Genomic DNA, 57671 nt, shown 5'->3' on the forward strand with positions numbered 1-57671 from the left:
AAGGCAGCACTATACCGTGGCCCATCGCCAGAAATTCCCAAATGCGATCAAACTATGGAGATTGATTGGAGCTTTGATTGGATAAGGAGACAGCGGTGTGCCTTGCGTCCATACAATACACTGAGCAAGTCGATGGGCACTCTCAAGCGGCCCTCTGCTCCATTTCCCTAGTCACGCACAGGACCACACGTCACCATGCAACTCATCAGCCAGAGCTTTAAAGACGGCGAAAAAATTCCCGGTGAATTCGCGTTTGCGGTTGTCGATCCGGTTTCACACGTCGCGTTATCGTCGAATCGCAATCCGCATCTGGCCTGGAGCCAGGTACCTGAAGGCACGCAATCGTTTGTCGTGGTCTGCCATGACCCGGACGTGCCAAGTCGTGGCGACGACGTCAACCAGGCCGATCGTGAAGTCCCGGCCTCGCTACCTCGCGTCGACTTCGTCCACTGGTTGCTGCTGGACGTTCCGAACACCACGACCGAAATCGAGGCTGGCGCGCATGCAGAGGGCGTGACGCCGCGAGGCAAGGCGGGGCCCGCGGCACTCAATGACTGGCGTCACGGCATCAATGACTATACGGGCTGGTTTGCGAACGACGAGCAAATGAAGGGCGAATATTATGGCTACGATGGTCCCTGCCCGCCGTGGAACGACGCCATTGTTCACCGTTATATCTTTACGGTTTACGCGCTCGCCACTCCGTCGCTGGAAATCAAGGGTCCGCTAACCGGCGCGAGCGTGCGCGCCGCACTCGCCTCGGCACCTGTACTCGACCAGGCCAGCCTGACCGGCTTGTACAGCCTGAACCCCAAGGTTCAGAGTAACTAAACACCTCGTCCGCAATCTGACCATGTCCTCGCCACGCGCTGTGCTTGACGCCCCGCTACGGTTCCCCGGCATGACGCAGCCGATGGATACAACCAGCGGGCATCCAGCTTCGGGGATGCCCGTATCCAGGCGCAACCTGTGTGGCCTGGCCCGGCCTTGCTTGCGGCATCCTCAGAAAACGCAGCGCTTCCGCTTCTTCGAGGCGACACTGCTGGTGGTGGTTTCTGGTCGTATAACGCTCGACGACGGGGCGGCCCGGCTGACGACCGACGCGCCGTCGGGGTTGATTCTCATCGACCAGCACGCTTGCGCGGATGTGCTGAAGGAACCGGGCGGCGACGACCAACGCTTCCGTTCGATCTTCCTGACCTTCTCTGCCGAGCTGCTTGCCGAGTTTCATCGCCAGCACGCACCAACGCACACAATCGGGAACCGGTCGACACCATTCCAGCAGGTTCCGCGTGACGACGATCTGGCGTCGACGCTCCAGCATTGCGTACAGAGCATTGAAGCAGGCCAGATCAGCGATCAGCGGCTGCGGCACCGCCTGATGGATCTATTGGCGGCGCTTTCAGAGCGAAGTCATCTGTTCGCCTACGACACGTTGCAGTCCAGTACATCCGAACGCTTGCGTAGCCTGCTCAGCGAGGCGCCAGAACGTCACTGGACGGCGCAGGAAGCCAGCCGTGAACTGGCCATGAGCGAAGCGACGCTGCGGCGACGCCTGGCTGGAGAGCAGGTGCGCTTCGAAGAATTGCTCGTCGACATCCGCATGCATCACGCGATGATGCTGATGCAAACGACACCATGGAGCATCCCGCATATCGCGCAAGCCTGCGGGTACAAATCCCGCACCCGGTTTACCGAGCGTTTCAAGGAACGATTCGGCTGTTTGCCATCCTCCGTGCGCTGAATCGCCGCACCTCAGCGACCGACGGAATATCCATGCATGCCGCTAACCGCGGTATTTTTTTATTCACAGGAGAATAGTCACATGATGAAAGTCGCATTATTGTCAAGCCTGATCGCATTATCATCCATAGCCTATGCTGATGAATTTAAACTCAGCAGCACCGACATTGCCGCTGGCAAACCGTTATCACTCAAGCAAGCGTATAACAGCTTTGGTTGCACGGGCGACAATATCTCGCCGCAGTTAGCATGGCACGGTGCACCGCAAGGCACCAAGAGTTTCGCCATCACAGCTTATGATCCCGATGCACCCTCAGGTAGCGGTTGGTGGCACTGGACAGTCGTCAATATCCCTGCCGATGTCTCATCTCTCGCAACTGGCGCCAGTAGCTCACCAGCGGGCTTGCCCGTCGGCGCGATACAAGGGCGTAACGATTATGGCAACTCCGGATTTGGTGGCGCGTGTCCCCCCGCGGGGGACAAACCTCACCATTATCAATTCACCGTCTGGGCATTAAAGGTGGATCATCTGCCCGTGGATGCAAACGCCAGCGGGGCACTCATCGGCTATATGCTGCGCGCCAATGCACTGGCAAAAGTGCAAATCGTTGCACCCACCAGGCGTTGATCATTGCATGGTATGACCTTACGCAGTCCAGCGAGGCGATTATCGATCTGGACTACTAATCGGTCGAATAGCCTGAGGGTGCGATTCCCTCGGGCTATTCGACCACGTAACGATCAAACTGGGGCACCCGCAGTTAGGCAATGCGCTCGATGAGCATTGGGGCGGCTTTAGAAAACCGAATTTAAACCACGCTAAGCCATCGACGACATCTGGCGGGCTCGGCTATCGTGCGGCGAAGGCCTGCAACCCAGATAGCCGAGAAAACCGCACCGACCGATCCAATCGCGTGTGCCCACGCGGCCCATGCATTCTTATCGAGATCCCACACGTTTTGCACGATGATGATCGCCACAACTGCCAACACAGTTCCTACGTACCCCGAAAGCCATTTCGACATACCCCATCCCTTTATTTTGGAGCGATCCTAGCATGAACACATCACAAGACAATTCCGTCGAGCCGCAGCCTACTGATCCCGTCGCGGGTTGGCTATTCAACGCCGTCAAAGGCAACCTCGACCGGTTACACGCGCTTTGCCTCGAGTTCGGCTGCTAACAGGGTGACACAGTGTGTCGACTGGCTGAAAGCGCGACTGAATGCACAGCAGGCACCTGGCTATTGCATCCGCCACTTGGACGGAGTGCGTTGGTGGACACTGGACTCTATGGGGCGCCGGATTGGACTACCGACGAAGCCGAGGCGCTGTACTTCTCTCTTCGCCATCACGCCAATTCGTTCTCCTGTGACGATCTGGAAGATGTGCGAATTGTGCCCTAAGAAACGGTGGCAACTAGGTAAGTTCGATCCATTAATATCGCCAAAACATCGAGCTGAGCCCGTTAAAGGAATTCGATAAGTTGCCGATATCGCAACAGCCTCCGCTTCAGGCCGCTTCGGGAACGGCAAAAACATCTTTAACTCTAGACCTGACAAACCTCCATGCTGAAAATCAATGAACTCCTTGGTTACCTTTATACATGCAAACCTTATCGCCCATCCACCAACAAGAATTCCACACAGAGAATCGCCGATTTCGCCTCGAAGTGGTTTCTTCGTGTCAGCCTCGCCGCATTTTTCGTACTGTGCGTCGTGGCACTCGTCAATAAATTCTGGTTCCGGCCACCAGACATCGTTCTCGAGACGGCGCTTGTTTGCTACATCGTCAGCATGATTCTGATCGTGCTTTCGATGCTGTCAGTCATCATTTCAGAGATCGCCTCCTTCTGGGAGCGCAAGCAGCGAGGTCGCCTCGGGAAAACGAAACTGTCGGCCACGATCGAGTTGACGGACGCTGAGATCGAAACGGACGAAAGCCATGTCGAAAAACTGGCTGCGTATGATGGGCCGTTGCTTACGTATGCTCAGCGCTATTTGCAGCTCAAAGTCACGCGGATGGATCGCCGCATCTCCTTTTTCTTTGGCGAGAAGGTAGCGTTGGTATCGTTGTTCATCTTTGCATCAACACAACTCAAAGCAGCCGGCGGTATGACCGCAGTCACTGGCGCATTTGAGCACTGGAGCGCCCCTGCCCATTACCTGGATACGTTCCTACTGGCTACGCTCGCGCTGGGCGCAGGCATTGTACTCGGTAGCCTTTTGCTCAAGGTCCGTCAACGCAGTTACCTGTATCAACTCGATCTGATCGAGATGGCGCTACTCCGGCAAGCGCTTGTGAAGGAAATCCGTGGGAAGAGTGCCGAGGCTCGTCACGCGCGGAACGCCGGGCGTGAATAAAGGTCGGCCGCTGGGTTTGAATCTTGTTTGCAAGCGACGTGTCGCCGCGAAACTACCTTGAGTGAATGACTTCAACGGTGGTGGTAGTGCCTGGATAGCATTCCGCGAAACAACCGCCTGACATGCCGCGGGAGACTACGACCATTTCGACCAAACAGGTCACCGGCTAGACCGAGCCGCCATCTGTACGCAGTGGCGGCGCTGAATCCCTCACGCCATTCAAAGAACCGGCGATTCAGTTGGACCGGTTGCATTCTGGCCAATGCCAAATCACGATGCGACCGCATTATGGCCGCACGCCCGGCGCGGGACCGCCGGGCGAACCTCAGCACATTGCCTACGGAACCTCGGCATCCGCGGTGCGTTGGAAACGAGGCCGAGCGCTGTGACAAATTCCGGCATGGTGGTCTCTCTCGATTTCGATGTCGTTTTGCTCGCGCCCCTGCGAGTCGTCTGATCATAGCCTCACGAGGTCTTACGCGCCAGCGGCGGTACCCCCGTTTTAGGCCGTCCTGAGCGCGCCGCCGGCTCACCCCTCACAACAGCAAATGCGGTTTTTTCGCATGCAGAAAGGGCGCCTTTCCCCACTCAGCAGAAAAATCGCTACATCTGATAACGGTCGCGCCTGCCCGGGCCGCCAATGTGGCGGCCGCATCAGCTAACCTGTCAAGCGCATAACACTGGCGGTAATACCCGCAGCGGACCGGCCAGAGCCTCTGCATACTCTGCCGTATCTACAAACGGCCTCTGTACGTACACGACCCCAGACCGGAGATTTTCGAGTGCGGACAATGAGATCGCCACGGCCGTATGGCCCCGGTGTCGGCGTGACGGGTAAATGAAACCGTCCGGTCTCTTAGCCGGGTCCTGCGATTCCATCGCCTCGTGCAGCAGATAACCGAACCACTGGCACCACTCGTGATCGGGGCTGGAGATTTCATCGAAAATGCCAAGCCGGCTCGAGGCAGAGCCGTTCAGATCCCATAGACGTAGATCACGGGAGAAACGCAACTCTGCAACCACTCCGTACTCGACGGCGGAGGCATCCAGGTAGTACGTCCCCGGCCGCGTCGCATCGTTTTTGCAGAATTGCGCTTCCCATAAAGCCGTTTTCACGCTGTGGGCTGCATAAAGCCACGCGAAGGGAAGGCGACCGTCTGCGCCGACCAGTAATTCGGGAGGCCCAAAACGATGTGCCCGTCTGATGGTCGCCGGCAGGATGTTCTCCGGGCGGTAGGCCGCCCGATGGAGTGGAAGGCCGGCGTCGGTCTTTAGGTTTCCCCCGAGGAATTGCAGTAATCGGTCCACGGACGGAAGGGAGCCGCGCAGGTGCGACGGGGGTTCAGCACACCGCCTGTTTTCGTTTGTCATTCACATAAGCCGATCAGTCGGCCATGCTTTCATCCGCACCGGCGAGCGCAAGCACCTTCCGTTGTCGCTCCATTGCCGGCAGCGCAAGAAACCGCTGCTGGCTCGCGTGCAGTGATGGGCGCGTTTCAAACGGCGCACCGGCCAGCATCTCGGCCGGTGCCAGTTCGTTCAGCGCGTCCTGGGTTGTCACCATGAAAGCATGTACCCCGGTTTTCAACGCCCCCCGAAACGCGACGAGCACGGGCTGAAGTAGTTCGGGCACCGGCTCGCAAAACTGCCAAGCGGGAAACTCGCGACCATTGCGCTGTCCAGCGGGGACTACGCAATAGAACCGGTTCGATTCGACAGACCGGTACAGGCTCGCGAGCGAGGCGCGGAACTTGCCCTGTTCAATCACCTCCGAAGGCTTCAGGTTGGCCACAGGTAATGAACGGCGTTGCGGTGCCGGAGACTCATCCATTGTCAGCATCATGCGAAGTCGACGCTCAATGACGTGTAAGACGAGCGAGTGGATGTCGTGCGACGCCAGTTCAGGCGCGCGCTCGCGCAACGTTCCCTCGATATCCGACGCGAACAGCTCAGCCACGTCCCGAGCAGCCTGCTGGGTGGTCATCGAATGACCGTCCAGTACCGCCCTGAACTTCAACTTCGCTGCATCGCCGTGCTCTGTCGTGTGTGCCATGTTGATCCTCCGTTACGCTTCAAACGGCGGGGCGCCGAGCGGAAACATCCGCCTCGCGGTAGCTGCCGCGCTACCGGTTTCTCGGCTCACGCTATTGAGCGAGCCATCAAGGGATAACCGCTTGCGGCCACGGCTGTCTGCAACCAGCCGGCGAACGAGCTTCGCACGCAGCGTTGCCTGCAGTTGCCCTAGCCGTGCCCGAAAGGATTGTGAGGTGAGTGCCCAGATGGCAATCGAGCGCCAGTCGCCATTGTTGTCTGGCGAAAAGAGGGATTCATCCCTTATGTCGCACTCCACTACACGCTGCACGAACCTTTTCAGCGCGTTCGCTTCCACTCGGGTTGCCTTATCGAGCACCCGGTTCCAGATGGCATGAAGAGACGAGACTTCCAGTGAGTCACGTCCGATCGCAGATACGGGTAGAACCGGGCCCGGCATAATCGAAGGGTCGTCACGCAGACACGTCGGGAGAACCCAAGATGTCCCAGTGCCGTCATCAAGCAGTTGCATGTTTCACCTCGCGGTGTCTAACTGGCAACTAGTATATACTTTTTCGCAATTTTCGCAGTTTTTGCAACACCATTTGCTCCGGCGATAAGCGAGGCGAAGAACGGCGCGACCCGTCGCCATGCCTGCGGCTGCCTCGGCCGGCGCCAACGGTCACGCAACGCTTCACTCGTCGGCGTACAACCAGTGCAGATCGCCGCTGACTGTTGCGATATAGAGCTCACGCGCTAACTCGGCATATTGGTCGAAACCCAGGGTGGCATTAAGGAACGGATAGACGGCGGCCGCCCTGAGCATCGGGCGCGGCGTAATGTCGATCAGGGTATCGTCCGGTCGGCGCACAACCGAGTGAGAGACGAACCGGCAATAATCAAAAGTCGGACCTGAACAATCTTCAAAGCCTTGCGGTGTGGGGCTTTGAGCTGGAAATGCGATTGTGGGAATTGCAGGAACCTGGCTGTTGATTTGCACGGAATCCTGACCCACCCCGCGCAGTAATTTGCATCGAATATTGACCCACGTAGAACACTGACCTGCTCGGCAACGGGCAGGGGAACGGAGTGATCGACGTGGCTATATTGAGCATCATCCGACGCTGGCACTTTCGCGATCATGTCTCGTTACGCGAGATTGCCAAACGACTGGGCGTGTCCAGAAACACGGTCAGGCGTTACATACGGGCCGACACTGTGCTGCCGGCTTACCCCGAGCGCCACAGCCCCAGCAAGCTCGACGGGTTTGCTGCGAAGCTGGCAGGCTGGCTCAAGACCGAAGCGCACCGGCCCCGCAAACAGCGCAGAACCCTTAAGCAGATTCACGCGGACCTCTGTGCGCTGGGCTTCACCGGCTCCTACGACCGTGTCGCGGCGTTTGCCCGGCGCTGGCGACAGGAGCAGCACGAGCAGGCAAAGACGACCGGGCGCGGGACGTTTGTTCCGCTCCGGTTTGCGGCCGGCGAAGCGTTCCAGTTCGACTGGAGCGAGGACTGGGCCGTCATCAACGGCGAGCGCACGAAGCTGCAGGTGGCACAGCTCAAGCTCAGTCACAGCCGTGCGTTCTTCCTGCGTGCCTATCTGCTGCAGACCCATGAGATGCTGTTCGACGCGCATCACCATGCGTTCGTGGCGTGGGGTGGCATTCCACGCCGCGGCATCTACGACAACATGAAGACCGCCGTCGACAGGGTGCGTCCCGGCAAGGTCCGCGAGGTCAATGCGCGTTTCAGCGCGATGGTGAGCCACTACCTGTTTGACGCCGAGTTCTGCAACGTCGCCTCCGGCTGGGAGAAGGGGCAGATCGAGAAGAACGTCCAGGACAGCCGGCACCGGCTCTGGCAGAAGGTGCCGACGTTCGGCTCGCTGGCGGCGCTCAACGACTGGCTGGCCGACCAGTGCGTGCTGCTCTGGCAGCAAACGCGGCACCCCGAACAGGACATGACGATCTGGGACGCGTGGTCTGCCGAGCGGCCACACCTTATGCCAGTGGGCCAGCCGTTCGACGGCTTCGTCGAACATACCAAACGCGTCTCGCCAACCTGCCTCGTAACCTTCGAGCGCAACCGCTACAGCGTGCCGGCGTCGTTTGCCAACCGCCCCATCAGCCTGCGGGTCTACGCCGCGAAGCTCGTCTTCGTCGCCGAAGGTCAGGTGATTGCGGAGCACGGCCGACGGATCAACCGCAGCCATGACAACGGCGAGACCATCTACGACTGGCGTCACTATCTGGCAGTCCTGCAGCGCAAACCTGGAGCGCTTCGTAATGGTGCACCCTTCGCAGAATTTCCAGCTGGATTCCGCAAGCTGCAGGGCGTGCTGCTGAAGCGTCCCGGCGGTGACCGGGAGATGGTCGAGATTCTGGCGCTGGTGCTGCTGCACGACGAACAGACGGTGCTCGCAGCCGTCGAACTGGCGTTTGAAGCCGGTGCACCGAACAAGCAGACGGTGCTGAACATCCTGAGCCGGCTGCTCGACAGCGCGCCTGTGCCGCCGCTGCAGACGCCGCAGGCCTTCGCACTGACCGTTGAGCCGCAGGCCAACGTCAGCCGCTACGATCGACTAAGGGGCCGGGAGGATAACCATGCAGCCTGACGTCATGATGCAGATGCTCAAGTCACTCAAGCTGCACGGTATGGCGCAGGCGTTGGGCGAGCTTGCAGCACAGGACTCGCCGGCCTACAAGTCGGCTTCGCTGGTGCTTGCCGGGCTGCTCAAGGCCGAACTGGCAGAGCGCGAAGTGCGTTCACTCGCTTACCAGATGAAGGTGGCGCGCTTCCCGGCGTATCGCGATATCGGCGGTTTCGACTTCAGTTGCAGCGATGCCAACGAAGCGCTGGTGCGGCAGCTGTACCAGTGCGAGTTCATCGACTCGGCGCACAACATCGTTCTGGTGGGCGGACCCGGCACCGGAAAGACCCATCTGGCAACCGCGATCGGTGTGCAGGCTCTCGAACACCATCGCCGTCGCGTGCGCTTCTTCTCCACCATCGAACTGGTCAATGCGCTCGAACAGGAGAAGCTGGCCGGCAAGCCTGGGCAGCTCGCAACAAGGCTTGTCTATGCCGATCTTGTGGTGCTGGACGAGCTCGGCTATCTGCCCTTCAGCCAGACCGGCGGTGCGCTGCTGTTCCACCTGCTCAGCAAGCTCTACGAACGAACCAGCATCATCATCACCACCAATCTGAGCTTCGCCGAATGGGCCAGTGTGTTTGGCGATGCAAAGATGACGACGGCGCTGCTCGACCGGCTTACGCACCACTGCCACATTGTAGAAACAGGCAACGATAGCTATCGTTTCAGAAACAGCACGACGCAGCCAAAGAAGGAGAGAAAGAAGACCCAGACACCCACCGTATAACCCGCAAAGCTGGTCCAACGGGTGGGTCAGAATTCAGTGCAAATCGTGGGTCAGGATTCCATGCAAATCAACATGCCAGGCGGTCCCGTTCATGAAAGACGCCTCGCCGGCTCGTGTATGCGTTACGTTTTCGGGAGGGATCGCCGCGATCAGGTCACTCGCCATATACCGTAGCAGGCGCGCGTTCGCAGTGGCCAGTATGCGCCGTAAAGGGCACGCACTCACGCCGTACCCGTGTCCGATGCCGTGTACCGCTGCGAGGCAACCTGCACCTGGGTCGTTTGCGGGTATTTCGTTTCCTGCAATCCGGCAATCTCAAGGCGACCTTCGCGTTCGATAACGGTGCGCCGCATGGAAAAGATCCGGCCGCAGCCCGCGCATGACCACCACCCTAGCTCCGTACGTCGCGCCCAGCCTACACGCGCACAGAACGCGAACGGTGTGGTTGGTGTCGGCTCGGTACCGAGACGGATGCGCGAAGTCAGCGAGCCATCCGGTTCAAGCTGATCCGCAAGCGCGATAAACATGTCGAGCCACCGTTTGACATAGGTGCCTTCGAGAACACCGAGTTCGTCCGCTACCTGGCCAAACGGGAGCGGCAGGGCCAGGTAGCGGATCGTCTGCCGCATCGCATCAAGATTGCCACGTTTCGTTCTCCGGAACACGGTGCCCGTTCGGCGCGAATAGTTCCGGCCGCAGCTCACGCATTCGAAACGCGGGAATGCCACCTTACCAGGCGCAAACAGCCTGGCGTCCCTGTTTCCGCAGTAGTAGCACGGGGGAACCGGAGAAGCCGATTGCCCGTTTATCTGGTCAAACGCGACGGTCAGCCGTCCTGTAAGTTCCAGGTCTTCCTGCGCACCGGCTTCGTTGAATTGCAATGGCGAGACGTGCAACTCGGCAAGACGCCCCCCAGCCGTACACGGCGCTCCCACTCTCCGCTAGGATCAATCCTGAGCAACCATAGCCGAATGGCCAGCACGCGTTTCTTGATGTCTTCCGGCAGGCTTCCCATCAGTGCCGCAGCGTGCGCAAACGGGAACGGCTGCGACAGGAGCGGAAGAAATATGTCGAGCTTCGACATATAGTGGCGCTTGAAAAATGGTGTTCCGGACGGTCGTCTGAAAAGACCGCCGGCAGGTCTCACAGTAAAAGGCGGGGCGGCGCCCGGTAACGCGACGCTCTGCGCCCAGTGATGAGATTTCTTTCCCACCGCACCGTGGGCAGTCTGGAAGAGGCGTGCTGTACGGTGAAAGGATCGCCGCGATCCTGTCGTTCAGAAACGCCGTCAGCTCCTTGTCTTCACCTTCCGCATCGTCTGCCAAGGCAGGCCGTGTCGCATCTCGCGGAGTATCCATATTTCAGAATTGACTCGTCAACTGGAATCCGAGCGTCACGCGCGAAGTCGGGAAACCAGCGGGTTTGTAGATTGGCGTGCCGGCGAACAGATCGTACGAAAATCCACCGATGCGGATCGGGACGTTGCCGCGCACGCCGATCACGGCGCCTGCCAGTTGCGTACCTGCAAGCGATGCCGTCTCAGGACCAAACACGTGGCCGTAGTCGATGCCCGCATAGACCAATTGCCCCGTCTGGCCGACCGGCATCTGCAATTCGTTGCGCCAGTAGAAACCGCGCTCGGCTGCAAGCATCGTCTCGCCATCGAAACCACGCACGGTGTAGCGGCTGCCGATTGTCAGGTCGTCGATGTAGTTCAGCGTGTCGTTCGTGAACTGCCCGTGAATGGTCGTCACATAGCGCAGGTTCTGCTTCGCGATCGAAAACGGCACTGACAGGTTCGCGTCGAGCACCGCCATGTGAAAGCGGTACGTTGGCCCGCCATCGGACGTATCCGGCATCGCACCGAGCCCGCCGATGCCCTGACGGTACGCGAGCGTGCCGTCGAACTGCGCAGAACCGAAGTAGTGCCGGTCGGTCAGCCCCGCCTCAACGAAAGTGTTGTCACGATACTGATTCGGAATTTCCGTGCCTTCGATAAAACTCGCACCCCAGCGTTTGGTCAACTGGAATTCGGTACCCAGCACATCGTCCTGACTACGACGCAAAACCCGTTGCAACTTGATGCCGGCCGTCTGCGCGTTGCCGCTCGACACGAACGTCTGGTTCACACCGGCGATCTGCTGGTAGTAGGTGTTCGTATACCCAAACAGTGTGCCGGTCCAGTAGCCCCACGGAATCGAATACGAGCCGTTCCAGCCGTGCGAACCCAGGTCTTTGTCGTCAAACTCGAGGTCCTGGTTGGCATCGATATTGAAGATGTCGTTCAGGCCAAGCGGGTTGTCGATACCCAGACTCAGGTTCCCCTGTAGCTTGCCCGTCGCGCGTGTGCCCGAATTGTCGACGGATGCGACTAAAGACCAGGGCTTCGTCCGCTTGACAGTAACGACCACATCGCTTTCGCCGGGGATGTCGGTGGGGACCACCTGCATGTCGACGTCCTGGCTGCTGACACGCTTCATCTGCTCCAGCCCCTGTTCGAGGTCGCGCAGGTTCAGCACATCACCACTGCTGGCAGGAAAGGCGGACTTCAATGTGCCGCGTATTTTAGGGGCTGCGAATCGCAACTGGCGGATGACGCCGGGCACGAGCGCAAGCTTGAGCATGCCAGTCGACAGGTCCTGCTCGGGCAGCAGCACGCGTGTCGTGATGTAGCCGCGATTCAGGATCGCCTGTGACAGACCCTTGACGATCACGTCAAGTCCCTGCTTGCCGACGCACTGGTTCGCGTAGTGACCAAGCCATTCGCGCGCGAACGCAAACGGATCGAGCGGCAACGTAGACGCGCCTCGTGCCCGAACCACATCGGGGAGTGTGGACGGCACATCCAGCACAAACGTATGGATCTGAAAGCAGGGGGTTTCCACCGGCAACGCAGGAAAGCCGTTGACCGGTACGGCCGCCGAACGCACTGCCGGTGCATTCACGGTTTGTTGGCGCTCGCGCGCTTCCTGCTGTTGACGCACACGTTGATCCTGTTCGCCAGCGGTCTGAGCTGAATTGGGCGGAGTTTGCGCCGTGGCGAGTGAGCTTGACGTCAGGATTACACACGCAACTAGCGCTTTCTTTGCCTGTCTTCTATATTTTATATGCATACCTAAATAGGTGATTTTTATATCGATCGCTAGATTTCTTGTGCTAAGTGGACTCGCTTGCAAAGGCGACTCCGTCGCGCACGTGTCACCGCGTATGCGTGCCTAATAGTAATTTCCACGCAAGTCGTTCTGTCACCTTGGTTTGCGATCCCAAACAGAGAGCGTTTGACTAAGACCATCCTCCGCCAAATCGTCGTGATCAAAAAAATTGCGGAACATCTGGATGGTGACTCACATGTCACGGCACGCAGTTCGGTCATCCCCTTCATGGTCATGACGTTGGCGGTGCCTCGAAAAAGCGACCTACAACCCGCGCTCCTTGAAGTGATTCGACATCGTTTGCAAATACTCCTGAAGGCGGATTGGGTCGTTGGAATAATCAGGTATCGACCTTCCATGGCCCATCTTACTGACGCAGTAGGCGCAATCAGAAAGTGCGCGCTCCGGAGCAATGACGATCACCTTATTCCTGAAGAACATCCAACAGTAGTCAGCCTCCAAATAGCCATCTTGTAGTAGCGGAATAGACTTATCCTTAACATCCCTTGCCGTGTCATAGGTCGCCATATCGGTTGCGATTTTTCTCGCTTCCTCTAGTGTGATAGCTCTAGATTCAGTGTTCGTCATCATGGTCACCCCAATTGAACTGTGACATTAGGTTTCAGGGTAACAATTTGACCCATTGGTGTATCAACAAAATAGACGGTACCGCCTTGATTCACCACATTGATCACACGGCTTACCCCTCCAGGCTGCTGGATTAGCACTACACCTACAGCACCGTCTCCTGCTGCAGCCATTTGTTGTGTCACAAGCAGCGACACTGGTCGGAGGTTCTAAGCCAAAGGGAGCGGACGGAAGCAAGGCATTGGGGCCGGCATATCCAGACGACGGTGACGCGACTGCGCCAGCGTTTGCGCCGGTCAGAACCGCTTTCCCGTCAGCCCTGAAGATGCCCATCCCGTCCACAGAATTTGAATTCCCTACCGTAATTATCAATATCCCTCATGCCGGACTAGTTTGTAAAAAACTCCTAGTCGTAGCGGGGTAAATATTGACTATATCCAAGAAACTCATCCATCAACTGAAGATTAATAGTGACTGACAATGTGTCAGCCTCAAATTTAAATCGCTTATAGTCTTCATAGGACCAAAAATCGGCAGGTCCAAAATAATGCGGCCCAATTCCCAATTGAATACTTGTTAAGTAGGCGCCACGGTCCTCTCCCACAGATATCTTCAGGACATGCTGCCTTTCTAGCAGGAAATGGGACGCAAGCGATCCTCTATCGTCCGACCAGAGAAAATGCTTGATACTTCTGTCCCCAGTCTTTCGATAATAAGATCGAACGGTTTCGTCCAAAAGCTTTCTGCCTTCCAAGTCATTCTTTAGTAGCATAATAAAGACCTCCTGCACCTTGTGCGATCCCTCCATCTGTTGTCATGCACGCCCTATCCCCCGCGCGAGCGTCTTTTGGCGAGGATTAAAATTACCGGTTATACAGGTCACGAAAACCGTGAACGCCACTCAATTACAGTTCTTGACGAAAACAAGGGTGACGAAAGCACAGAGAACTAGCGCCATGAAAGCCCTCTGTTTGAGAACATCACGCCAATCCATCCATTGCCGTTCATAATGGCCCCATGGAAGATAAGAACAATCCCAACGACGGCTATCTTGATCGCAGCGATCCCTAAAAAGGGAATATAAAATATTGCGACATATATAGCAAGGAACTTGAGCAGCTTCAATTTTTTTCACGATAAATGGTTATCGTTGCAATGACGCAAAATACCACAGAAAGTATCAAGCCATTTATCATGATGGATCTGGCATCTGCCCAGTTCCATTGGTGTTTCCCGCCATACTTCCAAACAACAACAAAAACTGCCCAAATTTTTACCGCAGTCATTCCAATCAGTGACAGGATAATTAATTTTAAATAAATTAAAATCAGACGAGGCATGCTCTATTTCCCAGTGTGACTTTTTGCGTCATTAATTGCTGTGGTGCCCATCTCTGACCCCGCCGCACCAGCTACACCCGCACCAATGGTGGGTATGTTGTTGGGGATAAACCAGTTGGTCGCGGGAAGCAGGTTTTGGGCTGTCAAGCCTATGCCATAGCCGATGGTCGCTGCACCAGCGTTTACTAGTGCTCCAGTAGCGACGCTATCGCTGTTTCCTGAAAGTTTATTGTTTGTATAAGTATCCAACGCGCCCGTTAAGGAATTGACAATAACATTCCATAAAAATCCACCAGAAGCACCTACCCCACCAGCAAGGGCAGCATATCCTACGTCAACGGGATTTATAGAGCCGGTCTGGATATACTGCGATGAAGCGTTCACTGCGCCAGTGATAGCGCCAATTCCTACAGGTGAAGCCCATGCCCCCGAACCCAATACACCTCCCGAGCTGAAGATCGGTGCGCCCGGTATTGCAGCCAATGCAGGAAGTATAGCGGGCGCTGCCAACGCGCCCGCAATTGCCAAACCAATCGCCGGATGCGCCGTTGAGCCCGGCAACGCCAGTTGTTCGGGCGTCGGCGTGCCATCTGGATTTCCGCCCAACAGAGGGTTTGCCATTTGAGCCGCGGTCGCCGTAAAGAGTCCGCCAGCGTTCGCCGTGATGTACTGTGCCGCCACCGCATTGAAACCTGGCCCGCTCGCCGCCGCATTGTCGACCCGGATGTAACCGTTCGCCAGCAACATGTTCTGTGCGTCTGTCGATGAAATAGTCTGCCCCGTTACGCTCTCGTAGTATGCAGCAAAAGCGTTCGCATTTTGCATCGCCCAGGTACGTTCGTCCGGATGCAACTGTCGGTTGTAAAGGTCCGCACTCAACGCACCGTTCGCACCACTCAGCGCACCCGCCGAGCCGCCGAGCGCACCGCCCGCAGCCGCACCTGCTGCGCCCGAGGCGATATTCCCAAGCAGCGAGCTGCCAGTTGCGCTGCTGACCGCGTTACCCGCTTCGTCGCCAGCGACGGTCCCGCCAACTGCACCCAGGACGCTGCCGCCGCCCATCGCCGCACCGAGCGCAGCAACAGCCGCGTGCGAGCCAATGCGTGCCGCGCCATCGTTATCCCACAGCGCCGCCTGTTGCTGGGCGGAATCGAGATTGGCCTGTGCCTGCGCGATGCTGGCCGGGTCGCCCGAAGCATTGGCAGCATCAAGCGCTACCTTGTCGTTCGCAACTGCGGTATTGGCCTTGTTCTCCAGCGCGGTCGCGACATCGCCCACCACCTGCATGCCCACCTGACCGGTGACCTGCTGGATCGCCATGTCGTTCGTCACCGTCTGCGCATTAAAGGTGTTCTGCACCGAGCCATTCGCGTTTGCCGTGTCGCGGCTCAGACCCGCCGTGCTGTCCTGACCCGTGCCCGCATCGCCGCGTACCATAATCGTGCCCGGACTCACTGCCGCGTAGGTCGTGCCGGACGCGCTGTTGCTCGTGCCCGCTACCCCGAAGCCAAGCGGTCCCTGGCCCTGCGAGTTCTGTGCACCAGGGACGCTGCTACCGGTCTGGACCGGCGAGGTGTAGCTCACCCCGCCTGGCGTACTCTGCCCAGCCCCACCGCTTGCGCTGAACCCAATCGTCGAACCCGAAGACTGCGTGCTGTTCTGCAGGTTCGTATAGCCGAACGTCTGCGTCGACAGGGTGTTGTTATCGGGCGTCGCGGTGCTCGCGATGACGCCACCATTCAGTTGCGTGTGATTTCCCACGGTGACGTTGAACCCGCCGTTACCCGCATAAATCCCGCTCTGCTGGCCCACCGACTGGAAATTGTCCTTGATGTTCTGGTCGCTGGCGCTCACGCTTCCACTCACGGTCTGGCCGTAGCAGATCGGCGGCACACAGATGCTCGCCTGGAATCCCGCGCTCGACTGCTGGCTGTTGTAGGTGTTCGTGTCCTGCGGGCTGGTGACCGTCAGATTGCGGCCCACATTTGCATCAACCGTATTGCCCGACACTTGCGCACCCACCAGATTCGTATCCCGGCCGCTCGTGATCGATACCGTATTCGCGGCGGTGATCTGCGTATTCTCGTTCGTGACACTGTTGCCGTTCGTGTTGCCCTTCGCACCGCTTGCCGCCAGATCAATCGTGAAGCCGTTCTGTGTACCACCCAGACTTGCTCCGACACCGATGCTCCCACTGGTGCTGCTATTGCTGCTGGTGTTCTGCGTCGTGTTCTGCGCGCTCAGCAGATTGATATCGTGTGCAGCATTCAGCGTTACGTTCTGCGCGGTGATCTGCGTGCCGACTGAATTGATATCGCCATCGGTGGCGTTGCCATTCGCGTCCTTCGCCCCGCTGCCGGTGGCAATCAGCGTCGCCGCACCGCCCGCAGTCAGCGTGCTGCCGTCAGTCGTCGCCGTATTGCTTTGTGATTCACTGTGGCTTGTACCGCCGCCGATACTCACCGTTGCCTTGATCAGCGCCGGCGAACTGGTTCCGCCCGAGATCGCCGCCTGAGCCGCGCCATACACAGCCAGCCCCGCCTCCGCCTTGTCGAGCGCGGCCAGACGCGGGTTGTTGGCCTCACTCGACTGCGTGGTCATGGCCTGGTTGACCGTCGCCACCGCATTTCCCGCCACGCCGCCCAGCGCGAGCGTCACCCCGAACTGGCTTGAGCTCTGGCTCGTGCTGTTCTGCGTCGCATCGGTTCCCGGATCGAGATTCAGGTCCTTGCCGATCAGCGTCAGGTCCTTGCCCGCCGACAGGTCCGAACCCTGCACCGTCACATCCTGTTTTGCATTGAGCGTCACGTCGCCACTACCGCTCACGATCTGGCTGCGAATGGTGCTCTGCGTCTGCGCGGCGGTATCCTGTACGGAATGGCTGCTCGCCACGCCCACGCTAAAGCCGGTTCCCGTGCCGTTGCTGCCCAGGTCGCCGATCTGATGGCGGCTGGACGCCTGGTTATCCGTATTCGCATCGGTGCCGGCCAGCACGTTGATCGCGCCCTGGGAAGCGATCAGACTGACGGCCTGCGTGCCGCTGATACCCGAGCCGACGACATTGATATCGCCGGTATTGCTCTTTACCACCACGCTGTTGCCGGTGACAACCGTCGCGCTCTGCTGCGTCGAGGTGGAATTGCCGTTCGCGCTGCTATTCGCCGCGTTATAGGGCGATGCGCTGACACCGCCGCTGTTCGGGCCACCCTGTACCCAGCGCGACACATCCCCGGGACTCGGCGCCGCCAGCGAAATGCCCGTGCTGGAACTGCTCGACTGTGTGCTCTGCTGCGTCTGGTCGGTCGAGGCCTGGAAGGTCACGTTCCGGTTTGCATCGAACGTGGCCGCACCGCCCGCCGTGATGGTCGAACCCGTTACGGTGATATCGCCATCGAGCGGATTGCCGTTCGCATCCGTCTGTGCACCACCGGTAGCCAGCAGCGTCACATTACCGGCACCCCTGACAGTGCTGCCCATGTTTGTCGTGCTCGACACATCGGTAGTGCTGGAGCTTTTGCTGCTCCCATACGACAGCGACACCGACGGCGTATCGAGCGTGCTCGCAGTGACCTCGTTAGCCACGCCCGTGGCGCGCTGGTAGGCGTTGCCAGATGAGGACACGGCGTTCAGGTTACGTTCGGTATCGAGCGGGGTGCCGGTTACGGCCACCGTGAATCCGCTCGAATGCGACTGTTGCTGGTCCTGCGACTGCGCACTGTCCTGGCCCGGTTCGATCGTGATGTTCTGCGCCTGGATACCGATGTTGCCCGTCGCACCCGTGGTGTCATTCGCCGCCTTGCCTGCGACGATGTCGCTGCCGCTGATGAGGACGTTCTTGCCGGCGGAAATCGCGACATTCCCTTCCACACTGCCCACCGTGCTGCGCGACTGGCTCTGCGTGGTCGAACTGGCGTTATACCGGTCGCTCTGCTCGCTCGATCCGACCGAGAAGCCGATGCCCCCCGAGCCAGAAAGGCCGGAGTGGGTCACCTGGTGATATTCGTTGTCCTGGTACGTATCGGTGGCCGCCGTGAAGTTGACGTTGCCCTGCGCGGCGAGGCCCACATTATTCGTGGCGACAACGTTGCTGCCCGTGATATTGATGTCTTTGCCGCTGACCACCAGGACGCTGTCTGCCGAGACGGTGCTGCCGTCGGCATACGTGGCTGTCTGGTTAACCTGGTCCGTCTCGCCCGTGTGGCTCGCAAAGCCACCATGACTGCTCGTTGAGGAGGAATCCGACACGTGGGTTTCCGTGGCCGAGCCGATATTGACATTGCCTGCTGCCGCCAGCGTTGCCTGCCCCTGGGTCAGATCAACGCTGCTGCCGGTCACGTTCAGGTTCTTGCCTGCCACGACCATCAGGCTGTCGCCGGCATTGAGCGTTGTCGCCGTCAGCGTATCGTCGGACGTGTGCACCGACGACGAGTAACTGTCGTGGGAGTCGGTGCCCGAGCTGGTGCTGTCAACGGTCGATGTGGCGGTCGCTGCCTGCAGCGTCACGTCACCCTTCGCCGCGACCATGCCGCCACCGCCAAGACTGATATTCGCGCCCGTCGCCGTCAGGTTGCCGCCTACGCCGATTTCCGACACACCACCAACGTTCACATTGCTGCCGGTCGTCTGGTTGATGCTGGTGTTCGAGATGCCATTCGCGCCCGCCACCACCTTGTGCTCGCCGGTCTGCGCCGACCCGAGATCGTAGTTGCCGCCCACGGACATGCCGAGGTTACCGCCCACGTTCAGGTTGCCCGCGTTCTGCTCGAAGTTGCCGCCCGTCGTGATCGAGGCGTTGCCCGTCACGTTGAGGTTCGCGATGGGGCCGAGCGTGGCCGTGGTCCGCGTGGCGCCTGTCGCACTAACCTGATTGACGGTATTGACCGCCGTATTGAGGAGCAGGTTGCCACCAGCGTTCAGCGTCAGGCTCCCGGCGTTCACCGTGGCCGAGCTCAGGTCAACATCGCCTGTGGTCGTCAGCGACATCAGGCCACCGCTTTGCAGCTTGCCCAGCGCATTGTCGATCTGGTTGCCCTGGATCGACAGCGTATTGCTGGCCTGCACCGTGCCGCTGTTCGTGAAGGTCTGGGTATTCTGCAGGTCGATGCTGTTCGCCGCGATGAGCGGTCCAGTTACGTCCTGCTCGCTGGCCTTCGCGAGATAGACGACCGGCACCAGTACCGACTGGCCGTCAACGACCTCCGTCTGCATGATGATCACGTTGCTGGTCAGCGCTGCCACCTGGGCCGGCGACAGGCTCATGCCGAGCGGCAGATCCAGTGACTGCGCGAGTGACGCACCCGCTGTCATCAGCGATTCATACATCGACTGGGTATCGGTATAAGGGCCGAGTACGGCCTTGCCGGTGAGCGACGTGATCTGGTCCTGCACGAGCTGCTGTTCGTAGAAGCCATCGCCCAGGCGCTTCTCCGTCGTTTGCGAATTCACGCCCAGCAGTTGCAGGTAGTAATTGCTCGAGATTAACGATGTCTGGCTGGTGAAGGCCGGGTTTGTCTCGATCAGGTAGGGTGCGTTCGGCGCGGTATCCGGTTTGAAGAGCCCCCCGGCGGGAATGGTCAGGTTCGCCAGCACATTCACTGCCGTCGCCGCTGCGATGACCGGATTGACGAGCCCCGTGCTCCCCTTGACTCCGCCGACATTGACCCCGCCCAGCGACTGGCCGGGGGCGAGACCTAGCGACGGAATGCCCGCGTTGCCCGCCGTGTTGTTGATGCTCACACCGGTGCCGGTGAGCGTGCCGCCCGCGACGAACGTCGATTCGTAGCTGGGCAGCGCGTAGGTGACGATATCGGCCGGGGCCGCCTGGTAGCCACCCGGATTGGAGCCCACGAACGGGGCGCTGCCAAACGGCAAGGTCCAGTCCGAAATGCTGTGGTCGTAGTTGGTGTAGTGGTAGTACCCGGAATAGGTTACCTGTACTTCAGGCGCGCTTTGCCCCTGCCAGCTGTTCTGGTCGAGCGTAACGGGCGCGGCAATGTTGCCGGCCGCGGCGACCGCGCTCCAGTAGTTCTGGAACAGGCCCACCTTCGACGCGTCCAGGTTGCCGCCCGCAATGATCTGTGCCTGCGGGCTGATCGACGCGATCAGGTTCGCCACCGCCACGCCCGTATAGGTTGTGTACTGGTAGCCGCTGTTCCACTGGCCACCGTCAGGCGGCACGGTGTACACACCACCAATCATGGTCAGGAAAGCCGGGTTATCCGGAGTGGTCCAGCCGACATACGGATTGCCTGCGGAGCAGGCGGCCGTGATGATCGCGGTACACCCGGACAGGCTGATGCCGAGCTGGGTCAGCAGCGACGGATCAACCGGCTGGTTCAGGCCCGTCGTCGTCATCGTCGTGCGCGTATTCGTGACCTGACTGGCATCGAGCGTCATGTTGCCCGCCGACTGGATCAGCCCCGACTGGTTGCGGATGAGATTCGCGTTCGTATAGTTGCCGTTAGCATCCTTGCCGCCCGCCAGCACGACGGTGCCCAGACCGTAGATCGCAGTGGTCGCCTGCGTATCGGTCATCGTCGTGTCGTCGCGGTTCTCGATGTCGGGCGCGAGCAGTTCGAGCAGGCCGTTGCTGTCCGTCGCACCGATCAGCGCGCTCGGGCCCACGTTCGTGATCGATTGCGTGGCATTGAGCGAGACGCTGCCGCCGACCATCGCGCCCGTATTCTCCAGCGTGGTCGAGTGCGTCGTAAGCGTGCCACCCGCCATCATTGCGCCGCTGTTGGCGATGTCGGACGCGTTGACGTTAAGGTTATTCGTTGCCTCAAGCGTCGCGGCATTCGTGAACGTGCCGGGCAGCGTAAAGGTCAGGTCGTGACCGGCGTTGAACTGGAAATCGGGCGTCGACGCGAAATCGCCCTGTACGGTCACAGCGACGTCATGGGTCGCGCTGTATGCGCCGCCACCCGTCAGCGTCGCTGCATCCACCGTGAGGTCATGCGTCGCGCCAATCTGTCCGTTTGTGTTCGTGACCGTGCCGGTTGCCGTGATGGCGACATCGCCGGTCGATCCCGTGAAGGTGCCAATCCTGCCGCCGCTGTTGTCTACGGTGCCCGCCTGCACCGTGACGTTCGCGCCACTCACCTGGCCGCCCTGCGTGTTGGAGAGCGATGACGTATTGATGGTGAGGTTGCCGTTACCCGTGATCGCGCCGCCACTGTTGACGGTCTGGCTGCCACCCTGCACGGTCGTGTCGCCCGTGCCAAGATTGCCGATGAGGCCACCCGTATTGTCGATCGAGCTCGCCTGGATAGCGAGCGCGCTGGTATCTCCCGTCGCGCCCGTGCCGGACTGGATCTGTCCGTTCGTCGAGCTCAGCGCGCCGCCACTTGTAAGCGACAACGAAGACAGGGAGCGGACTGACCCCGATGTGTTGTTGACATCCCCGCTGATGTTCGCCGCAATGTTGCCCTTTGCAGCCAGCACTCCGTTCGCATTGTTCAGGCTCGATGCCTGCGCTACGATCTGGCCGCCCGCAACGATCTGGCCGCCCGCGTTCGAAATTGACCCCGCACTGCCACCAGGCTGGATCGTCAGCGTGCCCGTTCCAGCGTCGAGAATTGTGCCTGCGTCATTGTCCAGCGTGGCAGGGGCGAGCGTGAGGTTGGTGCTGTTGGTCTGCAATGTGCCGCCCGACGAATTATCGAGCGTACCCGACACCGATACATTCATCGCCCCGGTGCCGGTCTGGGTGATCGTCCCCCCGTGATTGACGAGGTCGATCGCCTGCAGCGATACCTGCGCGGCCTCGGTGGTCCCCGAACTGTTGTCGAGCGTTGTCGCACTCACTGAGGCTGTCTGGCCTGCCGCAATCGTGCCACCGCCGTTGGAAAGTTGCGCACCGGCGTTGACCGTTGCATTCTGTGCGGCCTTGAGCGAGCCACCCGTGTTGTCAACCAATTGCGCGGAGACCTGCAGATTCGTCTGTGCCGTGACCGTACCGTGGTTGGCGATGCTCCCGCCCTGCAGCGTGACCGCGCCATTGCCGCCGATCACGCCACCTATGGCACCGCTTGCGGTCGTGCCTGTCGCGTTGACGAGCGCGCCGCTAGTGGTGACGTCGAGCGTTCCGCTGCCGAGCGACACAATGCGACCCGCCGAGTTATCGATCGAGGCCGCGTTGATGGTTTCGTTTTCTGCCGCCTGGATAATCCCCTGACGGTTTTCTACCGCTCCGCCGGTATTTACGTCGAGCGTGGACTGCGAGACCATCTGACCGCCCACGTCGGAAATGCTCGCTGAGGCCAGTTGCATCGCACTCTGGCTGGACAGCGCACCGCCGTCATTGACCAGCGCGCCGCTCGCACTGGCCGACAGTGCGCCGCCCGCTGTCGTGGTGGCGTTCGCGAGACTCAGGTCGCCGCCGCTCGCTGTGAGTGCAACGTTGCCGTAGGCCGAGGTGTTGCTGCCCGCCAGATTCAGCGACGCGCCGGAGAGCGTCGCATTGCCGCCGGCTGCATTGTTGCCCTTGGCAGACAGCGCGCCACCCGAGACGACGGTCAGGTCACCCGACTGTGCAATCGAGCCATCGGAATTGATCCCGGCTCCCAGTGTGCCGGTCGATGAGACGCTGCCTGCATTCGCTGTGAGGTTCTGCTGTGCGGCGAGCGTGCCGCTGTTCGACAGCGCACCCGCCGTATTGACGGAGACTGAGCCCTGCCCATAGGTCGTGCCGGCGTTGCTCACGCCATCCTGTGCGGACAGCGCCATGTTGCCGCTCGCATTCGTTTTACCCGACAGCACGAGCTGGCCCTGCGTCGTGAGCGTCAGGTCGCCCGCCTGGGCGGCGATTACGCCGGCATTCGACACGCCAACACCGTTTTCGGTGCCGACAAGCGTGATGCGCCCGCTGTACATGCCACCCAACTGGCTCACGTCGATCGACACCGCCGGGGGTGGGCCGTTGCCTGCAATCGGGGTCGTGGCGAGCGTGGCGTGATTGACGTTGTTGGCGCCCGTCACCACATTCAATGTGTTGGCGTACAGAGCCGCGTTCACCGCAACGGCACGTGCGATCAGGTCAATCTGGTCCGTATTGGTAGCGTTTAGCCCCGAACCCTGGACGGTGATCTGGCCACCGGTGACGTTGAACCCGGTGAGGTTGCCGTTCGTATCGAATGTCGGCAATCCGGTCGTCAGTATTCCTCTGGTTGTATTGATGAAGCCGCCACCATTGATGCTGATCCCAGAGGGGTTCGCTATGATGACTTCTGCCTTTTGGCCTGCTGTCTCAACGTAACCGTTGAGCTGCGAAGCGGCGTTGCTGTTGACCTGGTTGACGATGATCGAGGCAGCCTGGCCCGGCAGGAAGTTCGGGTTGCCGTTGATATAGCCCGCCTGCTGCGTCTGGACAATCGTGGGCGAGTTGTTGAGGATCGCGCCGGCCTTCGACACGTCGAACTGCGAATAGGTGTTCAGGGAAACGCCAGAATTTGCAGGTCTGGCGATGTTGACCTGAGGCAAACCGTTCTGTGTCTGGATGACCTTCGCACCGGAGCCGGGAGCCGCAACCACCTGAGCTTGTGCATCGAACGTCAGCGCGTTTATCGCCATCAGTGCGCCGAACGCGCTCGCTCGCAAGGTCCACCGTGTCGTCGTTGTAGCGTCGTGCGATCCACCAATAGCTACCGACTCACCCCGGTGAGATTTGCCTGCGCGGGTTGCCGTTTCCGCGACAGCGATGAGCATGCCTCGGAGCCTGCAAAACACGAGCCGGTATGTCTGCCTGTTCATTTATATTTCGCACGACGTAGGGATAACGGTGCGTAAGTTATCGGAAATGCCTCGCAAAATCTGTCAGGGAAATTCAAATAATGCGAACTTTGACAAAGTTTCACGTTGACCTGAAGAAGTTCACATTTGTTGATAATTTCTGGACTGCTGGAACAGAGTCGCCGGACTACTTAACTTCATCCGGCGGTGCGCCGTCTATGTGCCATCGGCCTTCCGTCTAAAAAGAAACGCCAGTAACATCTTTCGCTGCGCCCGTCGGGCGCCGCCGCCATGTCGCCACGTCTGTGGATGCCCACTGCGACCGAATGCACAGAGACCAAAGCTTTCCCACGCCTGCCGACTCACATCGCCTGTTAATCCTCACTCGCCAGGAAATCGATGACCTTTACGGACTGCCACGTTTCACCGACGAAGACCGGCAGGTGTACTTCGGCCTGAGTCAGCCCGAACAACTCATCGTCCATGCGCGCACGGCGTCGGTGGCAGTCCACCTGACGCTGCAGCTAGGATATTTCAAGGCGAAACGCCAGTTCTTCGATTACGATCAGGCGGCTGTGGAGGAGGATCTGCATCACATCCTTGGCCGTCATTTTCCGGGCAGGAACCTGACTGGTCTCAGTTCGCCTTCGTATCCGACGCGCCGTGCCCTGCAGCACACGGTGCTCGAACTGTTCGGTTTTCGTCTTTGCGATAACGCAGCGAAAGCCGAGCTGGAACACCGGGCGCAGCGCATCGCCATGCTCTCGACGCAGCCGATCTACATCCTGCGCGAAACGCTTCAGTATCTGAGCCAGCAGCGCATCGTCGCGCCGGTGTACGCCGTCCTGCAGGACATAGTCGGACGGGTCGTAACTGGCGAGCGCAGGCGCATCACAAGGCTGCTCGGCGACGCACTCACACGGGATATCACAGACCAGCTCGATGCGTTGCTTCAGGCAGACGAGTCGACATACCGGATCACCGTGCTCAAGCGCGAGCCGAAGGATTTCACCTACAGGGAGCTGCGTGAGGAAGTCGAACGCCGCCAGTTCTTTGCGCCTCTGCACGAGTTTGCCAAGCGCTTCCTCGAGACCACAGGGATTTCGACCGAAAGTGGCCGGTATTACGCGTCGCTCGTGAAGTTCTATACGGTCTACAAGCTCCAGCGTATGCCGGTTTCCACCACTCGACTGTATCTGCTGTGCTGTGCTTTGCTTACTACCACTTTCGCCAGATCAACGATAACCTCATCGAGGCCTTCATTCATCTGGTCAACCAGTACGAGAAGTGGGCACGCGCTGCCGGTCAGGAAACCATGCAACGCGCGCTGACGGACGTGGGCACACATCTGCAGGCCGCCGGCAAGGTTCTGCACCTCTTCATTGATGACTCAATACCAGGTAACGCGTCGTTTGCGAGCGTCAAGAAGAAGGCGTTCTCGCTGCTCGAACCTGAGCGGTTTACGCTGGTGTCGAATTACATGCGCAACGTCGCCTTTGACAAGGCCGGGTTTGAGTGGTCTCACTACACGACGCTGTCTGCGACTATCAAACGCAACGTTCGTCACCTGTTCTCGAAGCTGGATTTTTCCGGCCGGGTCGAGGATGCGCCCCTGCTGGATGCCATCAATTTTCTGCAGGCGCTGTTGCGCAACGGCAAGTCACCCCGGCAGACCAACCCGTCGACGTTCCCCACTGCGCTGATCCCGAAGAATCTCCAGCGCTACCTGTACGGTTCAGAGGCGGGCAAAAAAAAGAAGCTGGATGTCGACCGTTATGAATTCCTCGTCTACCGCCTGTTGCGCAACGCGCTCGAAGCTGGTGACGTGTATGGCGAGGACAGCACCGAGTATCGCCGTTTCGAGGACGACCTGATCAACGATGCCCGCTGGGAACACAAGGATGCCGTACTTGAGGAAGTTGGCGCACCGGTTTTGGTCGCACCGATCGAGCAGACACTGGCGATGTTCCATGAGGCCATCGAAGCAAAGCTGAAACTCGTCAATGAGCGCATCGAAAGCGGCGAAAACCAGCATGTCAAGCTCAGCCGCCGCAACGGCCAGCGCCACTGGACGCTGCTTTATCCCGAAGTGGATGAAACAGTTAACGGTTCATTCTATGGCCAGTTGCCAGGTATCGGCATCGCGGATCTGCTCTGGTTTGTCGCGGGCCGAACTGGGTTCCTGAAAGCATTCACTCATGTACTCGAACGTTATGTGAAGCAGGACGCCGATCCGCGAGAAATCCTCGCCTGCGTGGTCGCGATGGGCACCAACATGGGACTGCGAAAGACGGCAGAGGTCTCAGGGCTCAGCTACGCATCGATGGTGACCACTTCGCGTAACTACCTGCGCCCCGAAACACTCCACGCGGCCAACGACGCGATCAGCAACGCCACCGCCGGTCTGCCTGCATTTCACCTGTTCGACATTCGCGATGAACTCCATTCAAGCAGCGACGGGCAACGCTTCGAAACCCAGATCGACACCTTCAACGCGCGGTATTCGCCCAAATATTTTGGACTGGAAAAGGGGATTAGCTCCTGCACCGTGGTCGCCAATCACGTACCGGTCAACACGAACATCATCGGCACGCACGAACACGAAAGCCATTATGTGTTCGACGTGCTTTACAACAACACTTCCGACATCCAGCCAGAGCGTCATTCCACGGACACGCACGGCACCAACCAGGTGAACTTCTGGACCCTGTACACATTCGGCTACCAGTTTGCGCCACGCTATCGGGATCTGCACAAGAAAATCACCGGCCTGACCGGATGCCACCATCCTGGACATTACAGCGAGAAGTGGCTGATCAGACCGTCGCGCAAATCTGACGACGAGCTGATCATCCGCGAGTGGCCTAACGTCCAGCGCATCATGGCCTCACTCGCCCAGAAAGATGTGACGCAGTCGACCATCGTGCGCAAGCTGAGCAGCTATGCGCGCCAGAACCAGACGAAGAAAGCGCTCCGGGAACTCGACAACCTGTGCCGCACGCTATACATCCTCGAATTCATCGACGATGTCGGTTTGCGCCAGAGCGTCCAGAAGGCCCTGAACCGCGGCGAGGCCTACCATCGGTTGCGTCGCGCAATCGCATTCGTCAACGCGGGCAAGTTCCGAATCCAGACCGAGGCAGAGCAGCAGATCTGGAACGAATGCTCGCGGTTGATCGCCAATGCGATCATCCACTACAACACGGCACTGCTCTCGCGCGTGTACGAGCAAAAACGTGCCGCAGGCGACCATGACGCGATGGCGTTGATCGCGGGCATGTCGCCCGTTGCCTGGCAGCACATCAACCTGTTCGGATCGTTCGAGTTCAGCCCTGCTGATGCGAGCGTCGATATCGACGCGCTCGCCGCGCACTATGCCGACCCAGCCTGGTGGAACAGGATCGTGCGCACTGACAGGGTTCCCCCCGATGCATAGTGCAGGTCCGCGAAAGCGGGATTTGCTAAAGGAACGGGAGAAAACGTCAGATCCGGCTATATCAGGCGAGGCCGCCGATAAGTGGCTCGGTACCAGAAAACGCGGCGATACGAGGGATGCCCGCCTCAGAAGCCCCGTCTGGCGTGGGTTTCGGGCAGATTTTCAATCTGTGGGGGATGGGCAATATTAGCCAACCAATTCCTGTGTCCGTAGCGGACACCACAACGTTCTAAGTCGGCGGCCTGGTTCAACTGGCAAACCTACTACCTCACAAACCTATCATCGATGTCCCGTTACGAACGTCAACAAATGTCAGGTTGCGGTTGGAGGATTGCGGACAGGAAAAGCTGGGCGCGCCTATGTTGCTCGTGGCGGGTGTCAGTCGGGAACTGGTAGGAGGAAGTGGCCGTCACTGACGCTATTCGACGCACTGCCCGTGAAAAAAAGCCGGCGCGCACGCCGGCTGAAAGTTCGGTCACTTTACGAGGGCCGGACCGAACCTGAGAGACCTCCAGTTTGACGACTTCACCGCTCTCAATCCGTCGATCAGGGTGGGATGCTAATCGTTAGTGGATCAGGGCAGATGCGCCTCGATCCGTTATCTTACCGGTTCACGATGTACACCGGCCTTGCCGAGAGAATCACAATAAGTTGCAGAACAACTGCAACGATTAAAAACGGCCATGAGAAGAGTGCCAACGCCGAAAACGCACCTAGCTGCAGGACCGAGCCGACCAGTCCGTAGAAAAGATCGGTCTGCTTGACGTTCAGGAACACGAGTCCGCACGCAACAAGGCCGGCCACAACCATCAGCATTATGGCGTTCAGCGTATCGCTGTGCGCCTTGATCGCCGAAACACGCCAGGCGTTTCCGGCGACAAACAGCGCAACCGCCGCAACCGTTACGAAAAACGCCTTCTTGCTGAAGAACATGTGACCGAATTTCGACTGGCAACGCTCGTTGAATCTTTTGACGCCTATTGCTAGCAGCGCGATGATCGCTATGAGTGATGCGACTTCTATAACTTGCATTCCGTTCTCCAGTCTGATCGGATGACGACGCTGCGGACCGGCCAAATTAAGCTGGGAGGCGTTCGGCGCGGCAATGTCAATGTTCGAAAAGCTATCATTAGTCAGCCATCCTCAATGACAACGATTGTCAGATATCCTTTGAACCTCATCGATAGCCAGATCGCATAAGGCACATTCGCCCGCCGGTTCATGCCAATCGGTCGTACCGGATACCGCGCCGACCGTTTGATGCGATGTTCCAGGCCGCTACAGGCAACGCTTTACGAGCAGATTGCCCGCTCGTTCGTGGAGAATGTGCCGGCAGACGGTTAGTTGCGTTCGGTTCGGTCATATCGACAGATTTGTCCCTCACCGCATCCGGTGCGCAGAAAAAGGCCCGCCGGAGCGGGCCCGTTCATAGTCGCACGGTACTCACCCACATCGATCCGCCGCTCGCCGCGGCTACCCCGACGCAAAAACTGGCTGTCGTGGGGCTCAGGGTTTGTCGTCAGGCCGATGACGGCCAAACAACCTGCCGGTAGTGTTTTGCGTCGAGCCTCTCAAAGGCCTTGAGGGGCTGTTTCAAGACCAGCGCGCTTTCCTTTCATCCGTTGTGCTGTGAGAAAATGCCGCCGGCGCCGAAGCCAGTTCGGCGCGCGCATGGTCGGGCTTTCACAACACAACGCTAATGAGCAATTTCGCCGCAAAGCAGTTTCGGGGACTGCAGTACACGTTCGGGCACCTGCAACCTTTGGTGTTGCAGCCCCTGCTCACCCCTACCGGCGGCGACCCCGTAATCGTGCCCGTCGATGTCCAGTTTGGATGCCACTGCTTCACCGAGGAGTTCAAGGACGCACTGCATCAGGACGAACATCGCTACTCGCACCTGGGTGAGCTGCGCGCGTTCGACGTCATCCGCTACGAATGCTCGCTGCAACTGCCGGCAATCGTCAATGCGATGCTCGGAGGCATGATCTACTGGTGCAAGGAGAGCTACACCTACGTGACGAGGGTGACGCTTCCCGATACCGACGGCGTGGCGCAGGATTATTCGTTGTTCTTTTCGCTCACGAAAAACTCGGATTCGGTGCATCCGGCACTGAACATGTTCGTGAAAAGCGCCTACCTGCGGGGCCTGGCGGCCCCGCCCGCTTCGGACGGGTGGCGTTTCCGGTCGTTGATCGGTCTGGTTTCCGGCGTGTACGAGCCCCCGAAACCCAAAGAGCGGCCGAAGAAGAAGAAAAAGGGGAAGGAAAAATAAAAAAGGCCCCGAAGGGCCTTTTCCTGACACGATTGCGTGCCAGCGGATTTCTCTTGCGCCTGCTGGTATGCAGGACCACCCGAAGGCGGCAGCACGTTCGTATCGCATCGGCTTCCCGACACTCATCCGCTCACGAAACGTCTTAGCTACAAGGCGACATATTAAGCCGGTCTGCGCAAAACGTCAACAATGAGTAACGGCACCGTCAGCAGCTTTTACATGACTGCAAGGAGGCTGTTTATGGATGGGACGTAGCGGGCTCTGGAGGCCATTCGGCTCAAGGCGCCGATGGCTGGCTCGGGAACGCCTGGAATTTAATTCTGAGGATTTCCTGACGCTCTTTTTTCAACCAGCGCGGCGTCAAGCTCAGCGCCCCGCCCTGCCAGGATCGCGTCAGAGACGTCGCGGATCGCGGACCACTCGGCCACCCCGCCCATCCCGGCCTATCAAGGCGTCGATGGCAATAGACCGCTACTTTCTCGACCCGGCCAGATCGAACGATTCCATCAACTTCACGAACTGATCCCGATACGCTGTCGCTCCATCGCTCATCGCCTGCCTGCCCGACATCGCACCTTGTGCAATGTTCGCGCATAGCTCGAACAGTGCCGCAGTTGGTATCACCAGTTCGAACACGACCTTCCTTCGTTCTACTGACCCGGGCTCGGGCAGCGGTCCCCCGACCGGCGGTGGCTGCAGCACGTGAAATGTCAGACGCGTGTTGGGAAACCCTATCGCTGCGTTCGAAACGCCGTCTGCAAAGAAATCCGGCACATTCTCGTTGCGGAGGAGGTCAAAATTTACCCCCGGCGTCCGAACGTTGACGACTTCAGCCATGGGTTGCTCCGATGACGATATTTTTCGTAACCCTCGGCATCGCAGTCAATGCATTCCCGAGCGCGTGCGCATCAATGAAGAACTGGACGGAGTCGTGAGTCGCAAGCGTGGGAGGAATGACGTTGACGAGGGTATTGGCAGCGCCTCGCTGCTGTACCTCCGTCCATACCCCGAATACATGCTTTGGAGCAACGTGCAGGTAGACGCGGCAGTCAACAGCGTCTGCCAGCCGTTGCATCGTTTCCAGAGTCGGGTTGGCATCGCCGCGCAGGACCTTGGTGACCCAGGCAGGTGTCGTCCCCATGCGGGCGGCGACCTCACGACGTTTGAGTCCGATCCGGCCAATCGCATGGTCAATCTGCTCGGCGAATTCGAGCTTCAGGTGCTCGAACTCATCCCGCTCAAGGTCGCTGAACCAGCTCAGAGATTCATCTGTTGACATGAACAATTCTCGATTCCATGAATTTCTTCTTCGCCCGGCGACATTCCTTGACGGCGAGGGGGTCAACTTTCTGCCCTTTCTTTATCACCCCGTTGGTCAGCACCACTGACCCGTCGCCGGGGAAAAAACACATGATCCGAAGATCTCCCTTGATGAGTTCAAACAGGGCGTCCTCCTTGTCGACCTCGTGGAGCAATGCGCTCGTCAACGATGCGCGCCCACCGAGCGCGTAACGGTCGAACAGCGCACGGTACCCCTTCACCGTTGACGAATAGTTGGGCCAGCATTCCTTGAGGAAATCGATGGCCGGGCACGAGGTCGCGAAGTTCTCCCGGTCGTCCACAACGGCAAGAACCGCGAATTTACCAGAGGCAACCTCCAGATGCATAGTTAAATTAACCTATAGGTAAATTACTCCCGTTGGAGCACGCCAGTCAACACGGACGGGAGCGGGTCGCGCCGGTCCTGTACGCATGGCTGGAAGGCCGTACGGCAGGCACGTCGCGAAGTCGCAGGGAATCCGCAGGCATCGTATCAGATCACTTTCTTCGCTCTGACGAAATGTCGGCCACCCGGGACGCGAAGAAAATCGCCACATCTGATAACCGGAGTTTTCACGAGTGGCGATTTGAGATATCTGGGAGAGGTAGGAAAAATGTGGCCTGATACTCAGACCCCGGCGCGCACCGGTATACCGCGCCTTCAGCGATAGCCCGGCTGCCGGGTCGAAAGTGTGCGACGGTACTGTTCGTTGTCGAGGAGCAGGTGATCGACGCGCTCGCGCAGCTGCGTCACCTGGCGGCGTAGCGCATCCGCTTCGGCGGACGCCTGCAGGCGGACCGCGTCGTTCTGCGATTTCAGGAACCGCTCGGTGCCGGCCAGCTGCCCGGCTGCCTTCGCCAGCGCCCCAGCCCCGCTGGCCGATGCGGCGATCGTCCGGTGCAGATCCTCCAGCAACCCGGCGATACGGGTCTCGGCCACGGTAGCGCGTGCCTCGGCCTGCGCGGCTTCGCGACGCAGCCGCGCGTTTTCTTCCTCGAGGCGGCGTACGCGGGCGTGCGCGTCAGCCAGCGACGCCTCGGCGAGCTGCAGGCGTTGTGCCGCGCTGTCACTCTCTGGCCCATCCATGTGCAGGGTCGCCTGCGCGCCGCGCTGCGCGAGCAGCGCATGCAGCGGCACCAGCGCCTCACGGACCACCGGCTCAAGTGCCCTGCGCCATGCGAGCACGTCGACGACCGGCGCTGCTTCGGCGTTCCCCGCCGCAGGGGTCGGTGCCAGTGACTGCGCGCGGCCGATCGCCTTCTGCAGGGTCTGCGAACTGGGATTCCGGCTGACGCCCACCTGGGGCGCGACGTCGCGCAGCAGCCTGGAGTAGGTCGTGGCGCCGTACAGGCGGCCGGTGAGCAGGCGGACCTCATCGATCAGCGCGTCAAGAAAGCGGTCGTTGTCGAGCGGGAAATCGCGGTCGAGCGCGGCCAGCGCGTTCATGATGGCGCGCAGCTGTATATCGCTCCATTCGATTTTCGGACGGGTCACGGCGCGCTACCCCTGTTCAGACGTGGTGGTCGCGCCCGGAAATCGACGGCGTCGGGTCCGGTTCGTCGCCCATCAGCGTGCGCAATTCGGTTTCAAGGGCAGCGATCGTCGCTGGCAACTCGTTGTTCACCTTCACATAGATATCCAGGTGGCGTTCGTAGTCCTGCTTCGGCACCACCATCATCTGGTAGAGATTGGCGTTACTCACCAGCGACTGCCGGATATGGTCGATCTGGTCGCTCAGCGATTTCGGCAGGAAAATCTTTTTGTCCGGGTAGGCGTCCTCGAACGAGACGCTCGCCTGGTACACTGCCTCAGACCGTTCCTCGTTGGTGGGTCCGCGCACAAACAGGTTGGGCTGCACCATCTGATGCACCGCCCGGTGAAAACGCAGCAGCATCCCGTGCACCGAAGCGATCGCCTCGAAGCGTCGTTCGACCAGCCCACCGAACTGCGCATTGCGCGCGGCCGCGGCGATCGCCAGTGACGTACGAAGCTTCTCGAGTTCGGCTTCGCCCTGCCCTTTCAGGGTCGCCCTGTAAGTCTCGAGCTTCAGGGCTGCCTCGGCCTGCAGCTGCGCCTTGAGGGTTTCCAGCTTTTCCGCGTACTCGGCCTGGATCGCGCCGCGTACGCGCTCGCCGATCCAGGTGCGCAACAGCCACACAAGCGCGGCCGTGAGTGCGACGCTCACGCCGGCCGACGACAGCATCACCACCGCGAAATCCTGCCAGTCCGTCATACCGCTTTCCCCTCACCCAGTCTGTTGATCATGATCATCACTGTGGGAACTCGACGCAGTGGAACTTGTGCATGTCAGGCGCGGGTGACGTCTCCGAGATCCAGCGTATAGCTGGCCGGAAGGATTTCGACGTCATTCACTCGCATCTGATCTGGACTCCGGCCATGGAAAGTGACGGTGGCATCCAGCGCGACATCCTTCTTGCGTGTTATCACGACCGGCCAGACCTCCCCTGGACCGCCGTCTCGTTCAAGGATGCGGCTCGCGACGGAAAATCTCAGTCCGACGATCAGCCGTACCTGCGTCACGAGCATTTTGTCGTTCCGCAGCACCGCGGAGAACCGCATCTCGAGCGGACCCTCGGCAAACCGGACGCCAAGTGGCATCACCTCCATCCTGTCCTTAATCCAGAGCCTGTCGCCGGCACTGCCCAACGTCTCGATCTGCAGCGCGTTGATCAACTGGCTCGAGACGGCCGCCTCGATTGCTGACCGGATTCCATGCGGGTCGCCTTGATCGAGCGACTCGGCGAGAAGCTTGCAGGCATAGAGTGTCGTGTGATGTTGGAACGCCATCAAGGCGTCGGCCAGATTCTCTACGACGTGGATGCGATCAGTCAGTGTTGCGAAGCGCTTCCAGTCCGAGTCACGCGATACCGCGAGGACATCTGTGCCGTTGGCTTCGGACCAGTCCTTCAGGGCAAGCAGGGTCACCGCGTCAGGGAATTCGTTTTTCTTGTCTCCGGTGGCGGCGAACGGCGCCCGCGCCTCGAAGTAATGGTCCATCAGGGTCGTCACGTCGACGTGACGCCCGCAGTCAATCACCCGCGCGCCGGTGCGCTGGATCCACGTGGCAAGTCGCGCACGACTGGCCGATTGCGCCGCCTCGGTCGTGGCCTGGGCTGCGATAGCGTCGCACTGCGCCTCGATGCCGTTTATGAGCCCCGCACGTTGCGACAGACGAAGCGCGCGCTTCAGGCCCGTTTGTGCTTCCTCGGCTTTCCCGATCAGATGATTCTCGAGTTCACGCCGCGTCACATCGGGCATCAGGACTTTCACGCTTCCGTCGGCGAACTGCTCGACCCGTCGCAACAGGCCCGACTCCAGTTCAAGCTGGTATTGGTCAAAGATCGATGTGTCGATCACGATGGCGCCGTACCCGCCTCGGCGCGCCTTTTCCTCTATTGGTTCCTGCTCCACAGATCCTCCCTGTTGGGCCGCCCGCGCGACCGCTTGCTGCAGGAATTCTCGCATCTTCAGGATCATTTTTACCAGCGTTTTTATGATCTTGATTTCCTCTAGGGAACATTACCGCCATAATGTTCCCTAGTTTTGATATCGTCCCGGAGTGCCTAACGACCGTCCAGGCCCTCTTTTTTCAACCGGACACTGAAGTGTCGAAGAACAGCAGCATGGCCGAACACCACCACCTCCCGCCACTCGCACTGGCACGCCGCGCCTGTGACGACCGGATCGCCCAGCTCGAGCGCGGACTTTTCCCCAGCGGCGTGCAGCTGGAACACGGCGCATTCTTTGTGTGCGTGGCGGTGCCGGTGCACACCGTCATCACCGAAATCGAGCAGCGTGAGTTCGACGCGATCTGCGCGGCCGCCGCCGAACTGATACCGGCGCGCCTGTGCGGCCAGTTCGATCTCGTCCGCGTCGGCTCAAAGGCAGGCCAGACGTACGTGTCGGCCCGGCAGGATGGCAAGACCGAGCATCTCTTTTATGGCCATGTATCGCGCGCCGCGCACATCGAGCTGGTACTTGGCCGTTCAGCCTTCGTTCACACCGGCTTGGTATATCAGGGCATCCAGTTTCCGGAAAACTACGAACGACCGTTTCTCGAGTCGGCGCTCCCGGCAATCCGGCGCGTGCTCGGAAGGCTCGACATGCCCGGCCCGGTGGCTCTGGCGCTCGGCCTCGTACGTCTCGGCGGCACGCCGGTGGTGATCGATCCGGTTGCGCCGCAGAACACGCGACTGCATCCGGCCAACCGGGTGGTTGAACACGTCGAGCTGGAAAGCGCGGCCGAGCTGACACCGGCGACGCTGGAGCGTCCCCTCAAGAACCTCTGGGCGTCGCTCACGTCCACGGCGGAATCACCATCATGAAGAATCCGGTCGTTTCCACGGTCCCCCAGGGCAATCCGCTCGTCGCGCTCGGCCGTGAGGTGCTGGCAAAGCTGGACTCGGAAGAGGCGGATTTTGCGCCGCCGCGCGGCGACCAGCTGCCCGGGTTCCATCCGGTGCCCAACCAGTGCCATGACAACGCGGACCGATGGGTCAACGCCAACCGTGCTTCGCGGCTGGCTGCTCGATACCGAGGACGATCCGGACACGCACAGCCCCTATCGCTTCCTCGCCCATTCGGTCGTGCTGACCGCACGCGGGAACCTGATCGACGTGACGCTGCCGGCGACCGAGCGATCGCGGCGTTTTCTCGTGCATCCCTACGGGATATGCGGCTTTTTTGCAGTGCTGTGCCGCGTGGGCCTCGACCACCCCGCCCACGAATTCAGGGTCGAATCCGCCGCGCTGAGCGACGCGCTCGAGGCGGGCCGGGATTTCACAGCGGACGGTCCCACCGCCGGGGACTGTCTGTGAGCAGCCCCTCCTTGCCCTTGCTACTAGCCGTGACGAGCACCCCGCCGCCCTGCATGACCTTGTGGTCCCGCGCGAGCGGGCCAGCGGCGACGGAGTGCGCGCAGACCGTTAGTTGCGTTCGGCACTTAACCCCGGCAGACCGCGGAGCCTCTCGATGACCCCGGTGGGCCGTCGTGAACCAAGCGCGGCCGTCGCGGCCAGCGGGCCGCGGGCAGTCGTCGCCCGTCGCCCGAACCGTCTTCAGAGTCCGATCCTCCCACCGGACCTGTCGGACGAGGACGTGGTCGGCCGCTGGCTAGCCGCCAAGGCGACTGGCCGCGGGCGCCTGGCGGCAACCACCCTCGCGCAATACCGGACCGAAGCCGAGCGTCTATTCTGGTATGCCGGGAAGGTGGGTGCACCGATCTCGACCTGGACGATGGACGAGTTCGCCGGGTACGTGGGGTTTCTGCAGGCGCCGGCGTCGTGGGCCGTGCGCAAGCCCGGCGTAAGGCGCGGATCGCCGGACTGGCGGCCGTTCCTAGGGCCGCTCACAGATCGCTCGGCCGGCCAGACCCAGAAAATTGTCACCGCGCTGTTCGACTGGCTGCGCGACGTCGGTTTCCTGCAATTGAATCCTGCCACCGGGCTGCCGACGGTTGGCCGTCACGAAACGGACAAGCAGGCACGCTTCCTCTCTCGCGACGACACCGCACTGTTGCGCGAGGCGATTGCGGCCCGCGCGGGTGCGGAATCGGGCCGCGAGACACGCTTGGCGAAGGCGCGCGACCTGTTCGTCGTGGATCTGTTTGAGCGGACCGGGCTGCGTACCACCGAGGTCGTTCAGTGCCGGATGGGCCATGTGAGGATCGAGCCAGTCCCGGAGAGCCTGCGGCGAGAGTTTCCGGATGCCCCGCCGTTCCAATGGCTGCTGCGCGTCGAGCGCGGCAAAGGGGGCAAAGCCCGCTGGGTGCCATGCGACGAGATTGCTCTCTCACTGCAGGCCTACCGGATCGCGTTTGGGCTGCCACCAGTGCCGGCGCCGGACGAGGACGTGCCGCTGCTGCTGTCGGTGCGACGCTCCCGTTGGGGCCAGATCAAGGGCATCCGCGCCCGCACAGCGATCTGGAAACTCATTACCGGCCTGTGCAGGGAGGCGCTCGCCTACGCACGGACGCACGGTCGAATTGCCGATGCCGATCGCTTCGAACGCGCTTCAACGCATTGGCTGCGTCACAGCTATGCCAAAGGGCTCGCCCAAGCCGTCCGCGACGGTCTCGACGTCAACGCAGCGCTCGAAAACATTGGCCACAGCGACCTGCGGACCTTCCGCCAGTACGTCGACGACGAGCCCCTCAAACGCGCACTGGCCACCGCCCACGCGCGACGAACCGCCCGCTGAGGTGGTTTTTTTGCCCGAAAATGGGGCGGATCGTCATGAGGACGCTTGGCGACTTCGGGCAATTTCTTAAGGTTTTCTCGTTCAGCCACGCCACACGGGATCTTCAGGCGAATCGTCCCCAAAAAAGCTAACTTGTGCTTACTGCGCTTGGCCGCTGAAGGCGGAAGGTGGTTTCGACGCTTGGCTTGAGCGCATGCCGATCGGCAGCGCGCTTTTGGGAGCCGCTGGCGCACACCGTTGCGCTGCGTTTGCGTTTATCCAAGTGAGGAACGAACTCGAGGGCCGTACGCGCGTACCTCAACAAATACCACGAACAGCCGTAGGCGCTACGTGCTACACAAAAGAGCTGGAGCACTTTCTCCTTTGGACACTCGGCGTTCAGGGCAAGCCGATGAGTTCGTTGCTGGTCGACGACTGTAAAGCGTACAGGGACTTCCTCACGCTGCCTTCCCGTCTTTCGCTGGCCCGACGGGCTGAGCGCGCCTCAGCGCGCTGTCGACCTTTTGCAACCGATACTCTGACGCTCGAACCGCCGATATTTGCAATACGAATCCGCCGCGCGGCGTTCGCGGGGCTCGTAGACATCCGTTACCTCGCCGGCAATCCATGGAGGCTGTGACCGGTCCAATCGTTGTCGAGCGTGAAGATCTGACGAAAATCGCCCACACATTGCCGGGGGCCTGTGGGAACGAGTCCGAACCTTCATGGATCTTGAATCTGAGCCGACGGCAGCGGAGCAATCGCGGGCAACTGAAGTATCTCAGCGGGCAGCTCGGAAGCCGTTACAGCCTCGTGGATTCGCGCGAAGCCTATCGTCATGTTGGAGACCTTGAGGGGCCGCTGCCTTCCGTAGCTAACTGCATTTCATGGGGTAGCCGCTCCGACAGCGTGCGGCGACGCGAGGCGGTCCGTCGAAGATGCTATGTATTGGCTCTGTGTTGTGAGGGCTCATGTTTTATGGTCAAAGTTTCAGTCGAAGTATCCAGAATCGGAGAGGGTAATGAACCCCGAAGGGAAGCCCAACCCAGAAAGGCTCGAACTTTAAGACATTTCCGCTCGATATGCGGCCACGCTGTCTGCTCTGTCAGTTGCCCGTCGAATCCGATTCGTACTCCCGGCAGCAACCATCGTTGTTTGCCCTCTTAAAAATGTTCGGATTCGGGCACTTCACCCGCGGCAGACGGCTGCGGAGGATTTACGGCTAAGCAGCCGACTCGAGTTGCCCCGAAAGCAGGCCTCCATCGAAAAGTGTGCCTAGTAGCACAGGCTTTCACCGCCCATCGCAGAAATACCGCGGAGGGAGTTGTACCTAACTTCAGCCATGCGGCCGCGGGGGATTTACGGCTAGGCAGGCCACTCGGGTCACCTCGCAAGCAGGCCTCCACCGAAACAGTGTGCCTAGTAGCACACCATTTCAACGCCCCGCCGCTGAGGGGGGGCGGGGGAGGGGACGGCTAAATCCAGCGGTGCGGATCCGGGGATTTACGCCTAGCCGGCCGACTTGGGTCGGGTCGTCTCGCAGGTAGGGCTCGCCCGAAGTGTGCCTAGTAGCACACCCTCGTTCGCCACCGTGCGCCTCCGGTGCGCGGGGATTTGTGGCTAAGCACTCGAGGAGCCACGTGTTGAAAGCGCATTTGCATCGCGTACACCGGTGGCGTTAAAGCTAGCACGCTAAATCCGGCAGGGGGGAAAAGCCCGCATCGAGGCGGGCTCCAGACCTATCGACGATGAGTTCACTCAAGAGGGATCACCGTTAAACAACTCGCTGATGACTTGGCGAATCCGGGTCTCCTGTGCATCTGACAGGACGCCCGTTTTGATTTTTACGGTGAAGCTGTTCACGTCCTTTGTAATGCTGCCTGCGTGAGTATTTCCCGCAAAGAACTTCTCAATTGAGCGCTCGCGAGCCGTTGTGCTAGATGCACGACGGCCGACCAGGGCCGCAATCGCCGGCGCGTACTTACCTTGGTCAAGGTTTCCCGATACGACTTCCGGCCAAAGTTCGCGAGCAGCGGCTACAGCATTCTCACCATGCTTCTTGATAACATTCGCAATCGCATCGGCAGCATTGCCACCAATAAGCGTCGGATTGATATCAAGATCGCTCGTGATGAACGCGGGTAGGCTGTCGAATGCGAGGTATCTATACAGCCCTCGCCGGCTCATGCCGACAGCTTCGGCCAAGCGCGTGCGATTCGGAAATTCTTTTTCGGTACGGCGAATGGAGATGGAGATCTCATAGTCGGCCAAGTCATCCCGGCCGATGTTTTCCACCAGAGCCAGCACGGCCATATCCTGGTCCGTGCAATCAACGACGAGGACTTTAATTTCCTCAAGTCCCACCAGCTTATGTGCGCGCCAACGCCGCTCGCCCGCAACAATTTGATAGGCAGACTCCGCTCGGCGAACGACGATTGGTTGTAGCAGCCCGACCTCGCGAATCGACTCTGCGAGTTCAGACAGCTTCGCCTCGTTGAAAACCCTCCGGGGCTGCCACGGATTCGGCACTATCTCTGACACAGGCAGCACTGATTGCGCGCCGCGCGTCTCCAGCTCCTGAATCCTGATATTGGCCGCAGCCAAGGCGGCAGCCATCCCCGGCCCAGTCTTCGGTTTATCGTTTGTTTGCCTAGAGGCTGCGACTTCGTCCTTCGGGATATCCGAAGCAGCGCGCAGATTGGCGGTCTGCTCGGCCATTCGAGCACGGATGTTCATTTGCCGAGCCTCCACTGTTCGACGTACATATCGTCAATCCACTTGCAGTATTCCCTGAGCGGCTGACGAACCCGCTCGACAGTTTTCGAACTCGCGTCCTTCTTGCTTAGGTCAAACACCGTCGACAATGCAAGCGCGCCGCTACTCATCGCCGAGCTTGCCGGAATTTCGGTTGTCGTCAGCCAATCGCCATATGCCCGTTGAGTCCATGGTCGAACCACGGATGCCGACGAAGTCGGGCTGTTATCGACTTTTGAAAGGATGACGGAGATGAAGTCGTAGGCCTTGTTGGCCTCCTTTTCCATGAAGTTCCGCGCGATGTCGGAGAACAGCCCCCAGAACGACACGGAACTGATGAAGTCGAGGCTTTCCGGAACCAGCGGCATGACCATCGAATCCGCAGCCATCAACGCATTGAGCGTCAGATAGGACAATGAAGGCGCCGTATCGAGGATGATGTAGTCGTACTGGCTGCGAAGCGACGAGAGACCTTCACGCAGGATTGCCCAGAATTGAAAGCTGGGCCTGGTCTTGAGCATCGACGGGATGTAGAACTCGGCACTGAACAAGGAGGGATGTGCTGCGATGACGTCCAGACCGTCCCAGTAGGTCTGCTTGATGAATGATGACAGTCCGCCTTCGATGGTCTGGTCATAGATGAACGGCAGCACCGTCGAATCCTCGTCAACCTCCTTCTCTGCATACAGCCCGCAAAGTTCGGAAAGTGATGCCTGCGGGTCCAGGTCAATCGCAAGCACCCTCCGGCCGCGGAGCGACAATCCCTGCGCCAGACACATCGACGTCGTCGTCTTGGTCGACCCTCCTTTGAAGTTGGCGACGAGGATGACCTTCCCGTCCGCACCGCGCGACCCTGTGACCAAAGGTGACTGGTATATTTCGGACAGCTGCTGCACGTAAGTCCGCGCCTCGGCAAGTGTGAATTGGCGGCTACGACCAGTACCCGATGCTTCACCTGCTGGCAACGTGCTCCCTTCCCTTGTGGCCTGGTAATGAATCTTCGTGCGGTCCAGTCCGCAAAGCTCGGCGACCTCCGCCGTAGTGAATGATGGCGCCGATTTTCGCGGTTTCGGCGTCAGGATACTGTTACGCAAATCCTCCGTGAGCGTGTTCAGCGTCTCCGCGAAACCCGCAAGTTCACCCAAGGTCACTCTTCGCGTAATTGCAGGGAGTTCTGCTTTGGACATGGTTTTTAAGGTTTAGTCCGAAATCGTGTCGAAGCGTAGAATACTAGGAAAATGCGATAAAGTGCTAGTAACTTGACCACGTTTCTTAGAAAGAAGAGTTTGAGTGGCTATTTTGCAACCAAAAATGTCTGCGCATTTCATAATGTGGTAAGAACTGATTTCTATGACGCGTCAAACACATCTTTGATGAACGCATTGTCAAAGGTCGTGGTGAGGGAAATTGTTGAACCAGTGAAGGCTCGGTCACGAAGGTGGGTGAGACGTTTTGTTGAATCCAAAAGAGAAGAGGCGAGCGGGTCCGGTTCGAAACGATTACGATTGATCTGCAGTGCAGCAGAATCACTGCGTACAACAAGCCCACCCCACAATATTCCTCACCATTATTCGCTTTATCGGCCTGCCCCATAATCCGGCTCACCATGCGTGCGTAGCGCCGACAGTAATCCAACAAAACTTCTCACCATGCACTGGGGAGGGCGACCCGGCAGCCCACCACAATTCTCCTCACCATCGCGCCAGGAAAATCGGATTCCGCCTGGATACCCCCTAACTATTGAGGCCATAACGCTTTTCTCCTAGTTCGACCGAGGGCGGCGCTGGGGCCAACACAAATTTGCTCACCGTCGCCAACAAAAACGCTCACCAGCGTCGCAGATTGGGGCTCAGGATCCCCAGCACGTCAGACTTTCTCGACATCGAGGAACGCTTCAACAATTCATCTCACCATCGTGCCGGCTGCAACAGGAAGTCTCACTCTGAACGGGTAAACACTTCACTCTCATAGAGGACTTTCCTTCACCTTTTCCCTACAAAAAGGCTCACCCTTGAACCAAAATCACTCACCTTTGTCAAGTTAACTCATTGTTTTTGCTAGAGTTTGATCGCCCTTGTATGTTGGTGGGTTTGTTCTTTTAAGACTTTCAAAACACAAAACCAACGCCTTGACGGTGAGAGACAAAGCATCCTGCCGGCACTGTTGTGAGCCTAATTGTTGACCTGATCGGTTACAACGGTGGGTGAGCCTAATTGTTGAAACAGCATTTCGATGGTGAGCTCTTTTGTTTTGACATCTCACCTACGCGTGTTAGAGTTTTCCCCGGCTAACAACCAAGAAAGAGAGCCACGATGTCAATCGACCTATCGACTCGCGCAACATCGCGCCAGATGTCGCTCGAACTGTTTGAGGAGATGTTAGCGACCGACACGCCGATCCATAAGTCAACCAAGGAAATCGGCTATCAGCGGAACAACGTTTTCGTTGATGTCACGGATGTCGGAGTCACAGCTCGTCGCCTGCTTGATGCAGCGCACTTCATCGTGGCGCAAGAGTCGACCATACCGAAATACTACGACGTCGAATTGAGCTACTTCAGGTGGCTTATGCGTTACGACAGCTACAACTACAAGCATCTGAGGGCAGTCGTATCCGAAGCACAGAAAGCACTCATCCAAGTGTCCACGGCACCGCAGGGCAGCACCTCACCTGAAAACGAAAAGTGGGTTTCCGTGCAACTGCTCGGCATTGTCGGTATCGACAAAGGACGTATAACGTTTGAAGTCCCGCAACCACTCATCCGCCACATCAAGGACCCGGAAAAGTCGCACTGGTTGAGCCTTCGCATCACGTCAGCCTTCACCCTCACTTATGCACGTGCAATCTATGACCACGTCATTGCGTACGTGACGGACGGCATCACGGATTGGTTTGAAATCGATGTGGTCCGAAACTGGCCAGGCAAAGCGGGCTCCAGCGCAACAGTCTTCAAGTATTTCAAGCGGGACAGTCTAGAGCCTGCGGTAAAGCAAATCAACGAGGTCTCTGACATCGATCTGAGGTACGAGACGCGCACCGAGAGCCCCAAGTCCAAGAAGATTGATCGGATACGCTTCAGGCTTTCCAGAAAGGAAGGGGCCGACACCGTCCGCGCGAGCTTAATTGGGTTGAAGGAAACCTACACCACGTTGAAAAACGAATTCGGCTTCACCGAGAAGCAGTTCAGTGTCATCTCGCAAAACCGTGCCATCTGGTCCGATGAACGCATTCTCGATGCAATCGAATACACTCGCGCAAAGATTGATGATGCGAAAGTAATAAAGAGTCCTGCGGGCTATCTGATGAAGGCCATCACTGAGGGCTACAAGCTCTCGGAGGCTGAGCGCCGGATGAAAACCGTCCTGGCTCAGAAAGCCACAGAAGAGCAGGCCGAGGTGACAGCCAGAGCCACCACGAGAATCGCGGTTGAAGCGAACAGCGCAGCTCGTGAGGAAGAAGCCAAGCTGCGATTGGCCGACGAGGTCCGCGCCGGTCGCGAAGCTTTCGAGCTGGTCGACGCACGAGCGAGGAAAGACTTCATGCGAGCGTACATTGCGTCTCCTTCTGGCAAGCTGGCCATCAAGCGTCTCAAGTTCAACATAGCCACCATTGGCGAAGCAGACGTGCTCAACCACGCGGACCTTTCCTTTGCCTTCTACCATTTCGTGTACTTGCGCAACAAACCCAAGGCAGCCCGAGCGCGCGCCTGACCGGCCGAAAACCAACGGGAGCGGCAAGTGACCAAGTTAAGCTTCTTTACATCCTGGCTCAATCCTGACTCAGCCAACCTGATGGCGCAATATGCGATCCTTGACGACCGCAGCCGGCCGTACTACGTACACTGGATGACTCGCGTGTCCGGGTGACCGTCCTGATGAAGGTTTAGGACCGAGCCCTCGAAAATAGCATTCAGGCATCCGTCCGTTTCCCAGCGCCGGAAGGCACGATAGATTCACGTGTAATGGATCTCGGGGCGGCCGTGCCGATTCTTGTCGATTAGGAGGCCGTCCTGGTTTCGCATGACGCGTTCAGTGACAGATCTCACTCGCTCTACGTGTACGAGACCATTTCGTCAATCGGCGATCCTCAAAAAGACGACATCTGCATGGGCTAATGGTCGATATGTGACACAGTAAGACTAGGGATTTCTTTGAATAGCGCGGGCGTACCCGGATGGTTATGAAACGGCTTCCCGTGTCCGCGTCGATGTTTTTGAAACTCCCGATCGCGCCAGCGCCATTGCGGCGCGGCATGAACGAGGCCACAGGCGAACCGGTTCTTCTCGAACGGCACCACGGCTTTTTCATGCTTATCGAAGAAGACTAGGCAGACAGTGTGAGACATAGGGAAAGGGGAAACACCATGGCGAGGATTCATGTGCGCGGCGGTCGTCCGTTCTGTCAAACGAATAAAAGTTGGTACGAACTTTCTACTAAAGTCGAGACTTTCGGGATTAAGAGGGCACGTCGCAAGAGGAGGCCTTGAGTGCTAAGGCTTTGCGGCCAATTGACGTAAAGATGCAACCCCATGCCAAGGATGAGCGACCGTGCTGTCCGCACGATCACACCGTTGGAAGCCACCCGGTAGGGTAGTCGCAGCGCAGGTTGGAGCGGAGCGTCGTCAGTTCGACGGGCGTGCGAGCCGTCCGTGCAGCAGATATTTTCCTCTGACCTGCGTGAAAAGCGCGAAGCACGAGCATGTCCAAGCCGGTACATCGAAGTTTCCGGTAGCACGAAGATTACTTGGTACGCGGGGAACCTTGTCAACTGATCGACCATTTGAGTGCTATCACGCGATTAAAGTCAAGGCTTCATGTTCGGACTACGAATTCATCGCAGCGATTCGCCGCACAGCACGCGGACATGGGAAACTGGGAGCACCTCACCTAAGCGTTCGTGCCCGACGCGTTTTATGAATGATTCGGTATCCAAGCTATTATTTCGGGAACGCGTTCGGTCGGCTTGAGTGTAGCGCGGCCCGCAGGTTGCCGATCATCGTGTGGCAATAATTCGGCCTCTGCTTGGAAAGACGCTGATCGGGTACGCGAATAGTCGCTCCCACAACAGCGAGTCGGGTCATCAACAATGTTCCGACTTTAGTTCAATTTCTCGATAAGTCACAAGTTTAAGTCAATCTGAATTGACGTATAAATGGGACCTCGGCCTCACTCGCTTCATGATTGATGCGGCCTTCCGGGATATCAGGGGGTTCCATGTTTAGTTCGATTCACAGCTGCATCTGGACGTAGGCCGAGCCTGAGCTCCGCTGGCGATGCATCAAGAGCCGACGCGAGCGGCCGGAACATGAACAGCAGCGTCTCGCCGGATTTCGCAGCCAGATGAAGGCGACGCAACGATTCGGGCCGCACGTGTTGTTGCCACATGAGCAGAGCGGCACAGCTACCGGTTTTCAGCACCTGTTCGGCGCTCCACAGGGCGTCGGCCGTGTTTCGCGTCCGTATCATCAATAGCCTTTCGGGTCGCAGGCCGATATACGAGAGGCCGTGCGCGTTCGGATCTTGCGGGGGCTGCAGAAGCGCGATCGGACGCAGGGCGATCGACGCGAGCGCCGGCGCAAGCAATCGGAGTTCGCCGATGCCGGCCTGCTGTAGAAGCAGCTCGACCAGCGCGCCACGCGGCCAGCCACCACCGGGCAGTTCACGCGAGAGTGCAGGGTAGCCAGTATCCACTGTCCTGCCGACTCCGCGCGCGCCGCGCGCCACAGGGAAGGATGGATGTGCTCTGGGTGGGCGAGGGCGGTGGACATGACCAAATTACCTGTATGGATACACAGGTGTCATGCTATCACTCTTATCGGAGCGGGGCAGTGCATCGCCCGTTGGTCCGGACCGTAGCGAGCGAGCAGGGTAGAGCGCAGTCACCGCCGGCAAGAAATCCCGCAACTTGCGGCACGCCGGTGCGTTTGTCCCACTTCGCGTACAAACGCTTTTGAAATGTATCGTCCGATGAACAGTATTACGAGGTTCAAACGAGCGCTTGTTGGATCAATTGACAACGCCTTGAGGTGTTGTCATACTGTCCAACATGAAAGCCACCCTTTTGCTCAAAGAACGCCACGCCGTGGATCGGGATGCGTTTGCTGAACTGCTCGTGTGGAAGGTACCTGCACCGGTACGAGGAAGCACGCATTTTTTCAAGTACAGCCTCGCGTTTGTAGTTAGCGGATTGTGCGTGTTGCGATACGACAATGAACAAGGCAAGGGCGATCACCGGCACCTGGGAGAGGCCGAGACGCTCTACGAGTTTTCGACGCCGGAACAGCTAATCGCTGATTTTTGGGCTGACATTGATAGCTGGAGGTCACAATGAAGACAGTCACTCTTGGCGTCGCTTCTCGCGATGCTGTAACGAAGCGTTTTCTTGCTGCGATGAATGGCAAGGCTCAAGGAACTTTTATAAGTTTCGATTCGCCCGAGTTGCTGTTCCAGACACTCACGCAATTGCGTTGGAGCATGATTCAGGCGATTACCGGAGCGGGAGCGCTTTCTATTCGGGAAATCGCGCGCCGTGTAGATCGTGATGTCAAAGCCGTACACCGGGACGTGCATGCGTTATTGGACGTTGGTGTTCTGGAGCGCAACGCGGACGGTGCGGTAGAGTTTCCGTACGATGCCGTGCATGTCGATTTCATGCTCAAGGCCGCATGAAGGCCTCGTGCTTCGAAAATAGATTGAAGACTATAGGAACCGCAAAGCATGGAATGACCTACGACGCGGCCATCGCCGCGAACAGCGCTTCAACCGATTAGACTAGACAAGTACATGGCGCACCTGCGTCCCGTATGCCGACCGGCAGCCGGCAGAGTGAAGACCTAAATGGAGAATGTGACATGTCAGTGCGCAAGGTCCAGCAATTCGACCCACACGAAGACGAATTCTATGGGCTCGGTGACCCGCGGACGCTCGATCTGACAGACGACGAGTTGAACGCGTTGAACGAGGGCACAGGTGAACCGGTTCTTCTCGAACGGCATCACGGTTTTTTTATGCTCATCGAAGAAGACTAGGCAGACAGCATGAGAAATAGGAAAGGCCATGAAGCGCACACTCGAATACACACTCTGCCGCACGCGTAACAACACGCCACTCGTTACGCTCGATTCTCCGCTGGGCAATGGCCAGGAGCTCGAGCCGGATGCGCTGCGGGCGCTCGCGCAAGCATTGCTGGATATCGCGACACAAGCCGAGCAACAGGACGTCGGTAAGCACTACCACACGAGCAAGGGTGCGGTGGAATTCGAATAACGGTAAAGGGACGACATGAGCACTTGCATCTCTCATACGCACCCGGTGGGGCACGAGTCTCTGGCTGTCGCGCTCGTCGATGGCCTTGTCGCTGCGCGGCGGGCGCGACCCATTCGACACGTGCGACCTGCGGCAACGCCGCGGTCGAACTGTCACGATGCCGTGGACGCGTGGCTCGCCACACATACCGGCACGCAGGCCGTGCGTGGATGGCTTGTTCTCGAGCTGGCCGATGCATCGGTGCGCTTCGTTGCGCATTCGCTTGTGCGCGACGCCGACGGCACGTTGATCGACCCGACTTTAGCCGAGGATGAGCCCGCTCATCTGTTTGTGCCGCATCCACGCGCGACCGGAGGCTTTTTCTCGTATCTGTGCCGACCCGGAGCGCCTTATGAGTTGATGGTGTTCGTCCGCAACGATGATGTCGCCTCAAACCGGACCTATCCGTGATTTTGTGGGCGAGGCATATCATGAGAGGTAAAAGTCATGGATATGCCGATGAAGAAGAAACGCACGGTTGCTTCGCAGGTAGCGGCCCGAGGGACGCTACCTGCCCTGCCTGAAGGGCTGATAGACCAGCTGGTCAAGGGGCCGATGACGCCCGCTGAAGTGCAGGACCTGATGCTGGCGTTCAACAAGGCACTCATTGAGCGTGCCACGGGTGCGGAGATGAATCTGCACCTGGGCTACAAGCCGGGTCAGGCCAAACCGGCGGGCCAGGCCAACGAGCGTAATGGCGCCAGCGGCAAGACGGTGATCACCGACCAGGGACCCGTCAGGGTCGAACTACCCAGGGACCGCGACGGCAGCTTCGCCCCCATCCTGATTCCCAAACATGAGCGCCGCTTCACCGGGTTCGATGAACGCATCATTGCGATGTACGCGCGCGGCATGAGCGTGCGCGAGATACAGGCGTTTCTGGCCGAGAGCTACGGCACCGAGGTTTCGCCCGACTTCATCAGCTCGGTCACCGATGAGGTGATGGCCGAAACGCTGGCCTGGCAAAGCCGTCCACTCGAACCGATGTATCCAGTGGTGTTCTTCGACGCGCTGCGCGTGAAGATCCGCGGCGATGGCGTGGTGAGCAACAAGGCCGTGTACCTGGCCCTGGGCATCCAGGCCGACGGCCAGCGTGATGTGCTGGGACTGTGGATCGAACAGACCGAGGGCGCGAAGTTCTGGCTCAAGGTGTTCAATGAGCTAAAGACCCGTGGCTGCCAGGACATCCTGATCGCGGTGGTTGATGGTCTGAAGGGGCTGGCCGAAGCGATCGGCACGGCGTACCCGCGCACGACGGTGCAGACCTGCATCGTGCATCTGATGCGCAACAGCCTGGAGTATGCGAGTTACAAGGATCGCAAGGCGCTCGCCGCGGCGCTGCGTCCGATCTACGCGGCTGCCAGCGAACAGGCCGCGCAGCTTGCCCTGCAGGAGTTCGCCGACGGCCCATGGGGCGCGAAGTACCCGAGCATCGTGCAATCCTGGCGGCGCGCCTGGGAACACGTCACGCCGTTCTTTGTGTTCCCGCCCGAGATCCGCCGGGTTGTCTACACGACGGATGAAATCGACAAGTCCCCGCACGATCTTTTTATGAAGTCCCTGCTCCTGGCCACAGTAGTGGTACCTCGTGTCCCTTGGGTCGCGCCTGTTTCCATCTTGAGAACAACCGTTGATAGGTGCGCTCGGCCTGCTCGGCGACGGCCCGCTCCTGGTCGCGTACGCTCTTCAGGCTGTAAGCCGCAGCCGTGCCTTTACGCGAGCCGTGTTGTGCCGGCATTCCGGATTGCAGCTCCAGGGCGCGCAGCTTGTGCGCGGTCAGGGCGGGACGATCCCAGGCGAACGGCTCATTGCGCGTGAGCACGTACCACACGATGACCGCCAGTTTGCGTGCCGTCGCGACAATGGCGACCTGCTGGCCGCGACGGTCGCGTACGCGCAGGAAGAAAGCGCGCAGAGGGCCAGGCGCCTGTGCTGCGCCCCAGGCTGCCTCGACGAGCAATGCCCGTGCGTACGAACGTCCCCGCTTGGTGATGTGGCCGTGCCTGGCGGGCGTTGGGCCCGACTGATAGACCGACGGGTTGAGCCCGAAGTAGCTCACCAGCTTCTCCGGATTGGGAAACCGTTCGACGGCGCCGATCGCCGACAGAAGGCCGATTGCCACAGTAGTATTGACGCCAGTGATGGTCAGCAGCCTGCGCAACCGCTCGTCGCCGATACTGGCTTGCGCCAGGGCCTTGTCGACCTCGTGGAGATCCTCCCCAAGACGGTCCAGCTCCCGCAGGCGTTGCTCGACGCCCAGACGCTCGTCCATCGGCAGCGGTTGGGCCTTGAGCCATACACGTCCCTTCCTGCCGAACAGATCAGTAGCGGGGCACCGCTCGATCAGATGCGCAGCCAGCACCGCATGCACTTCGTTCTTCAGCCTCGTGCGTTGCCGCACGAGTTGTGACCGCCGCGAGACCTGTCGGCGTAGCGCCAGGGTGCTCTCGTCGGGCATCCAGACTTCCGGCAGAAAATGGCTCGCGTACAGCTGTGCCAGCACTGCCGCATCAATCTTGTCTGTCTTGACGCGTGCTTCGGCGATGAGCCGGACCAGCAGTGGATTCGCAATCGCGACGCGCGCGACGTGGGGGCGCAGCACGTTGACGATGGCAGCGGTATTGCCCGTCGCTTCGAGTACCACATGATCGCTGCTGCACAACCTTGCGGCAAAGCGCTCCAGTTCGTCGCGTCTGAGCCCGGCACGACCGCCGGCCTGTAGCACACCGTCCTCGAGATACGCGATCTCGGCCACGGAGCGCGAAACATCCAGTCCTACGATTCGCATGATCGTCTCCCATTCAGATGACTGTTGGGAGCCGGTGGGACAGCACGACAACTACGGATTCGCGCTCACAGCGCAACCGGGCGGGTCGCAGGGGCGGCCAACTACTAACACGAGCTCGCGGCTCATCGTATAAGAACGGCCTGCCCACCCGAAGTGCTCCCCGGTGCCCCTTGTCCCGGATGGTCACACCATACGCCAGAACTGCGCGGCGCGGGACCGTGGGGCACCGGCTATATCATGCCGGTTACCAACGCCATCGAGAGCCTGAACATGCAACTGCGCAAAATCATCAAGACCCGCGGGCACTTCCCCAATGATGAGGCTGCCATCAAGCTGCTCTGGCTGGCCCTGCGCAACGTGCTGGCCAAATCCGTGCGGGCCGCCTTCGACTGGAAGGCGGCCATGAACCAGTTTGCTATCCTGTTTGGTGAGCGATTCACCTTCGCGCGTGGATAACGTTTTGCAAACCGCCTCGCACACAAAAATGCGGACAGGTTCCTCAAACCAGAAAAGCAGACACCCATTAGCCGGCCGGAGTCAAGGGCAAAAAAAGTACGTCGCAAACAATCGCGTCAATTCAGAGTGACAACAGCGCGCCACCTTCATTCATGGAGACACTAACCGCGCCCGTTTTCTCACTCGTTGGTTGCGAACCGAATCGCACCAGACACCTGTCGGGATCAAGCCTGTCGCAATGCTTCGCGACTGCCCTGGCGGCAGTTGCCGCCCCGGAGAAACTTTGGTGCCAGGCCGTGTCCAAGGGGTGTTTTGGCATTCCCCGTGGCTATCACCATGACGGCGACGCCAGTCCTTTGATGGCTCACGGCCTGGGCGATTCAGTGTTCTGCATCCGTTCAGATGGCGCAAGGGCGGCGTCCAAATCATTCGGGTGGCTTCACACCAGTCCGCATTCCTGGCTCATCGCCCCTGGCCAAACCGTTACCCGAAACACAGGTGCACATCGAAGGGCTTCTGGTCTCGCAGCATGTGGTAGCACGCCCGCGCGAGCTTGTGTGCGAGAGCCTTGATCGCCAGGACGCGGTTCGTCCTGCTCTTCTTGCGATCGTAGAAGCTTCTGGCCTGCGGGCAGTAACGCATCGCAAAGTTGGCCGCCTCCACAAACGCCCACGCGAGATACTTGTTGCCGTTCCTGGTATTGCCTTCACCCTTCTTCCTGCCGTTACTCTCCCTCAGGCTGTCAACACAGCGACAGTAGGAACTGAAGTTGCCGACCTGGGTAAAGCGGCTGATTGATCCGGTCTCGAGCATGATCGTGGTCGCGAGCGTGTCACCGATGCCCGGCACCGTCCTGAGCAGGTGGTACTCGGCACGCAGGCTCACGCGTTCCCTCAGTCGCCTCTCCAGCGCCTCGATCTGCTGCCCCAGCGCCTGGCTGACCGCGCGGTTGGCCTCCACGGCCAGCGCGACATCGGGCGCAAATGCAAATTCATCGACCTGGCCGACTGTCAGCCGTTTGACTGCCTCGCCATTTATTCTGCTCCCCGTCTGCCGCATCAGGATGCCCTCGATCGAAAGGATCTGCGCTGTGCGATAACGCACCAGTTGCATGCGCTTGCGTGCCAGGTCGCGTGCGCCGCGTTCCTCGCGTGGATAGACATAACCCTCGGGCAGCAACCCGAGCCTCAGCAGCTTCGCCAGATAGGCCGCATCGGCGAAATCGCCACTGTGCTTGAGTCCGTCGTATTTCCTGATGGCAGCGGGATGCGCCAGGTGTACCCGGTAGCCTGTGTGCATCAGTCCATCCACCAGCCAGTACCAGTTGTACGTGCTCTCGACGACCACACCCGCCAGTTCGTGCTGGTACGGCTCAAGCGCCGCCGCGATCCGCGCGAGCTCGTTTGGCAGGCGTTTCTGGTACACGATCCGGTCGTTCTCGTCGCTGACGATCACCACGCAATTGTTCGAATGCAGGTCTATGCCACAATAGTTCATGTCGGTCTCCGCAGGGTTAAAGTGCGTTTCGCAAACTGACTTTAACCCTCGTCGCATAACCGCGGCGAGGAGGCCGGCTACATGATCACCATTCATAAGCTTCGTCGGACGCTCGGTCAAGCCACCAACTGGCGGCGTGACCGAGCAATGAGACGCCGGAAATCAGGTTCTCGAAAAATCGTAGTCCCGCTCAACAAGGCAAATACGCGTCTTGTAGGTCTCGTACCATTTCTCGCGACCGGTCTTTTGTGCTACCAGATGCGCTGAATTCTGTTTCCATGCAGCAATCGATTCGAGACTATCCCAATAGGAAACCGTGATTCCGAGTTCCTCTCTTGCCGACTCGACGCCCAAGAATCCCGGCTGCATCGCCGCTGCTTCAACCATCGCATCAGCCATCCTTCCATACCCGTTGTCTTCGGGGGTGCGGATGGACGTGAAGATCACCGCGTAATAGGGAGTGGCTCTCGTCTTCGCAATAGACATTGTTACCTCCGCTCGTGAATGGTATACCATTATGCCAAAATGTCGACGGAAATGAAGATGGAACGAAAACTGGATTCGACGGCCGACGCGGTTGCTGCGTCGCTCCGCAAACTGATAGCAATCGGCGAGATGACGGATGGGGCACGGCTGGTGGAGCGAGAATTAGCCGACAGATTTTCCGTTAGCAGAATCCCCTTGCGGGAAGCGCTTCAGAAACTGGTGTCCGAGGGACTGGTTGAGATCAATAGGAATCGTGGCGCCGTTGTCCGGACACTGCGGCCTGTCGACGTGGAGGAGATATACAGCCTACGCATGCTACTTGAGGGCGACGCGATCTATCGTGCTGTCAAACATATGGACGACGAGACCCTAGCCCGCGTCGAACTCGTGCATCGATTGCTCGGAGAAACAAAAACACGAGACAAGCAAGATGAACTCAATCGAGAGTTTCACGAACTTCTCTATGCGCCCTGCGGCAACGAGCGCCAACTAAAGTCGATACGAGACCTGCGGAGCCAGGTTGAGCGATACGAGCGCTTGCAGTCCACTTTGCTCGCCGATACGACAGCGTTTCAGCATGAGCACGCAGAAATCCTCAAAGCGTGTCGGACTGGCAATGCAAGGCTTGCCCGGTCAATGACCGTTGAACATCTCGCATCAGCGAAGCGCATTGTTGCCAAGCTAATCGAGAACGCGTTGTCGCGCGACTCTTCATGACAATAGAAGGGACGAACGAAATCAACTACTGAGCCAAACGCGCTGGGACGACAGGGGACATTGTCGCCCCAACTTTCTCATCGGCCATTTGGGATCACACGCGCTCTTCGATTGACTGCTTTCGGTTTCCGGCGTAAGTGACCGCAGCTGGCCGAACCCGGGCAAACGCGGGCCCCGCAGATCGCGGATCGCAGCAGATATGCGAAAGGCATGGACCGACCCTGAGTTGCCCTTCGATATGCTCTGGAACGGACACTCGCCCGACGTTTCTCTTCCGCTGCGTCTTCGGCACTACACCGATGGGATGCCTGCTCACACAGACTGCTCCGGCTCGACGCCTCGACCCCAATACTTCATCAAGCGCTGAAACATATCGCTGGGAGTAGCGTCGAGAATGGGGCGACTTTGAGCTTTTGCGAGGGCGCCATGCAAACTGATGTTGTCGAACTACCGGTCCTGTACTTTGGAACTCCCGTGGCGCTAATTTCCAGTGTGAATCCCGACGGAGCGACCAACCTGAGTCCCATTTCTTCATACTGGGCGCTATCGGACACAATCATGATCGGGTTGAGTACGGCAGGCCGATGCTATAGCAATATTCTCCAGCGCCCGGAAGCGGTGCTCAACTTGCCCGATGCTTCATTATGGAAGAACGTCGAGGCCATTGCGGCGACTACGGGCTCCGAAGTTGTGCCGGACAACAAGAAACAGTTGGGCTATCGATTTGAGCGTGACAAGTTTCGATGCGCAGATTTGAATGCGAAAGCAAGCGAATGTATCACGCCCGTTCGGGTTGCGGAATGTCCAATTCAGATCGAAGCGAGAGTTGTTCGCATGCACAAGATCGGGAGCGACGATGATGCAATGGTTGCCGCAGAATTGAAGGCTCTGCGAATCCATGTTCATACTGACCTGCTGGCGCCAACCCGCCGGATCGATTTGGAACGATGGAAACCATTGCATTACGTATTTCGACACTACTACACGTTGGGCGGCTGTCTCGGCAAGAATTTTAGGGCGTAACAGACCAGATCCCGAGGCGTTGTCGAAGTCTGATCGTAGATAGCCGGTCGCGCGCGGGTATGGCCACGAGTAGTTGTGGCCACCGATTGTCAACAAAGCAGGCGTGGACGCCGAACGTCTCAAACTGGCCGAAGAACGAAACCGCTCGCGCGGTAGGGGGCTCCGGCCAGCGCGTGCGGTTCATGGGAGGTCCGCTGCGCGGTTCCGTATGTTGGCGAATGAGGCAACCCGCCTCGTTCTCCAGCAGGAGCCCAATCATGACCTCCCCACAGGCAAACGCCAGTCCACTGCGCCAGCGCATGATCGACGACATGCACATGCGCCAGTTGTCGCCGAAGACACAGGACATCTATCTGCGCATCGTGCGCGAATTCGCCCGGTTTCTCGGGCGCTCACCTGACACGGCCACCGTCGAGGACCTGCGGCGCTACCAGCTGCATCTCGTCGATCACGGCACATCGCCCGTGTCGCTCAATCATGCCATCACCGGCCTGAAGTTCTTCTTCGGGGTCACGCTCGACCGGCCTGACCTGATGGTCAGGATGCATCCCGCGCGCGTGCCCCGCACACTGCCCGTCGTGCTCAGTCCCGATGAAGTGCGCCGCCTCATCGAGGCGGCCGGCAACCTCAAGCACCAGACCGCCCTGTCAGTCGCCTACGGCGCAGGACTGCGCGCAAGCGAAGTGGTGGCCCTGAAGGTCGGCGACATCGACAGTCAACGTATGACGCTGCGCATCGAGCAGGGCAAGGGTCGTCGGGACCGCTACGCCATGCTCTCGCCGGTGCTGCTCGAGCGCCTGCGCGTCTGGTGGCACGTAGCCCGGGCCCAGGGCAGGATGCTGGATGGTGGGTGGCTCTTTCCCGGGCTCGATCCCGTGGACGCGCTCAGCACGCGACAGTTGAACCGCGCCATCCATGCCGCCGCGGAGGCCGCACACATCGACAAGCGCGTATCCATGCATACCTTGAGGCACAGTTTTGCGACACATCTGCTCGAACAGAAGGTGGACATCCGCGTGATCCAGGTACTGCTCGGCCACGCGAAGCTCGAGAACACCGCGCTCTATGTCCAGGTGGCCACCGACCTGCTGCACGAGGTCACCAGTCCGCTGGACCGCCTGCCCTCCGAGTAAGCTGCGCGCTGTAGCGCCTCATGCTGGAGGTTGCGGATATCTTCCGCAGCCACGGGCCAGCGTGGCGGGCAACCGCACACTTGAGCCTGGGGCAGCTGAAGGTCATGTCGGCCATCGAACAGTGCCGCACCGCGGCGCTGGGCGGGCACGTGCTGCGCTGTTCGGGGTGCGACCACATCGAGGTCGAGTACAACTCCTGCCGTAACCGGCACCGCCTGAAGTGTCAGGCCAGTGCCGCCCGCCGCTGGCTCGAGGCGCGCCAGGCCGACCTGCTGCCCGTGGAGTACTACCACGTAGTGTTCACGCTGCCCGCGCCGATCAGTGCGATCGCCTGGTACAACAAGGCGGTAATCTACGGACTCCTGTTCGACATCGCCGCCGAAACCCTGCGTACGATCGCCACGGATCCGAGGCACCTGGGCGCACAGATCGGCGCCACGCTCGTGCTGCACACCTGGGGCTCGGCGCTCACGCATCATCCGCACGTGCACGGCATCGTTCCCGGTGGCGGCCTGTCGTCCGATGGTGAGCGGTGGATCGCCTGCCGCCCCGGCTTCTTCCTGCCGGTGCGCGTGCTCTCGCGCCTGTTCCGGCGCCGCTTCCTCGAAGCACTCGCAGACGCACACCGACGCGGCCAGCTGCAGTTCTTCGGCGACTACACAGACCTTGCCAATGCGGCTGCCTTTGCGCGGTGGCTTGCGCCGCTGCGCACCTGCGAGTGGATGGTCTACGCCAAGCGTCCCTTCGCCGGACCGCAAGCGGTGCTCGAGTACCTCTCACGCTATACGCACCGCGTCGCGATCTCCAACCAGCGCCTGGTCGCATTCGATGAGCGCGGCGTGACCTTCCGCTGGAAGGACTACCGTGCAACGGGGCGCACCCGCTACAAGATCATGACGCTAGAAGCCGGCGAGTTCATGCGCCGCTTGCTGCTGCATGTGCTGCCCAACGGCTTCCATCGCATCCGTCACTACGGCCTGCTGGCCAACCCGGTGCGCCGCGCCAGCCTCGCGAAGGTGCGTGAGTTGCTGGACGTCGTGCCCGAGGTCGCCACCCAGCCAGACGATCCCCAGGTTGCTGTCGCTCCGGTCTTCGTCTGCCGGCACTGCGGTGCGCCGATGATCGTCATTGAGATACTGGAACGCACTGCGCCCATCCGCGCACCACCCATGCGGCGAGGTGAGACATGAGCGCAACGCTCCCTGCATGTATAACCCGACCGTCGGCTTTGCGGCAACGCGGCCCACGAGCGGACGTTTGCGCCTGTCGCCTCGCGCAGTCTCTCGCACGTCCGCTTCGCCATCACAATTGCGCCACTGCACCGCTTCAGCACTGCGTCAGCGCCTATCCAGCATCCCGCCTCCTCACGCATCCATCAACATTGCCGGGCATCCCGGCCTATCAATCGCCATAGCCGCCACGACTCCGACCGCATCGGGGCACTCCGCGGTTTCCTCCATCGAGGCTCGTTCGACGCCTGCCAGCAAGGCGTGGTGGCACCCTCACATTCCTGTGGACGATGGCAGGCATCGAACAACCCTAAACGGACTGAGCCCGACAATGACGACTCAGCTCGACCCCGCCCCTGACCTTCCCAACAAGCTTTTGGCATTGAGGTCAATATCCTGCGCTTTGAGGAACTCGGCCTTCGTACGCCACTTCACAGTACCATCTGGTAGACCGAACATGAGTAACTTGTCGTCCGGTTCGTCATAGGTCGCAGGCGCAGCGGCGAAACCCTCCCGTCTCCAGGCTACGGCAACGAGCGTCTTCTTTCCAGCAGGAGACACCTTGAACACGCGGATCCAGGCAGGATGTTCGCCGAGCTCTGACATATTCGTCGTCTCGTCATCTTCCTCCGCAGATGGGCGAGCCCAGCCGATAGCGATGATCCTGATTGTTCGTCCTCCCTCGTCCAACAGTTCCTGCCGCTGGACCTGCTTGCCCAGCAACCGAAATC

46 protein-coding genes and 3 pseudogenes (1 of these 49 cut by a window edge) are annotated in these 57671 nt (G+C 59.4%); 25 read left to right on the forward strand and 24 right to left on the reverse strand.

Annotation, left to right across the window (positions count from 1 at the left end; translation table 11 throughout):
- Positions 1–195 precede the first annotated feature (195 nt).
- From P3T24_RS32290 to P3T24_RS32315, 6 genes are all read left to right on the forward strand, one after another.
- Entirely contained in the window at positions 196–831 is a 636-nt protein-coding gene (locus tag P3T24_RS32290; protein ID WP_429440875.1) for a YbhB/YbcL family Raf kinase inhibitor-like protein, read from the forward strand.
- A 70-nt stretch (positions 832–901) separates the two neighbouring features.
- Positions 902–1744, forward strand: coding sequence for a helix-turn-helix transcriptional regulator (locus tag P3T24_RS32295; protein WP_429440876.1), 843 nt, complete (start codon positions 902–904; stop codon positions 1742–1744).
- 84 nt (positions 1745–1828) lie between these two features.
- Complete coding sequence (locus P3T24_RS32300) at positions 1829–2371, forward strand: YbhB/YbcL family Raf kinase inhibitor-like protein (RefSeq protein ID WP_429440949.1); 543 nt, start codon at positions 1829–1831, stop codon at positions 2369–2371.
- A gap of 429 nt (positions 2372–2800) precedes the next feature.
- The gene (locus P3T24_RS32305; RefSeq protein WP_429440878.1) at positions 2801–2926 is read left to right on the forward strand and encodes a hypothetical protein; all 126 of its coding nucleotides are present in this window, start codon (positions 2801–2803) and stop codon (positions 2924–2926) included.
- Positions 2927–3019: 93 nt separating this feature from the next.
- A complete protein-coding gene (locus P3T24_RS32310; RefSeq protein ID WP_429440880.1) occupies positions 3020–3148 on the forward strand; it encodes a hypothetical protein in 129 nt (42 codons plus the stop codon).
- 162 nt (positions 3149–3310) lie between these two features.
- Positions 3311–4105, forward strand: coding sequence for a hypothetical protein (locus P3T24_RS32315; RefSeq protein ID WP_429440881.1), 795 nt, complete (start codon positions 3311–3313; stop codon positions 4103–4105).
- Between the two features lie 666 nt (positions 4106–4771).
- Here P3T24_RS32315 and P3T24_RS32320 read toward each other — a convergent pair.
- The 4 genes from P3T24_RS32320 to P3T24_RS32335 form a co-directional block, all read right to left on the reverse strand.
- A complete protein-coding gene (locus tag P3T24_RS32320) occupies positions 4772–5476 on the reverse strand; it encodes an RES domain-containing protein (protein WP_429440883.1) in 705 nt (234 codons plus the stop codon).
- A 13-nt stretch (positions 5477–5489) separates the two neighbouring features.
- Positions 5490–6158, reverse strand: a complete 669-nt coding sequence (locus tag P3T24_RS32325; protein WP_429440884.1) for a hypothetical protein — start codon at positions 6156–6158, stop codon at positions 5490–5492.
- A gap of 12 nt (positions 6159–6170) precedes the next feature.
- Complete coding sequence (locus P3T24_RS32330; RefSeq protein WP_429440886.1) at positions 6171–6668, reverse strand: hypothetical protein; 498 nt, start codon at positions 6666–6668, stop codon at positions 6171–6173.
- A gap of 162 nt (positions 6669–6830) precedes the next feature.
- Positions 6831–7136: a hypothetical protein gene (locus P3T24_RS32335; protein ID WP_429440887.1), complete on the reverse strand. Its 306-nt coding sequence runs from the start codon at positions 7134–7136 to the stop codon at positions 6831–6833.
- Positions 7137–7225: 89 nt separating this feature from the next.
- Here P3T24_RS32335 and istA point away from each other — a divergent pair, with 89 nt between their 5' ends.
- Together istA and istB are read left to right on the forward strand one after the other, a co-directional pair.
- A complete protein-coding gene (gene istA / locus P3T24_RS32340) occupies positions 7226–8752 on the forward strand; it encodes an IS21 family transposase (protein ID WP_429440888.1) in 1527 nt (508 codons plus the stop codon).
- Positions 8742–9518, forward strand: a complete 777-nt coding sequence (gene istB, locus P3T24_RS32345; protein WP_429440890.1) for an IS21-like element helper ATPase IstB — start codon at positions 8742–8744, stop codon at positions 9516–9518. The genes istA and istB overlap by 11 nt, the downstream gene beginning before the upstream one ends.
- Before the next feature lie 221 nt (positions 9519–9739).
- Here the strand turns inward: istB and P3T24_RS32350 are convergent, their stop codons facing one another.
- The 6 genes from P3T24_RS32350 to P3T24_RS32375 all read right to left on the reverse strand — a co-directional run bounded on the left by P3T24_RS32350 (position 9740) and on the right by P3T24_RS32375 (position 24348).
- Positions 9740–10183, reverse strand: coding sequence for a DUF746 domain-containing protein (locus tag P3T24_RS32350; RefSeq protein ID WP_429440892.1), 444 nt, complete (start codon positions 10181–10183; stop codon positions 9740–9742).
- A 161-nt stretch (positions 10184–10344) separates the two neighbouring features.
- Complete coding sequence (locus P3T24_RS32355) at positions 10345–10602, reverse strand: DUF746 domain-containing protein (RefSeq protein ID WP_429440893.1); 258 nt, start codon at positions 10600–10602, stop codon at positions 10345–10347.
- Positions 10603–10879: 277 nt separating this feature from the next.
- Positions 10880–12631 carry a ShlB/FhaC/HecB family hemolysin secretion/activation protein gene (locus tag P3T24_RS32360; RefSeq protein ID WP_429440895.1) on the reverse strand — a complete coding sequence of 584 codons (1752 nt, stop codon included), beginning with the start codon at positions 12629–12631 and terminating at the stop codon, positions 10880–10882.
- 303 nt (positions 12632–12934) lie between these two features.
- Positions 12935–13261 carry a hypothetical protein gene (locus P3T24_RS32365; protein WP_429440897.1) on the reverse strand — a complete coding sequence of 109 codons (327 nt, stop codon included), beginning with the start codon at positions 13259–13261 and terminating at the stop codon, positions 12935–12937.
- A gap of 1118 nt (positions 13262–14379) precedes the next feature.
- The gene (locus tag P3T24_RS32370) at positions 14380–14598 is read right to left on the reverse strand and encodes a hypothetical protein (RefSeq protein WP_429440898.1); all 219 of its coding nucleotides are present in this window, start codon (positions 14596–14598) and stop codon (positions 14380–14382) included.
- A gap of 3 nt (positions 14599–14601) precedes the next feature.
- Complete coding sequence (locus P3T24_RS32375) at positions 14602–24348, reverse strand: hemagglutinin repeat-containing protein (RefSeq protein WP_429440900.1); 9747 nt, start codon at positions 24346–24348, stop codon at positions 14602–14604.
- A gap of 305 nt (positions 24349–24653) precedes the next feature.
- Between P3T24_RS32375 and P3T24_RS32380 the strand changes: the two are divergent.
- Positions 24654–27763 (forward strand): annotated as a pseudogene (locus tag P3T24_RS32380) (Tn3 family transposase).
- Between the two features lie 603 nt (positions 27764–28366).
- On the opposite strand, the gene P3T24_RS32385 reads toward P3T24_RS32380, so the two are convergent.
- The gene (locus tag P3T24_RS32385) at positions 28367–28840 is read right to left on the reverse strand and encodes a hypothetical protein (RefSeq protein ID WP_429440902.1); all 474 of its coding nucleotides are present in this window, start codon (positions 28838–28840) and stop codon (positions 28367–28369) included.
- Positions 28841–29462: 622 nt separating this feature from the next.
- Between P3T24_RS32385 and P3T24_RS32390 the strand changes: the two genes are divergently transcribed.
- Positions 29463–30035 (forward strand): hypothetical protein, encoded by a 573-nt coding sequence (locus P3T24_RS32390; RefSeq protein WP_429440903.1) that lies wholly within the window; start codon positions 29463–29465, stop codon positions 30033–30035.
- Between the two features lie 471 nt (positions 30036–30506).
- Here the strand turns inward: P3T24_RS32390 and P3T24_RS32395 are convergent, their stop codons facing one another.
- The 6 genes from P3T24_RS32395 to P3T24_RS32420 form a co-directional block, all read right to left on the reverse strand.
- Entirely contained in the window at positions 30507–30872 is a 366-nt protein-coding gene (locus P3T24_RS32395; protein ID WP_429440904.1) for a hypothetical protein, read from the reverse strand.
- Positions 30865–31314 (reverse strand): helix-turn-helix domain-containing protein, encoded by a 450-nt coding sequence (locus tag P3T24_RS32400; RefSeq protein WP_429440905.1) that lies wholly within the window; start codon positions 31312–31314, stop codon positions 30865–30867. The genes P3T24_RS32395 and P3T24_RS32400 overlap by 8 nt, the downstream gene beginning before the upstream one ends.
- Positions 31301–31702 (reverse strand): hypothetical protein, encoded by a 402-nt coding sequence (locus P3T24_RS32405; protein ID WP_429440907.1) that lies wholly within the window; start codon positions 31700–31702, stop codon positions 31301–31303. Before P3T24_RS32405 ends, P3T24_RS32400 begins: the two co-directional genes overlap by 14 nt.
- Before the next feature lie 314 nt (positions 31703–32016).
- A complete protein-coding gene (locus P3T24_RS32410) occupies positions 32017–32850 on the reverse strand; it encodes a hypothetical protein (RefSeq protein WP_429440909.1) in 834 nt (277 codons plus the stop codon).
- 16 nt (positions 32851–32866) lie between these two features.
- Complete coding sequence (locus P3T24_RS32415) at positions 32867–33565, reverse strand: hypothetical protein (protein ID WP_429440910.1); 699 nt, start codon at positions 33563–33565, stop codon at positions 32867–32869.
- 98 nt (positions 33566–33663) lie between these two features.
- Complete coding sequence (locus P3T24_RS32420; RefSeq protein WP_429440911.1) at positions 33664–34854, reverse strand: PIN domain-containing protein; 1191 nt, start codon at positions 34852–34854, stop codon at positions 33664–33666.
- Positions 34855–34982: 128 nt separating this feature from the next.
- Here P3T24_RS32420 and P3T24_RS32425 point away from each other — a divergent pair, with 128 nt between their 5' ends.
- The 3 genes from P3T24_RS32425 (at position 34983) to P3T24_RS32435 (ending at position 37575) form a co-directional block, all read left to right on the forward strand.
- Positions 34983–35702, forward strand: a complete 720-nt coding sequence (locus P3T24_RS32425) for a hypothetical protein (RefSeq protein ID WP_429440913.1) — start codon at positions 34983–34985, stop codon at positions 35700–35702.
- A gap of 150 nt (positions 35703–35852) precedes the next feature.
- Complete coding sequence (locus tag P3T24_RS32430; RefSeq protein WP_429440915.1) at positions 35853–36194, forward strand: hypothetical protein; 342 nt, start codon at positions 35853–35855, stop codon at positions 36192–36194.
- 154 nt (positions 36195–36348) lie between these two features.
- Positions 36349–37575, forward strand: coding sequence for a tyrosine-type recombinase/integrase (locus P3T24_RS32435; RefSeq protein WP_429440916.1), 1227 nt, complete (start codon positions 36349–36351; stop codon positions 37573–37575).
- Positions 37576–39312: 1737 nt separating this feature from the next.
- On the opposite strand, the gene P3T24_RS32440 is transcribed toward P3T24_RS32435, so the two are convergent.
- Together P3T24_RS32440 and P3T24_RS32445 are read right to left on the reverse strand one after the other, a co-directional pair.
- Positions 39313–40290 (reverse strand): ParB/RepB/Spo0J family partition protein, encoded by a 978-nt coding sequence (locus P3T24_RS32440; RefSeq protein WP_429440917.1) that lies wholly within the window; start codon positions 40288–40290, stop codon positions 39313–39315.
- A complete protein-coding gene (locus tag P3T24_RS32445; protein ID WP_429440918.1) occupies positions 40287–41495 on the reverse strand; it encodes a ParA family protein in 1209 nt (402 codons plus the stop codon). Before P3T24_RS32445 ends, P3T24_RS32440 begins: the two co-directional genes overlap by 4 nt.
- Before the next feature lie 1125 nt (positions 41496–42620).
- On the opposite strand from P3T24_RS32445, the gene P3T24_RS32450 reads away from it, so the two are divergent.
- Positions 42621–44018: a replication initiation protein gene (locus P3T24_RS32450; RefSeq protein WP_429440920.1), complete on the forward strand. Its 1398-nt coding sequence runs from the start codon at positions 42621–42623 to the stop codon at positions 44016–44018.
- 1490 nt (positions 44019–45508) lie between these two features.
- Here P3T24_RS32450 and imuA read toward each other — a convergent pair.
- A complete protein-coding gene (gene imuA, locus P3T24_RS32455; protein ID WP_429440921.1) occupies positions 45509–45997 on the reverse strand; it encodes a translesion DNA synthesis-associated protein ImuA in 489 nt (162 codons plus the stop codon).
- Between the two features lie 355 nt (positions 45998–46352).
- Here imuA and P3T24_RS32460 point away from each other — a divergent pair, with 355 nt between their 5' ends.
- From P3T24_RS32460 to P3T24_RS32485, 6 genes and pseudogenes are all read left to right on the forward strand, one after another.
- Positions 46353–46637, forward strand: a complete 285-nt coding sequence (locus P3T24_RS32460; RefSeq protein WP_429440922.1) for a toxin-antitoxin system TumE family protein — start codon at positions 46353–46355, stop codon at positions 46635–46637.
- The gene (locus P3T24_RS32465; protein WP_429440923.1) at positions 46634–46975 is read left to right on the forward strand and encodes a transcriptional regulator; all 342 of its coding nucleotides are present in this window, start codon (positions 46634–46636) and stop codon (positions 46973–46975) included. The genes P3T24_RS32460 and P3T24_RS32465 overlap by 4 nt, the downstream gene beginning before the upstream one ends.
- Positions 46976–47157: 182 nt before the next feature.
- A complete protein-coding gene (locus P3T24_RS32470) occupies positions 47158–47334 on the forward strand; it encodes a hypothetical protein (RefSeq protein ID WP_429440925.1) in 177 nt (58 codons plus the stop codon).
- Between the two features lie 28 nt (positions 47335–47362).
- Positions 47363–47572, forward strand: a complete 210-nt coding sequence (locus P3T24_RS32475) for a hypothetical protein (protein WP_429440926.1) — start codon at positions 47363–47365, stop codon at positions 47570–47572.
- Positions 47573–47587: 15 nt separating this feature from the next.
- On the forward strand, positions 47588–48022 hold the full coding sequence (locus P3T24_RS32480) for a hypothetical protein (protein WP_429440927.1): 435 nt from the start codon (positions 47588–47590) through the stop codon (positions 48020–48022).
- Positions 48023–48064: 42 nt separating this feature from the next.
- Positions 48065–49141: pseudogene (locus P3T24_RS32485) on the forward strand (IS256 family transposase); the annotation flags it as partial.
- A 19-nt stretch (positions 49142–49160) separates the two neighbouring features.
- On the opposite strand, the gene P3T24_RS32490 reads toward P3T24_RS32485, so the two are convergent.
- Entirely contained in the window at positions 49161–50399 is a 1239-nt protein-coding gene (locus tag P3T24_RS32490) for an IS110 family transposase (RefSeq protein WP_429440928.1), read from the reverse strand.
- Between the two features lie 234 nt (positions 50400–50633).
- Between P3T24_RS32490 and P3T24_RS32495 the strand changes: the two are divergent.
- Positions 50634–50855: pseudogene (locus P3T24_RS32495) on the forward strand (transposase); the annotation flags it as partial.
- A gap of 483 nt (positions 50856–51338) precedes the next feature.
- Here the strand turns inward: P3T24_RS32495 and P3T24_RS32500 are convergent.
- Positions 51339–52352: an IS110 family transposase gene (locus P3T24_RS32500; protein ID WP_429440929.1), complete on the reverse strand. Its 1014-nt coding sequence runs from the start codon at positions 52350–52352 to the stop codon at positions 51339–51341.
- 162 nt (positions 52353–52514) lie between these two features.
- Positions 52515–52838 carry an antibiotic biosynthesis monooxygenase family protein gene (locus P3T24_RS32505; protein ID WP_429440930.1) on the reverse strand — a complete coding sequence of 108 codons (324 nt, stop codon included), beginning with the start codon at positions 52836–52838 and terminating at the stop codon, positions 52515–52517.
- Positions 52839–52895: 57 nt separating this feature from the next.
- Between P3T24_RS32505 and P3T24_RS32510 the strand changes: the two genes are divergently transcribed.
- The 4 genes from P3T24_RS32510 to P3T24_RS32525 all read left to right on the forward strand — a co-directional run bounded on the left by P3T24_RS32510 (position 52896) and on the right by P3T24_RS32525 (position 56901).
- Positions 52896–53555 (forward strand): GntR family transcriptional regulator, encoded by a 660-nt coding sequence (locus P3T24_RS32510; protein WP_429440931.1) that lies wholly within the window; start codon positions 52896–52898, stop codon positions 53553–53555.
- Positions 53556–53981: 426 nt separating this feature from the next.
- Positions 53982–54578, forward strand: coding sequence for a flavin reductase family protein (locus tag P3T24_RS32515; protein ID WP_429440932.1), 597 nt, complete (start codon positions 53982–53984; stop codon positions 54576–54578).
- Positions 54579–54835: 257 nt separating this feature from the next.
- The gene (locus P3T24_RS32520; protein WP_429440933.1) at positions 54836–55711 is read left to right on the forward strand and encodes a tyrosine-type recombinase/integrase; all 876 of its coding nucleotides are present in this window, start codon (positions 54836–54838) and stop codon (positions 55709–55711) included.
- A 20-nt stretch (positions 55712–55731) separates the two neighbouring features.
- Positions 55732–56901, forward strand: coding sequence for an IS91 family transposase (locus P3T24_RS32525; RefSeq protein WP_429440935.1), 1170 nt, complete (start codon positions 55732–55734; stop codon positions 56899–56901).
- 378 nt (positions 56902–57279) lie between these two features.
- Here the strand turns inward: P3T24_RS32525 and P3T24_RS32530 are convergent, their stop codons facing one another.
- Positions 57280–57671 carry the end of a hypothetical protein gene (locus P3T24_RS32530; RefSeq protein ID WP_429440936.1) on the reverse strand. Its footprint extends 406 nt past the window's final position, so the window shows 392 of its 798 coding nt (coding positions 407–798); its start codon lies off the right edge, out of view; it ends in the stop codon at positions 57280–57282.

This window comes from Paraburkholderia sp. GAS33 (genome assembly GCF_050436645.1).
Classification (GTDB): Bacteria; Pseudomonadota; Gammaproteobacteria; order Burkholderiales; family Burkholderiaceae; genus Paraburkholderia; species Paraburkholderia phenazinium_B.

Coding starts and splice junctions, on each gene's coding strand:
- P3T24_RS32355 (WP_429440893.1), bottom strand. CDS start 10,602: ATGTCGAAGCTCGACATATTTCTTCCGCTCCTGTCGCAGCCGTTCCCG.
- P3T24_RS32305 (WP_429440878.1), top strand. CDS start 2,801: ATGAACACATCACAAGACAATTCCGTCGAGCCGCAGCCTACTGATCCC.
- P3T24_RS32365 (WP_429440897.1), bottom strand. CDS start 13,261: ATGATGACGAACACTGAATCTAGAGCTATCACACTAGAGGAAGCGAGA.
- P3T24_RS32460 (WP_429440922.1), top strand. CDS start 46,353: ATGAAAGCCACCCTTTTGCTCAAAGAACGCCACGCCGTGGATCGGGAT.
- P3T24_RS32520 (WP_429440933.1), top strand. CDS start 54,836: ATGACCTCCCCACAGGCAAACGCCAGTCCACTGCGCCAGCGCATGATC.
- P3T24_RS32315 (WP_429440881.1), top strand. CDS start 3,311: ATGCTGAAAATCAATGAACTCCTTGGTTACCTTTATACATGCAAACCT.
- P3T24_RS32295 (WP_429440876.1), top strand. CDS start 902: ATGACGCAGCCGATGGATACAACCAGCGGGCATCCAGCTTCGGGGATG.
- P3T24_RS32445 (WP_429440918.1), bottom strand. CDS start 41,495: ATGTCCAAAGCAGAACTCCCTGCAATTACGCGAAGAGTGACCTTGGGT.
- P3T24_RS32290 (WP_429440875.1), top strand. CDS start 196: ATGCAACTCATCAGCCAGAGCTTTAAAGACGGCGAAAAAATTCCCGGT.
- P3T24_RS32320 (WP_429440883.1), bottom strand. CDS start 5,476: ATGACAAACGAAAACAGGCGGTGTGCTGAACCCCCGTCGCACCTGCGC.
- P3T24_RS32330 (WP_429440886.1), bottom strand. CDS start 6,668: ATGCAACTGCTTGATGACGGCACTGGGACATCTTGGGTTCTCCCGACG.
- P3T24_RS32450 (WP_429440920.1), top strand. CDS start 42,621: ATGTCAATCGACCTATCGACTCGCGCAACATCGCGCCAGATGTCGCTC.
- P3T24_RS32435 (WP_429440916.1), top strand. CDS start 36,349: ATGACCCCGGTGGGCCGTCGTGAACCAAGCGCGGCCGTCGCGGCCAGC.
- P3T24_RS32515 (WP_429440932.1), top strand. CDS start 53,982: ATGCAAACTGATGTTGTCGAACTACCGGTCCTGTACTTTGGAACTCCC.
- P3T24_RS32360 (WP_429440895.1), bottom strand. CDS start 12,631: ATGCATATAAAATATAGAAGACAGGCAAAGAAAGCGCTAGTTGCGTGT.
- P3T24_RS32465 (WP_429440923.1), top strand. CDS start 46,634: ATGAAGACAGTCACTCTTGGCGTCGCTTCTCGCGATGCTGTAACGAAG.
- P3T24_RS32405 (WP_429440907.1), bottom strand. CDS start 31,702: ATGCATCTGGAGGTTGCCTCTGGTAAATTCGCGGTTCTTGCCGTTGTG.
- P3T24_RS32475 (WP_429440926.1), top strand. CDS start 47,363: ATGAAGCGCACACTCGAATACACACTCTGCCGCACGCGTAACAACACG.
- P3T24_RS32395 (WP_429440904.1), bottom strand. CDS start 30,872: ATGGCTGAAGTCGTCAACGTTCGGACGCCGGGGGTAAATTTTGACCTC.
- P3T24_RS32375 (WP_429440900.1), bottom strand. CDS start 24,348: ATGAACAGGCAGACATACCGGCTCGTGTTTTGCAGGCTCCGAGGCATG.
- P3T24_RS32300 (WP_429440949.1), top strand. CDS start 1,829: ATGAAAGTCGCATTATTGTCAAGCCTGATCGCATTATCATCCATAGCC.
- P3T24_RS32420 (WP_429440911.1), bottom strand. CDS start 34,854: ATGATCCTGAAGATGCGAGAATTCCTGCAGCAAGCGGTCGCGCGGGCG.
- P3T24_RS32470 (WP_429440925.1), top strand. CDS start 47,158: ATGTCAGTGCGCAAGGTCCAGCAATTCGACCCACACGAAGACGAATTC.
- P3T24_RS32430 (WP_429440915.1), top strand. CDS start 35,853: ATGACAACGCGGACCGATGGGTCAACGCCAACCGTGCTTCGCGGCTGG.
- istB (WP_429440890.1), top strand. CDS start 8,742: ATGCAGCCTGACGTCATGATGCAGATGCTCAAGTCACTCAAGCTGCAC.
- P3T24_RS32390 (WP_429440903.1), top strand. CDS start 29,463: ATGAGCAATTTCGCCGCAAAGCAGTTTCGGGGACTGCAGTACACGTTC.
- P3T24_RS32500 (WP_429440929.1), bottom strand. CDS start 52,352: ATGAACTATTGTGGCATAGACCTGCATTCGAACAATTGCGTGGTGATC.
- P3T24_RS32505 (WP_429440930.1), bottom strand. CDS start 52,838: ATGTCTATTGCGAAGACGAGAGCCACTCCCTATTACGCGGTGATCTTC.
- P3T24_RS32400 (WP_429440905.1), bottom strand. CDS start 31,314: ATGTCAACAGATGAATCTCTGAGCTGGTTCAGCGACCTTGAGCGGGAT.
- P3T24_RS32510 (WP_429440931.1), top strand. CDS start 52,896: ATGGAACGAAAACTGGATTCGACGGCCGACGCGGTTGCTGCGTCGCTC.
- P3T24_RS32325 (WP_429440884.1), bottom strand. CDS start 6,158: ATGGCACACACGACAGAGCACGGCGATGCAGCGAAGTTGAAGTTCAGG.
- P3T24_RS32525 (WP_429440935.1), top strand. CDS start 55,732: ATGCTGGAGGTTGCGGATATCTTCCGCAGCCACGGGCCAGCGTGGCGG.
- P3T24_RS32440 (WP_429440917.1), bottom strand. CDS start 40,290: ATGAACATCCGTGCTCGAATGGCCGAGCAGACCGCCAATCTGCGCGCT.
- P3T24_RS32490 (WP_429440928.1), bottom strand. CDS start 50,399: ATGCGAATCGTAGGACTGGATGTTTCGCGCTCCGTGGCCGAGATCGCG.
- P3T24_RS32370 (WP_429440898.1), bottom strand. CDS start 14,598: ATGCCTCGTCTGATTTTAATTTATTTAAAATTAATTATCCTGTCACTG.
- P3T24_RS32480 (WP_429440927.1), top strand. CDS start 47,588: ATGAGCACTTGCATCTCTCATACGCACCCGGTGGGGCACGAGTCTCTG.